53 protein-coding genes (2 of these 53 cut by a window edge) are annotated in these 57,671 nt (G+C 53.3%); 28 read left to right on the forward strand and 25 right to left on the reverse strand.

The window, feature by feature from the left end:
• On the reverse strand, window positions 1-313 hold the 5' portion of the coding sequence (gene purN, locus BEB54_RS11590) for a phosphoribosylglycinamide formyltransferase (protein WP_001028614.1). It extends 326 nt beyond the left edge of the window; the window shows 313 of its 639 coding nt (coding positions 1-313); its start codon is at window positions 311-313; the stop codon falls past the left edge of the window.
• Complete coding sequence (gene purM / locus BEB54_RS11595; protein ID WP_001295474.1) at window positions 313-1,350, reverse strand: phosphoribosylformylglycinamidine cyclo-ligase; 1,038 nt, start codon at window positions 1,348-1,350, stop codon at window positions 313-315. The genes purN and purM overlap by 1 nt, the downstream gene beginning before the upstream one ends.
• A gap of 325 nt (window positions 1,351-1,675) precedes the next feature.
• On the opposite strand from purM, the gene upp reads away from it, so the two are divergent.
• The 3 genes from upp to BEB54_RS11615 all read left to right on the forward strand — a co-directional run bounded on the left by upp (window position 1,676) and on the right by BEB54_RS11615 (window position 4,473).
• Window positions 1,676-2,302, forward strand: a complete 627-nt coding sequence (gene upp / locus BEB54_RS11605) for a uracil phosphoribosyltransferase (RefSeq protein WP_001295473.1) — start codon at window positions 1,676-1,678, stop codon at window positions 2,300-2,302.
• An 85-nt stretch (window positions 2,303-2,387) separates the two neighbouring features.
• Window positions 2,388-3,677: a uracil permease gene (gene uraA, locus BEB54_RS11610; RefSeq protein WP_105277636.1), complete on the forward strand. Its 1,290-nt coding sequence runs from the start codon at window positions 2,388-2,390 to the stop codon at window positions 3,675-3,677.
• A gap of 94 nt (window positions 3,678-3,771) precedes the next feature.
• Entirely contained in the window at window positions 3,772-4,473 is a 702-nt protein-coding gene (locus tag BEB54_RS11615; protein WP_001307333.1) for a DnaA inactivator Hda, read from the forward strand.
• Window positions 4,474-4,578: 105 nt separating this feature from the next.
• On the opposite strand, the gene arsC is transcribed toward BEB54_RS11615, so the two are convergent.
• Together arsC and bepA are read right to left on the reverse strand one after the other, a co-directional pair.
• Window positions 4,579-4,938: an arsenate reductase (glutaredoxin) gene (gene arsC / locus BEB54_RS11620; RefSeq protein WP_073519558.1), complete on the reverse strand. Its 360-nt coding sequence runs from the start codon at window positions 4,936-4,938 to the stop codon at window positions 4,579-4,581.
• Between the two features lie 20 nt (window positions 4,939-4,958).
• The gene (gene bepA, locus BEB54_RS11625) at window positions 4,959-6,422 is read right to left on the reverse strand and encodes a beta-barrel assembly-enhancing protease (RefSeq protein ID WP_000489667.1); all 1,464 of its coding nucleotides are present in this window, start codon (window positions 6,420-6,422) and stop codon (window positions 4,959-4,961) included.
• 212 nt (window positions 6,423-6,634) lie between these two features.
• Here bepA and BEB54_RS11630 point away from each other — a divergent pair, with 212 nt between their 5' ends.
• A complete protein-coding gene (locus tag BEB54_RS11630; protein ID WP_000892051.1) occupies window positions 6,635-7,696 on the forward strand; it encodes an AI-2E family transporter in 1,062 nt (353 codons plus the stop codon).
• A gap of 36 nt (window positions 7,697-7,732) precedes the next feature.
• Here BEB54_RS11630 and focB read toward each other — a convergent pair whose 3' ends face one another.
• The 14 genes from focB to BEB54_RS11700 form a co-directional block, all read right to left on the reverse strand.
• Window positions 7,733-8,581, reverse strand: a complete 849-nt coding sequence (focB, locus tag BEB54_RS11635) for a formate transporter FocB (protein ID WP_105277637.1) — start codon at window positions 8,579-8,581, stop codon at window positions 7,733-7,735.
• Between the two features lie 21 nt (window positions 8,582-8,602).
• A complete protein-coding gene (hyfR, locus tag BEB54_RS11640; RefSeq protein ID WP_001251519.1) occupies window positions 8,603-10,615 on the reverse strand; it encodes a DNA-binding transcriptional regulator HyfR in 2,013 nt (670 codons plus the stop codon).
• 29 nt (window positions 10,616-10,644) lie between these two features.
• A complete protein-coding gene (hyfJ, locus tag BEB54_RS11645; protein ID WP_105277638.1) occupies window positions 10,645-11,058 on the reverse strand; it encodes a hydrogenase 4 assembly chaperone HyfJ in 414 nt (137 codons plus the stop codon).
• Entirely contained in the window at window positions 11,051-11,809 is a 759-nt protein-coding gene (hyfI, locus tag BEB54_RS11650; RefSeq protein ID WP_000075547.1) for a hydrogenase 4 catalytic subunit HyfI, read from the reverse strand. Before hyfI ends, hyfJ begins: the two co-directional genes overlap by 8 nt.
• Window positions 11,806-12,351: a hydrogenase 4 subunit H gene (hyfH, locus tag BEB54_RS11655; RefSeq protein ID WP_000916074.1), complete on the reverse strand. Its 546-nt coding sequence runs from the start codon at window positions 12,349-12,351 to the stop codon at window positions 11,806-11,808. The genes hyfI and hyfH overlap by 4 nt, the downstream gene beginning before the upstream one ends.
• 9 nt (window positions 12,352-12,360) lie before the next feature.
• Complete coding sequence (gene hyfG, locus BEB54_RS11660; RefSeq protein WP_105277639.1) at window positions 12,361-14,076, reverse strand: hydrogenase 4 catalytic subunit HyfG; 1,716 nt, start codon at window positions 14,074-14,076, stop codon at window positions 12,361-12,363.
• A complete protein-coding gene (gene hyfF / locus BEB54_RS11665; protein ID WP_105277640.1) occupies window positions 14,066-15,646 on the reverse strand; it encodes a hydrogenase 4 subunit F in 1,581 nt (526 codons plus the stop codon). The genes hyfG and hyfF overlap by 11 nt, the downstream gene beginning before the upstream one ends.
• Window positions 15,647-15,650: 4 nt before the next feature.
• On the reverse strand, window positions 15,651-16,301 hold the full coding sequence (gene hyfE / locus BEB54_RS11670; RefSeq protein WP_105277641.1) for a hydrogenase 4 membrane subunit: 651 nt from the start codon (window positions 16,299-16,301) through the stop codon (window positions 15,651-15,653).
• An 11-nt stretch (window positions 16,302-16,312) separates the two neighbouring features.
• Window positions 16,313-17,752, reverse strand: coding sequence for a hydrogenase 4 subunit HyfD (gene hyfD / locus BEB54_RS11675; protein ID WP_000429082.1), 1,440 nt, complete (start codon window positions 17,750-17,752; stop codon window positions 16,313-16,315).
• Window positions 17,753-17,768: 16 nt separating this feature from the next.
• Window positions 17,769-18,716 (reverse strand): hydrogenase 4 subunit HyfC, encoded by a 948-nt coding sequence (gene hyfC, locus BEB54_RS11680; RefSeq protein ID WP_001353042.1) that lies wholly within the window; start codon window positions 18,714-18,716, stop codon window positions 17,769-17,771.
• A 10-nt stretch (window positions 18,717-18,726) separates the two neighbouring features.
• Entirely contained in the window at window positions 18,727-20,745 is a 2,019-nt protein-coding gene (hyfB, locus tag BEB54_RS11685; RefSeq protein ID WP_105277642.1) for a hydrogenase 4 subunit B, read from the reverse strand.
• The gene (gene hyfA / locus BEB54_RS11690) at window positions 20,745-21,362 is read right to left on the reverse strand and encodes a hydrogenase 4 subunit HyfA (RefSeq protein WP_001353043.1); all 618 of its coding nucleotides are present in this window, start codon (window positions 21,360-21,362) and stop codon (window positions 20,745-20,747) included. Before hyfA ends, hyfB begins: the two co-directional genes overlap by 1 nt.
• Window positions 21,363-21,614: 252 nt before the next feature.
• Window positions 21,615-22,085, reverse strand: coding sequence for a thioredoxin-dependent thiol peroxidase (gene bcp / locus BEB54_RS11695; RefSeq protein WP_001068682.1), 471 nt, complete (start codon window positions 22,083-22,085; stop codon window positions 21,615-21,617).
• A complete protein-coding gene (locus tag BEB54_RS11700) occupies window positions 22,085-22,657 on the reverse strand; it encodes a glycine cleavage system transcriptional repressor (protein WP_000176186.1) in 573 nt (190 codons plus the stop codon). Before BEB54_RS11700 ends, bcp begins: the two co-directional genes overlap by 1 nt.
• Before the next feature lie 145 nt (window positions 22,658-22,802).
• Between BEB54_RS11700 and dapA the strand changes: the two genes are divergently transcribed.
• The 6 genes from dapA to ypfH all read left to right on the forward strand — a co-directional run bounded on the left by dapA (window position 22,803) and on the right by ypfH (window position 29,494).
• Window positions 22,803-23,681, forward strand: a complete 879-nt coding sequence (gene dapA, locus BEB54_RS11705; protein WP_001592471.1) for a 4-hydroxy-tetrahydrodipicolinate synthase — start codon at window positions 22,803-22,805, stop codon at window positions 23,679-23,681.
• 16 nt (window positions 23,682-23,697) lie between these two features.
• A complete protein-coding gene (gene bamC, locus BEB54_RS11710; protein ID WP_032184860.1) occupies window positions 23,698-24,732 on the forward strand; it encodes an outer membrane protein assembly factor BamC in 1,035 nt (344 codons plus the stop codon).
• 212 nt (window positions 24,733-24,944) lie between these two features.
• Entirely contained in the window at window positions 24,945-25,658 is a 714-nt protein-coding gene (purC, locus tag BEB54_RS11715) for a phosphoribosylaminoimidazolesuccinocarboxamide synthase (RefSeq protein ID WP_001295467.1), read from the forward strand.
• 167 nt (window positions 25,659-25,825) lie between these two features.
• Window positions 25,826-26,689, forward strand: a complete 864-nt coding sequence (gene ypfJ / locus BEB54_RS11720; protein ID WP_105282197.1) for a KPN_02809 family neutral zinc metallopeptidase — start codon at window positions 25,826-25,828, stop codon at window positions 26,687-26,689.
• Window positions 26,690-26,703: 14 nt separating this feature from the next.
• Window positions 26,704-28,719, forward strand: coding sequence for a tRNA cytosine(34) acetyltransferase TmcA (gene tmcA / locus BEB54_RS11725; protein ID WP_105282198.1), 2,016 nt, complete (start codon window positions 26,704-26,706; stop codon window positions 28,717-28,719).
• Window positions 28,720-28,792: 73 nt separating this feature from the next.
• Window positions 28,793-29,494 (forward strand): esterase, encoded by a 702-nt coding sequence (gene ypfH, locus BEB54_RS11730; protein WP_088541220.1) that lies wholly within the window; start codon window positions 28,793-28,795, stop codon window positions 29,492-29,494.
• Window positions 29,495-29,588: 94 nt separating this feature from the next.
• On the opposite strand, the gene BEB54_RS11735 is transcribed toward ypfH, so the two are convergent.
• The 3 genes from BEB54_RS11735 to BEB54_RS11745 are packed head-to-tail and all read right to left on the reverse strand — an operon-like array spanning window position 29,589 to window position 31,304.
• Entirely contained in the window at window positions 29,589-29,789 is a 201-nt protein-coding gene (locus BEB54_RS11735; RefSeq protein WP_000383836.1) for a YpfN family protein, read from the reverse strand.
• A 27-nt stretch (window positions 29,790-29,816) separates the two neighbouring features.
• A complete protein-coding gene (gene dapE, locus BEB54_RS11740; protein WP_001277784.1) occupies window positions 29,817-30,944 on the reverse strand; it encodes a succinyl-diaminopimelate desuccinylase in 1,128 nt (375 codons plus the stop codon).
• 3 nt (window positions 30,945-30,947) lie between these two features.
• Window positions 30,948-31,304, reverse strand: coding sequence for an ArsC family reductase (locus BEB54_RS11745; RefSeq protein ID WP_000258228.1), 357 nt, complete (start codon window positions 31,302-31,304; stop codon window positions 30,948-30,950).
• A gap of 380 nt (window positions 31,305-31,684) precedes the next feature.
• On the opposite strand from BEB54_RS11745, the gene ypfM reads away from it, so the two are divergent.
• Window positions 31,685-31,744 (forward strand): protein YpfM, encoded by a 60-nt coding sequence (gene ypfM, locus BEB54_RS11750; RefSeq protein ID WP_001386977.1) that lies wholly within the window; start codon window positions 31,685-31,687, stop codon window positions 31,742-31,744.
• A 98-nt stretch (window positions 31,745-31,842) separates the two neighbouring features.
• On the opposite strand, the gene acrD is transcribed toward ypfM, so the two are convergent.
• Both acrD and narQ read right to left on the reverse strand, forming a co-directional pair.
• Window positions 31,843-34,956, reverse strand: coding sequence for a multidrug efflux RND transporter permease AcrD (acrD, locus tag BEB54_RS11755; RefSeq protein WP_105277644.1), 3,114 nt, complete (start codon window positions 34,954-34,956; stop codon window positions 31,843-31,845).
• A 163-nt stretch (window positions 34,957-35,119) separates the two neighbouring features.
• Entirely contained in the window at window positions 35,120-36,820 is a 1,701-nt protein-coding gene (narQ, locus tag BEB54_RS11760; protein WP_001353046.1) for a nitrate/nitrite two-component system sensor histidine kinase NarQ, read from the reverse strand.
• A gap of 205 nt (window positions 36,821-37,025) precedes the next feature.
• On the opposite strand from narQ, the gene aegA reads away from it, so the two are divergent.
• From aegA to BEB54_RS11775, 3 genes are all read left to right on the forward strand, one after another.
• Window positions 37,026-39,005, forward strand: coding sequence for a formate-dependent uric acid utilization protein AegA (gene aegA / locus BEB54_RS11765; protein WP_032184856.1), 1,980 nt, complete (start codon window positions 37,026-37,028; stop codon window positions 39,003-39,005).
• Window positions 39,006-39,072: 67 nt separating this feature from the next.
• Window positions 39,073-39,648 (forward strand): GDP-mannose pyrophosphatase NudK, encoded by a 576-nt coding sequence (nudK, locus tag BEB54_RS11770; RefSeq protein ID WP_032184855.1) that lies wholly within the window; start codon window positions 39,073-39,075, stop codon window positions 39,646-39,648.
• A 125-nt stretch (window positions 39,649-39,773) separates the two neighbouring features.
• Window positions 39,774-40,817: a DUF1176 domain-containing protein gene (locus BEB54_RS11775; protein WP_105277645.1), complete on the forward strand. Its 1,044-nt coding sequence runs from the start codon at window positions 39,774-39,776 to the stop codon at window positions 40,815-40,817.
• 128 nt (window positions 40,818-40,945) lie between these two features.
• Here BEB54_RS11775 and tkt read toward each other — a convergent pair whose 3' ends face one another.
• Window positions 40,946-42,949: a transketolase gene (tkt, locus tag BEB54_RS11780; RefSeq protein WP_105277646.1), complete on the reverse strand. Its 2,004-nt coding sequence runs from the start codon at window positions 42,947-42,949 to the stop codon at window positions 40,946-40,948.
• 19 nt (window positions 42,950-42,968) lie between these two features.
• Window positions 42,969-43,919, reverse strand: coding sequence for a transaldolase (tal, locus tag BEB54_RS11785; RefSeq protein ID WP_001003725.1), 951 nt, complete (start codon window positions 43,917-43,919; stop codon window positions 42,969-42,971).
• Window positions 43,920-44,207: 288 nt separating this feature from the next.
• On the opposite strand from tal, the gene maeB reads away from it, so the two are divergent.
• From maeB to eutB, 14 genes are all read left to right on the forward strand, one after another.
• On the forward strand, window positions 44,208-46,487 hold the full coding sequence (maeB, locus tag BEB54_RS11790; RefSeq protein ID WP_000342645.1) for an NADP-dependent oxaloacetate-decarboxylating malate dehydrogenase: 2,280 nt from the start codon (window positions 44,208-44,210) through the stop codon (window positions 46,485-46,487).
• 291 nt (window positions 46,488-46,778) lie between these two features.
• On the forward strand, window positions 46,779-47,114 hold the full coding sequence (eutS, locus tag BEB54_RS11795; protein ID WP_000356956.1) for an ethanolamine utilization microcompartment protein EutS: 336 nt from the start codon (window positions 46,779-46,781) through the stop codon (window positions 47,112-47,114).
• Window positions 47,115-47,126: 12 nt separating this feature from the next.
• Window positions 47,127-47,606 (forward strand): ethanolamine utilization acetate kinase EutP, encoded by a 480-nt coding sequence (gene eutP, locus BEB54_RS11800; protein WP_032184851.1) that lies wholly within the window; start codon window positions 47,127-47,129, stop codon window positions 47,604-47,606.
• Window positions 47,581-48,282, forward strand: coding sequence for an ethanolamine utilization acetate kinase EutQ (eutQ, locus tag BEB54_RS11805; protein ID WP_000733930.1), 702 nt, complete (start codon window positions 47,581-47,583; stop codon window positions 48,280-48,282). Before eutP ends, eutQ begins: the two co-directional genes overlap by 26 nt.
• On the forward strand, window positions 48,279-49,082 hold the full coding sequence (gene eutT, locus BEB54_RS11810; RefSeq protein WP_000651275.1) for an ethanolamine utilization cob(I)yrinic acid a,c-diamide adenosyltransferase EutT: 804 nt from the start codon (window positions 48,279-48,281) through the stop codon (window positions 49,080-49,082). Before eutQ ends, eutT begins: the two co-directional genes overlap by 4 nt.
• Complete coding sequence (pta, locus tag BEB54_RS11815; RefSeq protein ID WP_105277647.1) at window positions 49,079-50,095, forward strand: phosphate acetyltransferase; 1,017 nt, start codon at window positions 49,079-49,081, stop codon at window positions 50,093-50,095. The genes eutT and pta overlap by 4 nt, the downstream gene beginning before the upstream one ends.
• Window positions 50,096-50,133: 38 nt before the next feature.
• A complete protein-coding gene (eutM, locus tag BEB54_RS11820; RefSeq protein WP_000387713.1) occupies window positions 50,134-50,427 on the forward strand; it encodes an ethanolamine utilization microcompartment protein EutM in 294 nt (97 codons plus the stop codon).
• A gap of 105 nt (window positions 50,428-50,532) precedes the next feature.
• Window positions 50,533-50,820 (forward strand): ethanolamine utilization microcompartment protein EutN, encoded by a 288-nt coding sequence (eutN, locus tag BEB54_RS11825; protein ID WP_000762196.1) that lies wholly within the window; start codon window positions 50,533-50,535, stop codon window positions 50,818-50,820.
• A gap of 11 nt (window positions 50,821-50,831) precedes the next feature.
• Window positions 50,832-52,235: an aldehyde dehydrogenase family protein gene (locus tag BEB54_RS11830; RefSeq protein WP_105277648.1), complete on the forward strand. Its 1,404-nt coding sequence runs from the start codon at window positions 50,832-50,834 to the stop codon at window positions 52,233-52,235.
• Between the two features lie 10 nt (window positions 52,236-52,245).
• Window positions 52,246-53,082: an ethanolamine utilization protein EutJ gene (eutJ, locus tag BEB54_RS11835; RefSeq protein WP_105277649.1), complete on the forward strand. Its 837-nt coding sequence runs from the start codon at window positions 52,246-52,248 to the stop codon at window positions 53,080-53,082.
• The gene (gene eutG, locus BEB54_RS11840) at window positions 53,072-54,259 is read left to right on the forward strand and encodes an ethanolamine utilization ethanol dehydrogenase EutG (RefSeq protein WP_105277650.1); all 1,188 of its coding nucleotides are present in this window, start codon (window positions 53,072-53,074) and stop codon (window positions 54,257-54,259) included. Before eutJ ends, eutG begins: the two co-directional genes overlap by 11 nt.
• 216 nt (window positions 54,260-54,475) lie before the next feature.
• Window positions 54,476-55,702 (forward strand): ethanolamine utilization protein EutH, encoded by a 1,227-nt coding sequence (eutH, locus tag BEB54_RS11845; RefSeq protein WP_000512386.1) that lies wholly within the window; start codon window positions 54,476-54,478, stop codon window positions 55,700-55,702.
• On the forward strand, window positions 55,699-57,102 hold the full coding sequence (eutA, locus tag BEB54_RS11850; protein WP_001097435.1) for an ethanolamine ammonia-lyase reactivating factor EutA: 1,404 nt from the start codon (window positions 55,699-55,701) through the stop codon (window positions 57,100-57,102). The genes eutH and eutA overlap by 4 nt, the downstream gene beginning before the upstream one ends.
• An 11-nt stretch (window positions 57,103-57,113) precedes the next feature.
• Window positions 57,114-57,671 carry the start of an ethanolamine ammonia-lyase subunit alpha gene (gene eutB / locus BEB54_RS11855; protein ID WP_000769961.1) on the forward strand. 804 nt of this gene lie beyond the right edge of the window, so 558 of the gene's 1,362 nt are visible here — the first part of the coding sequence; its start codon is at window positions 57,114-57,116; its stop codon lies beyond the right edge, outside the window.

Genomic DNA, 57,671 nt, shown 5'->3' on the forward strand with positions numbered 1-57,671 from the left:
GCAAACGCCCGGCATAGTGGGAGACAAACGCCGGGCTGAGAATGCGCATAAAACCAGCCAGCACGACCACATCGGGTGCGTACATGTCGATTTCATGAATCAACTCCCGGTCATAGGCTTCACGACTGTCAAACGCGCTGGCGATGAGCGTATGCGTTGCAATACCCGCCTGGCGGGCGCGTTCAAGGCCGAACGCGTCGGCCTTATTGCTGAAAACTGCCCGTACGGTGCCTTTAATTTTATTGGTTTTGCAGGCGTCAATTATTGCCTGCAAATTACTTCCGTTGCCGGAAATAAGCACCACAATATTCATTATTCGATAACCACGCGTTGTTCGGAATCAGAAGCTTTGATGATACCGATTTTCCACGCGTTTTCACCGTTGGCATTGAGCAGGGCGAGGGCTTTGTCCACTTCCGGAGCAGGCAGGGCAATAATCATCCCTACGCCGCAGTTGAAGGTGCGATACATTTCATGGCGCTCAACGTTACCTGCCGTTTGCAGCCAGTTGAACACTTCCGGCCACTGCCAGGAAGATTCATCAATCACTGCCTGGGTATTATCTGGCAATACGCGCGGAATGTTTTCCCAGAAGCCGCCGCCGGTCAGGTGCGCAATAGCATGCACATCGACCTTTTCAATCAACTCCAGCACGGACTTCACGTAAATGCGGGTTGGTGCCAGCAGATGATCGGCTAATGGCTTACCATCAAGTTCGGTGGTTTGCGGATCACAACCGCTGACTTCGAGAATTTTGCGCACCAGCGAGTAACCATTTGAATGCGGGCCGCTGGAGCCGAGTGCAATCAGTACATCGCCGTCGCTGACTTTAGAACCGTCAATGATTTCTGATTTTTCTACTACCCCGACACAGAATCCGGCGACATCGTAATCTTCACCATGATACATCCCCGGCATTTCTGCCGTTTCGCCACCCACAAGCGAACAGCCCGATTGCAGACAACCTTCCGCAATGCCGCTGATCACCGCTGAAGCGGTATCAACATCCAGTTTTCCGGTTGCGTAATAGTCGAGGAAAAACAGCGGTTCCGCACCTTGCACCACCAGGTCATTAACGCACATGGCGACCAGATCAATACCAATGGTGTCGTGACGTTTTAAGTCCATCGCCAGACGCAGCTTGGTACCTACGCCGTCAGTGCCGGAAACCAGCACGGGTTCACGATATTTTTGCGGCAATGCACACAGCGCACCGAAGCCGCCCAGACCGCCCATCACTTCCGGACGACGCGTTTTCTTCACTACGCCTTTGATTCTTCCAACCAGAGCATTACCCGCGTCAATATCAACACCGGCATCTTTGTAGCTAAGAGAGGTTTTATCGGTCACTGCTTGGGTCCCCACGCGTTACTTGCGGTAGAAAAATAAAAATTCGGCGCAATTCTAACAGGGAAAGCAAACGTTTGCGAGACTGCTTTACACAACCTTTTTGCACGTCTTTTCCCCAGGCGCGCGGCGAAAGAATACTTGTACCAGGGCAAAGGATCGTTTTCGGATGGAATAATCTTCTTCCATAACCATTTGAATAAAAAATAACTTTATCTCAAACCGTTATCATTTTGACTAAAGTCAACGAAAATAATATTGCCGCCTTGAAGAAAGGAGGTATAATCCGTCGATTTTTTTTGTGGCTGCCCCTCAAAGGAGAAAGAGTATGAAGATCGTGGAAGTCAAACACCCACTCGTCAAACACAAGCTGGGACTGATGCGTGAGCAAGATATCAGCACCAAGCGCTTTCGCGAACTCGCTTCCGAAGTGGGTAGCCTGCTGACTTACGAAGCGACCGCCGACCTCGAAACGGAAAAAGTAACTATCGAAGGCTGGAACGGCCCGGTAGAAATCGACCAGATCAAAGGTAAGAAAATTACCGTTGTGCCAATTCTGCGTGCGGGTCTGGGGATGATGGACGGTGTGCTGGAAAACGTTCCGAGCGCGCGCATCAGCGTCGTCGGTATGTACCGTAATGAAGAAACGCTGGAGCCGGTACCGTACTTCCAGAAACTGGTTTCTAACATCGATGAGCGTATGGCGCTGATCGTTGACCCAATGCTGGCAACCGGTGGTTCCGTTATCGCGACCATCGACCTGCTGAAAAAAGCGGGCTGCAGCAGCATTAAAGTGCTGGTACTGGTAGCTGCGCCAGAAGGTATTGCTGCGCTGGAAAAAGCGCACCCGGACGTCGAACTGTATACTGCATCGATTGACCAGGGACTGAACGAGCACGGATACATTATTCCGGGCCTCGGCGATGCCGGTGACAAAATCTTTGGTACGAAATAAAGAATAAAAATAATTAAAGCCGACTTTAAGAGTCGGCTTTTTTTTGAGTAAAGCGCCTATAACACATAATACAGAGGATAATACTATGACGCGCCGTGCTATCGGGGTGAGTGAAAGACCGCCACTTTTACAGACAATCCCGCTTAGTTTGCAACATTTGTTCGCCATGTTTGGTGCAACCGTCCTGGTGCCCGTCTTATTTCATATTAACCCGGCGACTGTACTGTTATTTAACGGTATAGGAACGCTGCTGTATCTCTTCATCTGTAAAGGGAAAATCCCGGCTTATCTTGGTTCCAGCTTTGCCTTTATTTCACCGGTATTGTTACTGTTGCCGTTAGGGTATGAAGTCGCGCTGGGCGGCTTTATTATGTGCGGCGTGCTGTTCTGCCTGGTTTCTTTTATCGTGAAGAAAGCGGGGACCGGCTGGCTGGACGTGCTGTTTCCACCTGCGGCAATGGGCGCAATCGTTGCCGTCATCGGTCTGGAGTTGGCGGGCGTAGCTGCCGGTATGGCGGGGTTACTCCCGGCTGAAGGGCAAACTCCAGACGCCAAAACCATCATCATCTCTATTACCACCCTGGCGGTCACGGTTTTAGGTTCCGTGCTGTTTCGTGGTTTTCTGGCAATTATCCCGATTTTAATTGGCGTGCTGGTGGGCTACGCGCTCTCTTTCGCAATGGGAATTGTCGATACCACGCCGATTATTAATGCTCACTGGTTTGCGCTGCCAACTCTCTATACGCCGCGCTTCGAGTGGTTTGCCATTCTGACTATTCTGCCAGCGGCGTTAGTGGTTATTGCCGAACACGTAGGGCACCTGGTGGTAACGGCTAATATCGTCAAAAAAGATCTGCTGCGCGATCCAGGTCTGCACCGTTCGATGTTTGCTAACGGCTTGTCGACCGTGATCTCCGGCTTCTTTGGCTCCACGCCAAATACTACCTACGGGGAAAACATTGGCGTGATGGCGATCACCCGTGTTTACAGTACCTGGGTTATCGGCGGGGCGGCGATTTTCGCTATCCTGCTTTCCTGCGTCGGTAAACTGGCTGCTGCTATCCAGATGATCCCATTGCCGGTGATGGGCGGCGTTTCGCTGCTGCTTTATGGTGTTATCGGTGCTTCCGGTATTCGTGTTTTGATCGAATCGAAAGTGGATTACAACAAAGCACAGAACCTGATCCTGACTTCCGTGATTTTGATCATCGGTGTCAGTGGCGCGAAGGTAAACATCGGCGCGGCGGAGCTGAAAGGTATGGCGCTGGCGACCATCGTCGGTATCGGCTTAAGTTTGATCTTCAAACTGATTAGTGTGCTGCGCCCTGAAGAAGTGGTGCTGGACGCAGAAGACGCGGATATAACAGACAAATAATGTACCGACCGGGCAGTGTTGCTGCCCGGTTCAAACATCATGGGATTCTGTGGTAAACTTCTCGCGATTTTGTGAAATCCTGGTTGAGGTATCTCTGAACACACCGGCACAGCTCTCTTTGCCACTTTATCTTCCTGACGACGAAACCTTTGCAAGTTTCTGGCCGGGGGATAACTCCTCTTTACTGGCCGCGCTGCAAAACGTGCTGCGTCAGGAACATAGCGGTTACATCTATCTCTGGGCACGCGAAGGCGCGGGGCGCAGCCATCTGCTGCACGCGGCTTGCGCGGAATTGTCGCAGCGTGGCGATGCGGTGGGCTATGTCCCGCTGGATAAACGCACCTGGTTTGTTCCGGAAGTGCTCGACGGTATGGAGCATTTGTCGCTGGTCTGTATCGACAACATTGAGTGTATTGCAGGCGATGAGTTGTGGGAGATGGCGATTTTCGATCTCTACAATCGAATTCTGGAATCGGGTAAAACACGGTTGTTAATCACCGGCGATCGTCCACCGCGGCAGTTGAATCTGGGATTACCGGATCTCGCGTCGCGACTCGACTGGGGGCAGATCTACAAATTGCAGCCTCTTTCTGATGAAGATAAGTTGCAGGCGCTACAGTTACGCGCGCGTTTGCGTGGTTTTGAACTGCCGGAAGATGTGGGGCGTTTCTTGCTGAAGCGGCTCGACAGAGAGATGCGCACGTTATTTATGACGTTGGATCAGTTGGATCGTGCGTCGATTACCGCGCAACGTAAGCTGACCATTCCGTTTGTAAAAGAGATTCTGAAACTGTAGACAAGACGTTTATTGTCGGATGCGCACCCATAGTATTCGTCGGCCGGATAAGACGCGGCAAGCGTCGCATCCGGCAATGTGCTTCAACTAGCGATGGAGCACTTCTTAACCCACGATTTCCAGCACCTGCTCCGGTGGACGACCAATTCGCGCTTTGCCATTCGCGACCACAATCGGGCGCTCCATTAGCTTCGGATTATCCACCATTGCCTGAATCAGCGCCTCTTCGCTAAGCGAACTGTCAGTCAGGTTCAGCTCTTTATAAAGATCCTCTTTCTGGCGCATCAACTCACGGGCACTATTCATCCCCAGCATTTTAAGCAAATCGCGCAGCGTTGCCGCATCGGCGGGTGTCTCAAGGTAGAGCACCACTTCTGGCTCCACGCCGTTTTCTTTCAGCAGGTTCAGCGTTTCCCGGCTCTTTGAACAGCGTGGATTATGGTAGATTTTTACCTGTTTGGTCATGGTTCTTCCTTTAATGCGAATTACATCTTGGTATAAGGCTTAAAGCGTTCCTGCAGCTGGCGCAACTGGTCGATGCGCGCATCGTAACGTGCTTGTTGCAGGCTGCCTAATTTCACCTGCGAACTGGCGCTGCTCAACAGGGAAATGGCCTGATCGAGTCGCCCGGCGAGCGCATAACCTTCTGCTCGCGCAGCCAGTTCCTGATCGCGGTTATTTAGTGCGGCTTCCGCCTGTGCCAGTAAATCCCAGCCGTTGCTGTCATCTTTATTGTTAAAAGTGTAGCGATTCAGAATATTGGCCGCTTCCTGTGGTTGCCCCCCTTGCAGATAAGCGTTCGCCAGGTTGAGCTGCAACACCGGATTGGTGCGCAAATCGCGGGCATTTTTCAGCCTGTTAATCGCCTCATTGGCTTTGTTTTGCCCAAGGTCGATATCGGTAGCCAGATCGAGATACCATGCGTTGCCAGGTTCTGCCGCCAGTAACGGTTGCAGCGTTTTACGCGCCTCGTCGTATTTATTGGCTTCCATCGCCTGTAAAGCACGACCATATTGCGCCGCTCGTTGCTGACGAACGTTTCCTTTCGCCCATTCATCCAGCAAATCACTGGTGAGCTGGTTACGTCCGGAATTATACATCCCCAGTGTGCGCGCTTTCGCCAGATAGAAATCTTCCGACGACTGCACCACCATCGGACGCATCTGATTAGCACGGTTGCGGGCATCTGCCAGACGACTTTCCGGCAACGGGTGAGTCAATAAAATTTCCGGCGGACGCGAGGAGTAACGCGCCTGATCGAGCAATTTTTCGAGGAAGGTCGGCATCGCCTGCGGATCGAATCCCGAGCGTTGCAGCACCTGAATACCAATGCGGTCCGCTTCCTGTTCATTTTGCTGGGTGAAGCTGATCATTCCCTGGCGCGTTCCCGCCAGTGTACCGGTCAGCGCCGCCATCCCCGCTTGCGGACTGGCCATCGCCAGTAAAATAGAACCTAACGCGCCGACCCAGGTAAGCGGTGCGCTGCGCTGTTGATCTTCCATCGCTCGCGCCAGGTGACGTTGGGTGACGTGGGAGATTTCGTGCGCCATAACTGAAGCCAGTTGACTTTCGTTATCGGAATAACGGAACAGGGCAGAGTGCAACACCACGTTGCCGCCAAAGAAAGCAAAGGCGTTAATTTCGTCGTTATTGATCAAAAAGAAATGGAACGGCGTCTTAACCGAATTGGCATGCGAAACCAGACGCATCCCCAGCGAATTAATGTATTGCGTTAACAACGGGTCATTAATTAACGGCGCGCTGCCGCGTAGCTGGCGGACATAATAGTCGCCCATCTGCATTTCCTGACCAATGGAAAGCGTGCTTCCTGCGGAGGTTCCCATATCCGGCAAGGTGTCTGCACTATCGGCAAACGCCGGGGCTACCTGACCAATGGTCATGGCAGCAATGAGGGTTGCAACCAGGTTTTTTTTCAACTGCCTGAACATAACCTCTATCCTGTATTTCTGGAGATAGTCATTTGACCGATACTGTGAAATATCGTTCCCACCGCGCCGCCTTTGAGTGTAACGGCGAAGATTAGCCCACTCAAATGACTTTTCAGTTTCCTGAATTCGTCATAAAAAGCGAAGTCTTTTTTGTGACATTTCGATACAATTGCGGATCGCAATCCCGCTCTTGAGGTTCAGGGAAGGTCTTTATGCTCGAAATGTTGATGCAATGGTATCGCCGCCGTTTTAGCGACCCGGAAGCGATTGCCTTGCTGGTTATTTTAGTTGCCGGATTTGGCATTATCTTTTTCTTTAGCGGCCTACTCGCACCGTTGCTGGTGGCGATTGTGCTGGCCTATTTACTGGAATGGCCAACCGTGCGCCTACAATCAATAGGCTGCTCCCGACGTTGGGCGACATCGATTGTATTGGTCGTTTTCGTCGGTATTTTGCTATTGATGGCGTTCGTGGTAATGCCTATCGCCTGGCAACAGGGCATCTACTTAATCCGTGATATGCCGGGGATGCTCAATAAGCTCTCTGATTTTGCCGCCACGTTGCCGCGCCGCTATCCGGCGTTAATGGATGCGGGGATTATTGATGCAATGGCCGAAAATATGCGCAGCCGAATGCTCACCATGGGCGATTCGGTGGTGAAAATTTCCCTCGCCTCGCTGGTCGGTTTGCTGACCATTGCCGTCTATCTGGTGCTGGTGCCATTGATGGTCTTCTTCCTGCTGAAAGACAAAGAGCAAATGTTGAACGCCGTTCGCCGGGTGCTGCCGCGTAACCGTGGTCTGGCAGGCCAGGTGTGGAAGGAGATGAATCAACAAATCACCAACTATATCCGTGGGAAAGTGCTGGAGATGATCGTGGTGGGGATTGCCACCTGGCTGGGATTCTTACTCTTCGGGCTGAACTATTCGCTGCTGCTGGCGGTGCTGGTCGGCTTCTCGGTACTTATTCCGTACATTGGTGCATTTGTGGTGACCATTCCGGTGGTTGGCGTGGCGCTATTCCAGTTTGGTGCTGGCACGGAATTCTGGAGCTGCTTCGCGGTGTATCTGATCATTCAGGCGCTGGACGGCAACCTGTTAGTACCTGTGTTGTTCTCCGAAGCGGTTAACCTGCATCCGCTGGTCATTATTTTATCAGTAGTGATCTTCGGTGGTTTGTGGGGATTCTGGGGCGTATTCTTCGCCATTCCATTGGCGACGCTGATCAAAGCCGTGATTCACGCCTGGCCCGATGGGCAAATCGCGCAAGAATAATCTTCAGCCCGACGAACTGTTTCGCCGGGCTGATTTTTAGGGTTCCTGACGTAAATAAATAGCCCGATAACAAATAATCACCAGCACTGCACCGCCGATAATATTACCCAGCATCACCGGGAGCAGATTGGCGGTAATAAAATGGCTGACCGTCAGTGCCGGAAAATTGTCTGCGCTACTGTGCGCCAGTTGCCAGAAGGAGGTAGGGGCGAAATGGCGAATGGCAATGGCGAACGGAATCACAAACAAATTGGCGATACAGTGCTCAAAGCCACTGGCGACAAACAGGGTGATGGGCAAAATCATGGCGACGATTTTGTCGCATAATGAACGTCCGCAATAACTCATCCACAGCGCCAGACAAACCATCAGATTGCACATAATGCCGAGGCTGACTGATTCAGTAAATGTATGATGCATTTTGCCCTCGGCGCAGTGTAAAACCGCGACTCCCCACATCGCGTTTTCACTCATCACCAGCCCGGAAAACCAGATTAACAAACTGAAACAGGCAATACCTGCCAGATTACCGCAGGCCACCAGAAGTGCATTAATCAGCCATGTTCGCCAGCTAATAACGCCCCGACTTTTTGCCATCACCGTCATTACCGACGAGGTGAACAGGCTGGTGCCGCAAACCGCCAGCAAAATAAAGCCGAGTGTAAAGCAAAGGCCACCCACCAGATGGGTTAATGCCTGTGAAGACGGGGCATCGGCGATAACGGTAAGGTAAAAAGTAAATCCGATCGCCATAAACACGCCTGCGGACATCGCCATTAAAAAGACCGACACTTTGCTGCGGGCAATTTTATGGGCGGCAATCCGTTCAGCGATTGCCGCTTTTCTGGCGCTCAACTGCAAGTCGAAAGAGAGTTTGTTTCTCATGCATACTCCTGCAAAAACAGATTACAACACCTCGCGAACCGAGATCCCCAGCCGCTGCATTCGTGATAGCAGCGTGGTGCGCTTCATCCCTAATCGCGTCGCCGCGCCACGAGGCCCGGCAACAATGCCATTGGTTTCTCGCAATACCTGAACAATGCGCTGACGTTCTTCTTCGTCATTCTCTGGCGTCGTCGGGTGCAGTAACTGCGCCATTGAACTGCGAAGCGCTGAATCTTCATTTAGCGTCGGCAGTAAACGGCTTTGTCGGACATTAAGATGTAAATTCAGACTGTTACCGCGAGTCAGTAGTACCGCTCGCTCAATCACGTTTTCCAGCTCGCGCACGTTGCCCGGCCAGTCCCACGACATCAACTGGCGTAGCGCCTCGGTCGGGATGGCGTCAATTGCGCGATTCATATGGCGCGCCATTTTTTGCGTGAAATGCTTTGCTAAAAGAGGGATATCTTCCGGACGGTCGCGCAGTGGCGGCAGTTCCAGTGGGAAGACATTCAGGCGATAAAAGAGATCGCTGCGAAACTGGCGATCTTCAACCATTTGCCACAAATCACGGTTGGTGGCGGCAATGACTCTGACATTTACCGGGATCGTTCTACTCCCGCCGAGACGCTCAATCTCCCGTTCCTGCAATACGCGCAGCAGTTTAGGCTGAAGTTCTAACGGCAGATCGCCAATTTCATCGAGAAACAACGTGCCGCCATCGGCAATTTCAAAACGACCACGATGGGTATTAATCGCACCAGTAAACGCCCCTTTGTCATGACCGAATAACTCACTTTCCAGAAGACTGGCGGGGATGGCAGCGCAGTTGATTTTGACCAGCGGCTTGTCGCGTCGCGGGCTAAGTTGATGGATCGCTCTGGCGATCACCTCTTTGCCGGTTCCGGTTTCACCACAAATCAACACCGTACTGTCGCTCTTCGCCACAATATCTACCTGCTGGAGCAGGTCTTCCATTGCCTGGCTTTGATAGATAATGTCACCGACGCCCAGATTCGAAAGGAGCTGCTCGCTAAGCTGGTGGTTTTCTTGCTGCAAGCTTTCCTGCAAATCGGTCATGCTGCGCCAGGCATCGGCATTGCCAACGGCAATAGCGATGCGATCGGCAATATGTTGTAGTAGCTGGCAGTTTTCCTCACTAAAGAGAGTGGAAGAGGTATGCGCCAGCAACAATGCGCCCGGTGTATGGTTGCCAAAGGTGAGCGGTATAAGGAGCGCAGATTCGCAGCCGTTAGATGCAAGTAAGTGTAATAACGGGTCGCGTTGCCAGAGAAACAGATCGTCTGCACGGTGCGTCAAGGTCGGTTGTCGGGTTTGTAGCGTTTGTGTCAGCAATACACTTTCGCCAGGCATACAGCGTGGCAGACACGCACAATGTGAGGCAGAAAGATCGCTACACCACAGGCTGAATTTCTCGTTCTTTCGATGATCGCCCAGTACCATACTGACTGAAGCCAGACCGAAAAAATGATGGATCTCACGCGCGACGTCAGCGATCAGATCGTCGAGATCAAGATGTGACAACACTGCATTAGTGATATCCACCAGTACCCGATGATGATCGCGATCTTTCTCCAGCAAACGCAGCGCCACCTGCTGTTCTTCATCATTGAGCCATGATTGCAGAACAGGAGTGATTATGTGTGCCAGCCAGTTAAACAGTGTGCAATCCTGGGGAGTAAAACGACTGCCGTGGGTGCGAATAAAGCGTAGCTCCGCCATTCCACTACTGCCGAGAAGGACGGCGTGGCGCGAATAATCGACCATCTCGCCCTGATACTCTGTTGTTGCCGTCACATCGCTGCCATCATCATGGTAGCGGTAATAGAAGTTGCTTTTGAGAACATGCAGTTCAATAAGTTGTACCGGGCTGAACGGCGGCGGCAGCGGGATGAAGGCGCGTAATAAAGACGCCTTGCCGTGTTTCTGCGCTAACCGCTCCGCGAGCATTCCGTTTACCGCTTCAATTGTTATTCCTTGTGGCGGGGCAAACATCGCCTCGTCTGACATAGCCATCAACAGTCCTTATTAATGAGAAATCCTTCTCACGCAATTTTTCTGGCCATCAGATAGATGGCCGGTTCCTGCACAATTTCATCCAACAGATGAATGAATTGAATGCTACGCGCCTGCCACACAGACGTCGCGTCATCTGCCAGTGGCGCGAATGCCCGGGTCAACAGGGCGGTGTGGCTGGCGTCAATAACAATCTCACCAAAGGTCATCACCCCCAGCATCTTACGTCGGGCTTGCTCCTCTTCGACCAGTGCAAGCCAATCTTCGTATTCCGTCTGTGGGCAGCGGAAGGCGACATTCAGACAATCAATCACGCCAACGTGATGACCGATAGCCAACGAGTAATACATTACCTGGGAGCTGTGTTCCGGCATCTCGTCGCTACTGGCGATAAATTTTTTTCGCAGCGTCCAGAAAACAATTTCCCCGCACTCCTCAGCCATGTAACCCCCGGAGAACGCGAAAGAGTTGCTGAACGATACTATTGAGACGCGGATCGTCGGCTTCGCGCAACCAGGTGTTAACCCGATTTCCTGTAGGATCGTCGCTTAAATGGCGCAGGAGCCGATCGCAAATTTCTCGCCCCTGACGATAGCCCGCCAGCCGCCTCGCTTCTCGCTCAATGGCGATACGCTGTGATGGCGGGATCTGCGGCCACAGCGGTTGCATGGTCACCCCGGTGGGATCGCGATAATCCACCGCGTGAATCTTCTGTTGTAGCAAACCGAGCGCCACGGCGAAACCGTGAATGGTGGCGGCCGGTGTTGGCGGACAGCCGGGGATCCAAACATCAATGGGGACAATGGTGTCGCTGCCGCCCCAGACGCTGTAGAGATCGTGGAAAATACCGCCGCCGACACCGCACGCGCCGTAGGAAACACAGATTTTATGATCGGGGGCAGACTCATATGCCCGAAGTGCAGGCATACGCATCGCCCGGGTGACTGCGCCAGTAAATAACAAAATATCGGCGTGACGAGGTGATGAAACAACCTTAATGCCAAAGCGTTCTGCGTCGAATACTGGTGTGATGGCGGCAAAAATTTCGATTTCGCAGGCGTTGCAGCCGCCGCAATCGACGCGATAAACGTAGGCCGAGCGACGGATATCCTGTAACAAATGCTGCTTCATCTTTTGCGTTTGTTCGTCCAGCGTGATGGGCTGGCTGACATGTTGCGTAAGCACTGGACTCATAGCTGCTCCTTAGCCACCAGCGGTTCATCTGTGTCGTCGTTGATCAGCGTCGCGCGTTGTTTGCATTCCGGGCAGACGCTCGCTTGCGCCCACAACATTTCGCGGTTTTGTGGTGCATTTTGTTGCTGTGCCAACAGTTCTGCAGCCAGTGCGACGGTTTTTTGCGGGGCAAACGGGCGTTCGCAACGGCTGCAACGTTGTAGATGGAACGTCGCGCGGGTATAGAGATCGGCTTTATTGGTGACGGTCAGTTCAAAGTTATTGGTAAGCTGAATGGCTCTGGTCGGGCACACTTCTTCACAACGTCCGCAGTAAATACAACGCCCCAGATAGAGCTGCCAGGTGCGCGTATTTTGCTGGTCGTCGGTCTGGATAGTCAGCGCATTTGCCGGACAAGCACAGGCGCAGGCACCGCAGGCAATACATTGGCTGGGCATCAGGTCCGGTTTCCCGCGAAAGCCTGGGCTGACCTCCAGTGGCGCGAAGGGATATTTCACCGTCGCGGTTCCGGCGCGCATAATAGTTTTCAGTAACTTCAGCATTTTCTGTCCTTACTTCAGCGGCGAACGTTTACGATCAATGCCGTAGCGTTCGATCTCTTTATACGGCACGGTTTTTGACTGGCGCTTGCGCACATCAACCAGCGTCACACGGTCGGTACAGGAGTAGCAGGGATCAAGGCTACCGATAATCAGCGGTGCGTCAGAAACGGTATTGCCGCGCAGCATGTAACGCAGCACTGGCCAGTTGGCGTAGGTGGCGGCACGACAGCGCCAGCGGAACAATTTTTGGTTATCACCGAGCATGCTCCAGTGCACGTCTTCACCGCGTGGCGCTTCAACAAAGCCCAGCGCGAATGCGTGAGGTTTATAGCTAAAGCCTTCGGTCAGCAGTGGGGTATCCGGCATGTTGTCGAGGGCAAATTCCAGCATTGCCAGCGAATCAAACGTCTCTTTGACACGGACCATCACGCGGGAGAAGACATCGCCGCCGGTAAAGGTAAACAGCGTTTTTGGAATATTGCCGTAGTCGGCGTAGGGGTGATCAAAGCGCAAATCACGGGCAAAACCACTGCCACGGATCAGCGGCCCGACAGGGCTATAATCACGGGCGATTTGTCGGTCGAGAATGCCAATGCCCTGAGTGCGTTGTTCCATATTCGGCGTGGCAAGCAGCATCTCTACCAGCTCCGACACGTCGGCGCGCATCTCGCGCACCAGTTTCATCGTTTGCAGACGTTGCTCTTTGAGAATATCGCGGCGAACACCACCAATCAGATTCAGACCGTAGGTTTTACGCGACCCGGTCAGCAATTCCGCCATCGTCATCGACTTTTCCCGCACGCGGAAAAATTGCATAAAACCGGTATCAAAACCAACAAAATGGCAGGAGAGGCCAAGGTTGAGCAAATGACTATGCAGCCGTTCGACTTCCAGCAGAATCGAGCGAATAGTATGCGCTCGTTGCGGCACCTCAATCCCCAGTGCATTTTCAACCGAGTTGGTATAGGCCACACTGTGGGCAAAACCGCAAATCCCACACACGCGGTCCGACAAGAAGGTCACTTCGTTGTAGCCCATCCGCGTTTCTGCCAGTTTCTCCATGCCGCGATGGACATAAAACAGGCGGTAATCAGCATCGACAATTTGCTCGCCATCCACAAACAAGCGGAAGTGACCTGGTTCATCGGAGGTGATATGCAGCGGGCCAACAGGGATCACCCGCGCATCGCTGTTGCCCTCGTTGATAAACGGATACGTTTCGGTATCAGTCGTCGGTTCAGGGCGCAGTCGATAATCCATCGCGTCTTTGCGCAGCGGATGCATATCTTCCGGCCAGTCATCGGGCAACACCAGGCGACGCTGATCCGGCAGGCCAACCGGAATCAGCCCGTACATATCGCGAATTTCTCGCTCGCCCCAGACCGCGGCAGGGACGCGCGGTGTGACTGACGGAAACTCCCGACTGTCGGCATCGACCAGTGCCTTCACCACGATCCAGCATTTTTCGGCCCCTTCCATTGAAAGGGCATAATAAACCGCGTAATGACCGTTAAGTGTCCGCTCGTCGTTGCCAAACAGGACCGGAAGCCAGCCATCATGTTGATAATAAAGATAATGTACAACGTCAGGCAGCAGATTTATTTTCACCGTAATGGTGACCTGTTCAGGCGTTTGTCGCTCTTCATCCAGCACCGCGCCGGGGAACTGCGTTTTCAGGGCGGCGAGAATCGCTTCGCCACGATTTGACGATGAATTAACGTTCACTGTGTTTCTCCGAAACAGATGCGGTGCCTGAAGGCAAAAAATCATGCCAGGTGCTACGTTGTGCAGGCAGGTCGTGCGTCCCTGAGAGGACTATAGTGGAAGCGCCCGCCAGGATCCTGATGACAGGTTGTGGAATATGCGTTCCCATCGCCAGCATCATGACCAGCAGAATCACCATTGGCGAGGTGGTCAACCAGCCAAGTTCACCCCGGTTAACGGCCTGCGGCGGTTTCGCCATTAACACCCGCGCAGCCATCCGTACCAGGCCCGCCAGCACCAGCGTTAACAGCAATAACAGCAGGACGATAATCAACAGGTGATTACGAGCCAGTCCGGCGGTAACGGTCATAAATTCGCTAAGAAAAATGTTGAAGGGCGGCATCCCGGCCAGCGCCAGCGCACCGCCGCCAAACAGCACGGCGGTAAATGGCATGATTTTGAGCATTCCGCAGACGACGTTGAGATCGCGCGTGCCGTACTTGAGCAGTACATTGCCGGAACCGCAGAACAGCAGCGTTTTTGCCAGACTGTGGTTTAAGGTGTGCAGCAGCGCAGCAAAAATTCCCAGCGGCCCGCCAATGCCTAGCGCCACCGCGACCAGTCCCATGTTCTCCACGCTGGAGTACGCCAGCAGACGCTTAATGTCCCGCTGTACCAGAATGAAAAATGCCGCCACGGCAACCGACAACATGCCGAAGATGAGCAACAACCGGTTGGGGAAATCGCTGCCGATGGCCTGGCAAATAATGATGTAATAGCGAATCAGCACCAACAGCGCGCAGTTCAGCAATACGGCGGAGAGCAGGGCGCTGACCGGACTCGGCGCTTCACTGTGAGCATCCGGCAGCCAGGCGTGCATGGGAAATAGCCCGGTTTTGGTGCCAAAGCCAATTAGCACAAACACAAAGGCCAACAGCATTAATGTTGGGTCAAGCAAGGACGATTGCTTAAGAACCTCGCTCCAGAATATCGCCATTTCTGCCTGCGGCATAACGCTGGCGGCGTTGGCGTATACCAGCACGGTACCGAACAGACCAAAAGCGACACCAACAGTACAAATAATGATGTACTTCCATGCAGCTTCCAGAGATGAACGCTGACCGTAAATGCCTACCAGAAACGCCGAGCTTAAGGTGGTGGCTTCGATTGCCGCCCACATCACAATCAGGTTATTGCTGGTAACAACCAGCAGCATGGTGAACAAAAACAGATGGAAGAAACCGTAGTAATCGCATAGCGCAACGGGTGAAATCTCGCCGTGTGCCACTTCATGACGCATGTAGCCAATCGAGTACACACCAGTGAGAAAGCCGATTACACCAAGAATGGCGAGGAACAATCCCCCCAGGCCATCAATATGAAGCCACAGTCCGGCGGCGAATATTTCTTCCGCATCCGCGGCGGTTTTGACCACCCAGAGTGCCAGAATCAGCAGCAGCGTGATCCCTAAGCTATGTAATACTGTCACCGTGCGAGTCGCAGAGTGTCCCCGTTTCCGGCAGGCAAAACAGAGCAGCGAAAAAAGCAGCGGCGTGAGCAGGAGTAAAGCGAACATCACAGAATAACTCATTTCATTATCCCTTCAGCGCGGTCAAGTTGTTCACGTCCAGCGTGCCGTGGGTACGCCATATTTTTCTTGCCAGCAACACCATCACAACGACGGCGAAAATGGCGTCGGTAGCGATACCAATTTCCACCAGTTCCGGTGCACGCCAGGCAAGAAGCGCCAGCACCAGATGGGAGCCGTTTTCCATCAGGCAGTAACCAAAAATTTGCCGCAGGATATTGCGCTGGCTGACAATGCACAGCAGGCCAAGCAGAAAATGACCTAACGCCACCGCCAGCGCCGGTTTCAGCCCGGTAGCCATCGGTAGCTTCACGGGCTGAACGACAAATGCGCAAAGCAGGACAATTAACGCCGCGAGCAGTGTCATCATTGCCGGACCGAATAACGCTTTTTCCGGGATGTTCTGGGGAATATTTCGTGCAGCGTAAATCATGATTAACGGTACCATCAGTACTTTGGTGATAAAGGCGCTGGCGGACCAGATCAGCAGTTGCTCTGCGGCGAACAGGCACGAGAGGGTGGCGAAAATAGACACCAGCACCAGCGACTGGCAGGCGTAAAATCCGCATGACAGGCGATAGCTTTTGACACTAATCACAAACAGCGATGTCAGCATCATCAGTCCCGCCAGATTATTTACGATCATAGAACCGGTCATTCATCATCTCCTTACTGCAACCAGGTCGCGGCGAATACGCTGGAAATCAGCGACATCACAATCAGTACAATCAACACCAGGCGCATTGATCCTGGCAGCGGTGCGGCATCGGCGACGGCTTCGCTCGGTTTGCCAGGCACGACGCGACCAAACCAGCGAATAAACCAGGCGAAACTGGCGACCGATTCAATCATCAGCAGAATCATGGCGGGCAGCAGGATCCAGTACTCCACTGACAACGAAAAACCGGCAGCAAACAGTGGGAATTTACTGAAGAAGCCGTTGAACGGCGGCACGCCAGTAATCGCCAGCGCGGCCACGCAGAAACCCACGCCTGGCAACGGCAGGGTGTGCAATACGCCACGCAGACGCGGCAACAAGCGCGTGCCGCAGCTGTAACTCAGCGCACCTGCTACAAGGAAAAACAGGCTTTTAGCGAACGCGTGGTTGACGATGTAGGCGATGCTGCCCTCCAGTGCCAGCCGCGAGCCGAAGATGGAGAGCGACAAGCCGAAGAACATCCAGCCAAGTTGAGTGATGGTCGACCAGGCCAGCAACCGCTTCATATCCTGCTGCGGCAAATACATCAGAAAGCCGTAAAGAATGGTGACCAGTGCCATGACCATGCCAACGCCGCCAATCACATGCGGGATATTGCCGCCGTCGATAATGGCGCGGGCAAAAATGTAAACGCCCACTTTCACCATCGATGCGGCGTGGAGATAGGCGCTGATCGGTGTTGGCGCTTCCATTGCATCCGGTAGCCACGCTTGCATCGGTAGCTGGGCCGATTTTCCCCACGCGGCAAACAGGATGCCGCCATAAACCAGATAACGTGCGTCGCCGTGTAACTCGCTCATCGCGCTAAGCGCAAACGTTCCGGTCTGCAAAAACAGCGTGGCGGCGGCAAGATACAACCCCAGCGAACCGATATGAGTGATAAGTAACGCTTTTAGTGCTGAACGTTGCGCTTTATCGCTCTGGTAATAACTGATCAACGCCCAGGAGCAGCCGCCCGTAATTTCAAAAAACAACAACTGACCGAGCAGCGTCGAGGAGAGTACCAGTCCCGCCATCGCGCCGATAAAAACCAGCAAAAATGCGTAATAACGATTCGTGCCGTTATGCGGGTGTTCGCGATTTTTATCCGTCAGATAACCCGTGGAGTAGATCGTGACCAGCAAACCGAGGAACACCACCACAAACAGAATCAGCGTACTCACGCGATCAATGACCAGGCCAAACAACGCCACATCCCCCACGTTGACCAACGTCAACGTGACGGCAACTTTATCGGCCTGATAAAACGCGGAGATCAGCGACAACATGCACAGCGTGGTCAGCGCGGCGAACAAAATCCCCCATTCGGCGGCCCGACGTTGTGGCGAAAACGAAACGACCAGTGCGCCGATAAAAGGCAGCAATAACGTCGTCAGAGCAAGATTTTCCATATTCCGTCAGTGCTCCTTACAGACCGGTTAACCAGAAGACCCAGGCAAGCGCAGCAAGGCTGAAGCCAAGCCAGGTCACATGGTGAATGAGTAAAAAACGCCCGCGTGCCAGCGTGTTTTCTGCGATAGAGGCCAGAACAAAAATCAGCAAAACCTTGAGCAGCGTAACGACAAGTGAAGTCAGCAGGCAGGTGAGAGAAAGCTCTTGCGCGCGCCCAAAGGGCAGAAACAGGGCCACAAACAGTGATGCCATCACGACCTGTTTCAGCCCCAGCCCCAACTTCGCCAGCGCCAGCCCGGCACCGGAATATTCGGTCAGCGGGCCTTCCTGTAATTCCTGTTCTGCTTCAGCAACATCAAAGGGAATTTTTCCCATCTCAATGAAGCAGGCAAAACCACAGGCCAGTAACGCCAGTACGGTGGTTAGTGGCGAGTTCCAGCCCGTCGCCAGCGTCTTGCTGATCATCTCGATATGCGTGGAATCCGCTATCAGCGCCAATACCAGCAGTGAGAGAATGAGCATTGGTTCGACCAGAATGCCGAGCGTCAACTCGCGACTGGCACCGACTCCCGCAAACGGGCTTCCGGTATCCAGTCCGGAAAGAGCAAAGAAAAAACGAAACAGGGCAAGAAGATAGATAAGGGTGATCAGATCGCCGCCGCCCGCAAAAGGGGAAACAGTAATAAATAGTGGTAGGGCCATCGCCAGCACCAGCATGCTGCTGATTAATACCCACGGCATCAGGCGGAACATCAGACCTGAAGATGTCGGCGCAACTTCCTGGCGTTTAAACAGTTTGTGGATATCGCGATAATCCTGCCAGATCCCCGGTCCGCGACGGGAGTGCATACGCGCGCGTATCTGCCGGGAAATCCCCGTAAAAAGCGGGGTTAGCGCCAGCAGAATCACGGCCTGTGCTAACGCAAAAATGATCAGATATCCGTCGCAAAGAGTTTGTCTCATGGTGATTTCCTTAGACGGCAATAGCGATTAGCAGCACAACCAGTGCGGCGACCACATACAGGCAATAGAGACGAAAGTCGCCGCTTTGCAGATGCTGTATTTCTTTGGCCAGCCGTTGGGTGGCGCTCACGATGGGGCGGATCACCCGCTCATCCCAAAAGGGTTCTGTGCTCTGAGCCCTGGCGGTGACGTGCGCAAGACCTTTATTTAGCCTCAGCGTAGGGTCGAGCTGTTGTCGTAGACGAAATAACGCAGAAAAGACCACACGCAGCGGCTGCATCACGCCATTGCCTGACGGGGCCATCGCATTTTCCCAGCCGTAGCCGCATGCCCAGGCATCTCCTGTGCGACGAAACGCTGCGCGGCGCGAACGACACCACAGCCAGTAAAGGCCAGGCAGCAAAGGCATCGCCAGTAGTAACAGCAACAGTAATGAGGGAGTGACCCGTGTATGAAACGTGCCGGGTACAAGTGCTATTCCGCTGGCGACAGTGACGGGAGGGGTATTGGTAAACGCATGGGCAATGTGCATTATTTTCGGTGCCAGCCAACTGGCACTAAGCGCAATTAATACGCAGAAAGCCGCGAGCAGTAGCATGGCGACGATCATCGTATTTGGCACTTCCTGTGCCTCTTCAGCGTGTGTACTGCGCGGCGCACCACAGAAAGTAATGCCGTACATTTTGACGAAGCACATTACTGCCAGCCCACCAGTGACTGCCAGCATCACCATAGCAATAGGACCCGCAAGTTGTAGCGCTACTGCTTCCACACGACTTAGTGAGAACAGCGACTGCCAGGTGTACCATTCGCTGATAAAACCATTCAGCGGAGGAATGGCTGATATCGCGAGGCAACCAATCAGGCATGCTGCGGCTGTCCACGGCATCCGTTTTGCCAGTGCCCCCATTTTTTCCATGTCGTGGGTATGCAAACGCGAAATAATCGCACCCGCGCCGAGAAATAGCAGCCCTTTGAACAGCGCATGGTTGAGCAGATGAAACAGTGCGCCGAGCAGTCCAACCACGGTGAGCAGCGGGTCGTGCAGTGACAGACCGACCATGGACACACCGACCGCCAGCAAAATAATGCCGACGTTTTCGACGGTACTCCAGGCCAGCAGCCGTTTGATATCCTGTTCCGCCAACGCATACAGCACGCCCAGGAGCGCGGAGATTGCGCCGATCGCCATCACCAGAATGCCCCACCACAGCGGCAAACCCGTTTGCGCCAGCAGATCCATCGCCACTTTCAGGATGCCGAAAATACCGATTTTGACCATTACGCCAGACATCAACGCCGAAGCGTGCGATGGTGCGGCAGGGTGAGCGCGCGGCAACCAGCTGTGCAACGGCATCATCCCGGCTTTCGCGCCAAAACCGAAGAAGGCCAGCAGGAACACCGCCGACGCCAGCCCCGGAGAAAGTGAAAGCGTGCGGAAACTGGCAAAATCGAGGTTGCCGCTTTCGCGCCACATCAGCAAGAAGGCAATCATAATCAGCACCGATCCGGCGTGGGCGATAAAAAAGTAGAGCATGCCAGCGTTGATTGACGTTTTATCCTGCCTGGCAATGACCAGAAACCAGGAAGACAGCGACATCATTTCAAACAACACGATGAACCAAAAAGCGTTGTCCATCACCAGCAGGGCAACCATCGATGCGATGAAAAGATTCATAAAGAAGCCCATCGCCGCCGCGCCTTTGCCCTCGTATTCGCGCATATAAGTCAATGAATAGAGCGAACAAACCACCACCAGCAAGGAGATAACCAGCACCATAAATGCCGAGAGGCTATCCATTCGCAGGGTTAAATCGGCAAAGTCAAAAGGCGTGGCAAAACGGGCGACTAAAGTTACGCCTGCATGTAATTGCGTAATTCCGCTGATGATGCCAATCGCGCCGCCCACCAGCGATGTGATGCCGGAAAGCTTAATAGCCAGTCTGTCCAGACCGAGTAAAAACAGCGAAGCCAGACTGGCAAACAGATAGAGGATCAGCGACCAGGTTAATAATTGCAGGGCATCCATTAGCGTTGCTCCTGAGTGAGGGAAAGGGGATCCTCCCCGCCATTGGCAAACCAGCTTGCGGCAAGGCGCTGTTTTTCTTTCATCTGACGTTGCAGGCTATCGTCGGTGATCAGCCGTAACGCATGATTCGGGCAAGCGCGAACGCAGGCCGGACCTTCTGGCAAGAAATCACACAGGTCGCATTTCACCGCGACGGTCTGGACACCCGGTTCCCAGCGCAGCAAAGCATGTTGGGTCGGCGCGTTTTCTTCCCCGTCTTTGAGTGAGCCGTCAGCCTGAAAAACATATTGCGCAGGGGCATTCACCGGACGGCTTCCTGAAGCGCTGATTGCGCCAAATGGGCAGACCACGGCGCAAAGCTTGCAGCCAATACAGAGGCTTTCGTTGAGTTGGATCGCATCATCTCTCTGGGAGATGGCATTGACCGGGCAGACCTGCAGGCAAGGGGCTTCCTCACAGTGATGACACACGACAGGGGCAGTGAGTGTTGACGTCTTCGCCAGGGCCAGGCGCGGGTGTTGCTGTAAACCTTGCGTTTTATGCACGTCCGAACAGGCAGCGAGACAGGTATTACATCCTGTACACCACAGTGGTTCGGCCACCACAAAGCGGTTCATGTCGGCTCCTTGAAAATGATATGAAACATTGCATTTCATATTGCATAAAGGATGCCAGTCTGATTAATTTAATATATTCAATAAGTTATATGTTAACTGGATTCTGAACGGTACAAAAATGATGGTCATTAACGTTCAGCAATAAATGGATTCGACACCCGTGTCGCAGGGGAAAGCGAGAATGTGATCTTGATCACGAGAAGTGAGGTGTGCTGGCCGCAAGCGCAGCCAGCACTGAATGGAGCGAAGTAATCAGGCGTGTTCTTTCAGCCAGTTCAGCACAACGTCGTGGTGATTGCTGGTTTTGAAATCGTCAAAGACATGTTCGATTTTGCCATCAGCGTCAATCAGGAAGCTGATGCGATGAATACCATCGTAGGTTTTGCCCATGAAGGACTTTTCACCCCAGACGCCGAATTGTTCGCACACCTGGTGGTCCTCATCAGACAGGAGCGTAAAGTTAAGCAGCTCTTTTTCCGCAAAACGGGAGAGTTTTTCGGGTTTATCGGTGCTGATACCCAGCACATCAACGCCCGCTTTTTTCAACTCATCCATGTTATCGCGTAAGCCGCAGGCCTGTACGGTACAGCCGGGGGTCATGGCTTTTGGGTAAAAATAAACCAGAACACGCTGTCCCTGGAAGTCGGTCAAATTAACTTGTTCTCCGTCTTGATCCGGCAAGCTAAATTTCGGTGCGATATCACCGGCTTTCAGTGGATTCATTACTTAACTCCATCCTGTTCATCATGTGGGGAATAATTGACGACGTTTATACTGCCTTGTGCATTGAGTTCTGTACATAGGGCTTTGAACGCTTGCTCAATATTTGCTGCATCCGCAGAGGCGGGACTGTGGGCAGTAATCTGAATATGCAACTGCGCAGCCCGTTCATTTTCAGCAGGTTGCGTGCGCGATACCAGCTCCGCAATGTTCATATGGTGCGCGTCGAAAAGTGCCGTGAAGCGTTCAATTAAATGCGGGGAGTCTGCCACATCGACCTGAACCCAGACAGATGCTGGCATTGGCGGACGCGGACGCGCCGTCGTGCGCTTCATCACGATTAAAAGATCCAGTTCGGCACCTTTCAACGGTAACGTTGATTCAATCAGAGTGATGGCATTCCATGAACCGGAAAGCAGCATGATAAACGTGAACTCTTCTCCCAGCATTGCCAGGCGACTGTCTTCGATATTACAGCCGCAACTACTGACATGACGGGTGATGGTGTTCACAATTCCAGGGCGATCGGCACCCAACGCAGTGATCACCAGATAATGTTGCGATGACAGTGTCAAACTGGTTATTCCTTTAAGGGGTGAGTTGTTCTTAAGGAAAGCATAAAAAAAACATGCATACAACAATCAGAACGGTTCTGTCTGCTTGCTTTTAATGCCTTACCAAACGTACCATTGAGACACTTGTTTGCACAGAGGATGGCCCATGTTCACGGGAAGTATTGTCGCGATTGTTACTCCGATGGATGAAAAAGGTAATGTCTGTCGGGCTAGCTTGAAAAAACTGATTGATTATCATGTCGCCAGCGGTACTTCGGCGATCGTTTCTGTTGGCACCACTGGCGAGTCCGCTACCTTAAATCATGACGAACATGCTGATGTGGTGATGATGACGCTGGAGCTGGCTGACGGGCGCATTCCGGTAATTGCAGGGACCGGCGCTAATGCCACTACGGAAGCCATTAGCCTGACGCAGCGTTTCAATGACAGTGGTATCGTCGGCTGTCTGACGGTAACCCCTTACTACAATCGTCCGTCGCAAGAAGGTTTGTATCAGCATTTCAAAGCCATCGCTGAGCATACTGACCTGCCGCAAATTCTGTATAATGTGCCGTCCCGTACTGGCTGCGATCTGCTCCCGGAAACGGTGGGCCGTCTGGCGAAAGTAAAAAATATTATCGGAATCAAAGAGGCAACAGGGAACTTAACGCGTGTAAACCAGATCAAAGAGCTGGTTTCAGATGATTTTGTTCTGCTGAGCGGCGATGATGCGAGCGCGCTGGACTTCATGCAATTAGGCGGTCATGGGGTTATTTCCGTTACGGCTAACGTCGCAGCGCGTGATATGGCCCAGATGTGCAAACTGGCGGCAGAAGGGCATTTTGCCGAGGCACGCGTTATTAATCAGCGTCTGATGCCATTACACAACAAACTATTTGTCGAACCCAATCCAATCCCGGTGAAATGGGCATGTAAGGAATTGGGTCTTGTGGCGACCGATACGCTGCGCCTGCCAATGACTCCAATCACCGACAGTGGTCGTGAGACGGTCAGAGCGGCGCTTAAGCATGCCGGTTTGCTGTAAAGTTTAGGGAGATTTGATGGCTTACTCTGTTCAAAAGTCGCGCCTGGCAAAGGTTGCGGGTGTTTCGCTTGTTTTATTACTCGCAGCCTGTAGTTCTGACTCACGCTATAAGCGCCAGGTCAGTGGTGATGAATCCTACCTGGAAGCAGCACCGCTTGCGGAGCTTCATGCCCCGGCTGGAATGATTTTGCCGGTGACCTCCGGTGATTACGCAATCCCGGTGACCAACGGTAGTGGTGCTGTCGGTAAGGCGCTGGACATTCGTCCACCAGCCCAGCCGCTGGCACTGGTTTCTGGCGCGCGTACCCAGTTCACGGGCGATACCGCTTCATTGCTGGTGGAAAATGGTCGTGGCAATACTCTGTGGCCGCAGGTGGTTAGCGTGCTGCAGGCGAAAAACTACACCATCACCCAACGTGATGATGCTGGTCAGACACTGACCACCGATTGGGTACAATGGAACCGTCTGGACGAAGACGAGCAGTATCGTGGTCGTTATCAAATCTCTGTTAAGCCGCAGGGTTATCAGCAGGCGGTTACGGTTAAACTGCTGAACCTGGAACAGGCGGGCAAACCGGTTGCAGACGCGGCTTCCATGCAGCGTTACAGCACGGAGATGATGAACGTTATTTCCGCCGGTCTGGATAAATCTGCCACTGACGCCGCGAACGCTGCGCAAAATCGTGCCTCCACCACTATGGACGTACAAAGTGCAGCTGATGACACCGGTTTACCGATGCTGGTCGTACGCGGGCCGTTCAATGTGGTTTGGCAACGTCTGCCAGCGGCGCTGGAAAAAGTGGGCATGAAAGTGACCGACAGCACCCGTTCGCAGGGCAACATGGCCGTAACTTACAAGCCGCTGTCTGACAGCGACTGGCAGGAACTGGGCGCGAGCGATCCAGGCCTGGCATCCGGTGACTATAAACTGCAGGTTGGCGATTTAGATAACCGCAGCAGCCTACAGTTCATCGATCCGAAAGGTCATACTCTGACTCAGAGTCAGAACGACGCGCTGGTAGCTGTCTTCCAGGCTGCGTTTAGCAAGTAAAAATACAGGGCTGGAGTCATCCGGCCCTTTTTTCTGATATGATACGCAAACGTGTGCGTCGGCAGAAAAATGCGATTTTAGCGGTAATTCGCACGAAATTTGTTTGTCGGACGTAGGTCGGATAAGGCGTTCTTGCCGCATCCGACAAAACATCCGGCACACCAGACAGCAAAAGATTTTAAAACGTTAATTCACACCCAGGAGTGATAAAGATGCAAAAGCAAGCTGAGTTGTATCGTGGTAAAGCGAAAACCGTATACAGCACGGAAAACCCGGACCTGTTGGTGCTCGAATTCCGCAATGATACGTCAGCAGGGGATGGCGCGCGCATTGAGCAGTTTGATCGCAAAGGTATGGTGAACAACAAGTTCAACTACTTCATTATGAGCAAACTGGCTGAAGCGGGTATCCCGACTCAAATGGAGCGTCTGCTCTCCGATACCGAATGTCTGGTGAAAAAGCTGGATATGGTGCCGGTTGAGTGTGTCGTGCGTAACCGTGCTGCTGGCTCTCTGGTGAAACGTCTTGGAATCGAAGAAGGTATTGAGCTGAACCCGCCGCTGTTCGATCTGTTCCTGAAAAACGACGCCATGCACGATCCGATGGTCAACGAATCTTACTGCGAAACCTTTGGCTGGGTGAGCAAAGAGAATCTGGCGCGTATGAAAGAGCTAACCTACAAAGCGAACGACGTGCTGAAAAAACTGTTCGATGATGCTGGTCTCATTCTGGTCGACTTCAAGCTGGAGTTTGGTCTGTACAAAGGCGAAGTGGTTCTGGGCGATGAGTTCTCCCCGGACGGCAGCCGCCTGTGGGACAAAGAAACACTGGAGAAAATGGACAAAGACCGTTTCCGCCAGAGCCTCGGTGGCCTGATCGAAGCCTATGAAGCCGTTGCCCGCCGCCTGGGTGTACAGCTGGACTGATTTTTCTATTCATCATCTTGCCGTGCTGCTGGCACGGCAAGACAACCGCTCTCATAAGATGTGCATTGAACGCTCATTCCTCCGCCATTTCATCCCGCTTTCCTGTGGTAATCTTCCTCTGAACCACCTACGATCATTTCTATAATGAATATATTGTTGAGGTATCTATGCGTTGGCAAGGGCGACGTGAAAGTGACAATGTTGAAGACAGGCGCAATAGCTCCGGTGGTCCGTCAATGGGCGGTCCCGGTTTCCGTCTGCCAAGCGGTAAAGGCGGGCTGATTTTACTGATAGTCGTGCTGGTTGCAGGCTACTATGGCGTTGATTTAACCGGATTGATGACCGGACAGCCGGTTTCCCAACAACAATCAACGCGGTCAATTAGCCCTAATGAAGACGAAGCCGCAAAATTCACCTCGGTGATTCTGGCAACCACGGAAGACACCTGGGGACAGCAATTCGAGAAGATGGGTAAAACCTATCAGCAACCGAAGCTGGTCATGTACCGTGGAATGACGCGCACCGGCTGCGGGGCGGGCCAGTCCATTATGGGACCGTTCTATTGCCCGGCGGATGGCACGGTTTATATCGATCTCTCCTTCTATGATGACATGAAAGACAAACTTGGCGCGGATGGCGATTTTGCCCAGGGGTACGTTATCGCCCATGAAGTCGGTCATCATGTGCAGAAACTGTTAGGCATCGAGCCGAAAGTCCGGCAACTGCAACAAAACGCGACGCAGGCGGAAGTAAACCGCTTATCTGTGCGTATGGAACTCCAGGCCGACTGTTTTGCCGGTGTCTGGGGGCATAGCATGCAGCAGCAAGGCGTTCTGGAAACCGGCGATCTGGAAGAAGCGCTGAATGCGGCGCAGGCCATCGGCGATGACCGTTTACTGCAGCAAAGTCAGGGGCGAGTCGTACCAGACAGTTTCACTCATGGCACTTCTCAGCAACGCTACAGCTGGTTTAAACGTGGTTTCGACAGCGGCGATCCGGCACAATGCAATACTTTTGGTAAAAGCATTTAACTTTCGGGGCAGGGATGGCTGAACTGACTGCGCTTCACCCATTAACAGCGCAAATGAAACGTGAAGGGATCCGCCGCTTGCTGGTGTTGAGCGGGGAAGAACGTTGGTGCTTTAACTGTGCGCTTAAGTTGCGTGATGCTTTACCTGGCGACTGGTTGTGGGTTTCACCGCAGCCAGTCGCTGAAAACCACTGTACTCCCTCGGCGCTACAAACTTTACTTGGGCGCGAGTTCCGGCATGCGATATTCGACGCCCGCCAGGGCTTTGATGCCGCTGCCTTTGCGGCACTTAGCGGAACGTTGAAAGCGGGAAGCTGGCTGGTGTTGTTACTCCCTGTATGGGAAGAGTGGGAAAACCAACCGGATGCCGACTCGCTGCGCTGGAGTGATTGCCTTGACCCTATTGCCACGCCGCATTTTGTCCGGCACCTCAAACGCGTACTTACGGCGGATCACGACGCTATCCTCTGGCGGCAAAACCAGCCGTTCACGTTGACGCATTTTATTCCCCGTACTGACTGGCAACCCGCGACCGGCGCACCACAACCAGAACAACAGCAACTCTTACAGCAGCTACTCACCATGCCGCCGGGTGTGTCAGCGGTAACTGCTGCGCGTGGGCGCGGTAAGTCGGCGCTGGCAGGGCAACTCATTTCTCGTATTGCGGGTAGTGCGATTGTCACCGCGCCTGCAAAAGCGGCAACGGATGTACTGGCACAATTTGCGGGCGAAAAGTTTCGCTTTATTGCGCCGGATGCCTTGTTAGCCAGCAATGAGCAAGCCGACTGGCTGGTGGTCGATGAAGCCGCAGCCATACCTGCGCCGTTGTTGCATCAACTGGTGTCGCGTTTTCCTCGAACGTTGTTAACCACTACGGTGCAGGGCTACGAAGGTACCGGACGTGGTTTTTTGCTGAAATTTTGTGCGCGTTTCCCGCATTTACACCGTTTCGAATTGCAACAGCCGATCCGCTGGGCGCAGGGATGCCCGCTGGAAAAAATGGTCAGCGAGGCACTGGTTTTTGACGATGAAAACTTCACTCACGAACCACAAGGTGACATCGTCATTTCCGCTTTTGAACAGACCTTATGGCGAAGCGATCCGGATACACCGTTAAAGGTATATCAGCTATTGTCTGGCGCGCACTACCGGACCTCGCCGCTGGATTTACGCCGCATGATGGATGCACCTGGGCAACATTTTTTCCAGGCGGCTTGTGAAAACGAGATCGCCGGGGCGCTGTGGCTGGTGGAGGAGGGCGGATTATCTCAAGAACTCAGCCAGGCGGTATGGGCAGGTTTTCGTCGCCCGCGGGGTAATCTGGTAGCCCAGTCGCTGGCGGCGCACGGCAGCAATCCACTGGCAGCGACATTGCGCGGACGGCGGGTCAGCAGGATAGCTGTTCATCCAGCTCGTCAGCGTGAAGGCGTTGGGCAACAGCTTATTGCCCGTGCTTTAAACTATACGCATGACCTCGACTATCTTTCGGTGAGTTTTGGCTACACCGAGGAGTTATGGCGTTTCTGGCAACGCTGCGGTTTTGTGCTGGTTCGAATGGGTAATCATCGTGAAGCCAGCAGCGGTTGCTATACGGCGATGGCACTGTTACCGATGAGTGATGCGGGTAAACAGCTGGCTGAACGTGAGCATTACCGTTTACGTCGCGATGTGCATGCTCTCACGCAGTGGAATGGCGAAACGCTCCCCGTCGATCCACGAAATGATGCCGTCCTTTCTGAGGACGACTGGCTTGAACTGGCCGGTTTTGCTTTCGCTCATCGTCCGCTATTAACGTCGTTAGGTTGCTTAACGCGTCTGCTACAAACCAGTGAACTGGCATTACCGGCGCTGCGTGGTCGTTTACAGAAAAACGCCAGTGACGCGCAGTTATGTACCACACTTAAACTTTCAGGCCGCAAGATGTTACTGGCCCGTCAGCGAGAAGAGGCCGCGCAGGCGCTGTTCGCACTTGATAATGTTCGCACTGAGCGTCTGCGCGATCGCATAACGCAATGGCAATTTTTTCACTGACTCCTTCAATTTTCTCCCATGGTCATTGTGAGTCAGCGGCGTAAAATTAATGACATCAGTTAAGGAGTTCGCCATGAAACATGACCATTTTGTTGTTCAAAGCCCGGATAAACCTGCACAACAGTTGTTACTGCTTTTCCACGGTGTCGGGGATAACCCGGTAGCGATGGGTGAGATCGGCAGCTGGTTTGCGCCGCTGTTTCCTGATGCACTGGTGGTGAGCGTCGGTGGCGCGGAGCCGAGCGGTAATCCGGCGGGGCGTCAGTGGTTTTCGGTGCAGGGTATTACGGAAGATAATCGCCAGGCGCGTGTGGATGCCATCATGCCGACGTTTATTGAGACGGTGCGCTACTGGCAGAAACAGAGCGGAGTAGGGGCTAACGCCACGGCGCTAATCGGTTTCTCACAAGGCGCGATTATGGCACTGGAGAGCATTAAAGCCGAACCGGGTCTTGCTTCGCGCGTCATTGCCTTTAACGGACGTTACGCCAGCTTGCCGGAAACCGCGTCTACAGCCACGACAATTCATTTGATTCATGGCAGTGAAGATCCGGTTATCGATCTGGCGTATGCGGTTGCGGCGCAGGAAGCGTTAATCAGTGCCGGTGGCGATGTGACGCTGGATATTGTGGAGGATTTAGGCCATGCGATCGACAATCGCAGTATGCAATTTGCCCTGGATCACTTGCGTTATACCATTCCGAAACATTATTTCGACGAAGCGCTAAGTGGTGGCAAACCTGGCGATGATGATGTAATTGAAATGATGCAATAATAGCCTGGTAGGCCTGATAAGACGCGTGAGCGTCGCATCAGGCATCGTTCACCATTGCCGGATGCGGCATTAACGCCTTATCCGGCCGCTCAGCTTACTTCTTCGGTTGATCCTTTTTCGGCCAGTCGTCGTCATCGTCCCACTTATCGTTGAAATCACGATGCGGGGGAAGCTCCGGCTTGTTGGCGAGAAATTTCTTATGGTCGACGCGCTTGAGATCTTTAATCACGTTCAGCAGGACGCCTACCAAAAAGACAATCACCAGAATCCACCAATATTTAGCCAGCCAGTCCATGCTTATTTCCTCTTGCAGAACCACTCATCAGGCGACGAGCTGTTCCATGATACGTTGATACATACGGGCAAGTAGCTGCAGGTCGGCAGCGTTCACACATTCATTAATTTTATGAATAGTGGCATTGACCGGCCCGAGTTCCACCACCTGCGCCCCCATGCGGGCAATAAAGCGCCCGTCGGACGTTCCGCCTGTGGTCAGTAGCTGCGGTTTAATTTCATTATAGTGCTCAACCGCGTTAACGACCGCATCCACCAGTTTACCGCGCGCGGTCAAAAATGGCTGCCCGGAAAGCCACCAATCCACCGTATAGCGCAGTTGATGTTTTTCAAGCAGGGCAAGTACCTGCGCTTTGATCATCTCATCAGTCAGTTCGGTGCTGAAGCGGAAGTTAAACTGCACAAACAGTTCACCCGGAATAACGTTGTTACTGCCCGTTCCCGCCTGAATATTGGCAATCTGCATACTGGTCGCCGGGAAAAATTCATTACCCTGATCCCACTCGATAGCCACTAGCTCATTTAGGAAAGGTGCTGCGCGATGTACCGGGTTGTCAGCCAGATGCGGGTAGGCTACATGCCCCTGCACGCCATGAATGGTGAGGTTGCAGGTTAACGATCCGCGACGACCATTTTTCACCACGTCACCAACCACTTCGATGCTCGATGGTTCGCCGACCAGGCAGTAATCGAGACGCTCATTACGCGCCATTAACGCTTCGACGACTTTTACCGTACCGTTGTGGGCACTGGCTTCTTCATCAGAAGTGATCAGGAATGCCAGTCGACCTGTATGGTTGGGATGTTGCGCGACAAAACGTTCTGCTGCTACCACCATCGCCGCCAGTGAGCCTTTCATATCTGCCGCACCACGCCCGAACAACATGCCGTCACGAATGGTTGGTTCAAACGGCGGATTAATCCAACGGTCGGCGTCGCCAGGCGGTACCACGTCGGTATGTCCGGCAAAGGCTAACGTTTCGCCCTGCCCACGCCACGCCCAAAAGTTTTGCGTATCGGCAAAGTCCATGCGTTCAACGGTAAAACCGATCGCCTGCAGACGTTCGATCATGATTGCCTGACATCCCGCATCATCAGGGCTTAAGGATGGGCGGCGAATAAGCTGCTGGGTCAGCTCAATAACCGGGCACGACATAGACTACACCTCATGGAAAAATTGCTGATAACTGGAATCACTGAAACCCAGCAGCATAGGCTTCCCGGGCGCACAGAGCAATGGGCGTTTGATAATTGCAGGCATTTCAGTCATTAATGCCGCCGCAGAGGCCGCATCGGTGATTTTATTGCGGGTGGTTTCGTCCAGTTTACGCCAGGTTGTACCACGGGTGTTGAGTAACGCTTGCCAGCCTAATTCGTTGATAAAACCGTTCAATAATCCGCTGTCCAGCCCATCAATGCGGTAATCATGAAAACGATAGGCGATGTTATTGGCTTCCAGCCAACGGCGAGCCTTTTTAATGGTGTCACAATTTTTGATGCCGTAAAGTGTAACCATAATGAATCCTTTTTCGATTTATGAGAATAAATACTCATTTAAGGGTGAAAACATTTTGCCTGCAAATCATTATCAAGAAATATAACATTATCGAAGTATTCAAATTGACAACTATTAAATAATATTAAACATTTTTAACGTAAGCATTAAGAATATTCATCTTGTTATCTGCCTGTATTTTAAACAGAATTAAACCAGTACTAGATTCCGTATGAATATCTCGAAATGTTGCTGTGTATCACATACAAATCATTGCTGCAGGACCATAGTATTTACATAAAGTTTGTCCCCCGGAGGTAGTCATCGCAGCAATCGAGTAAATTAGCTTCACCACGGTATATTGTTTCCGTAGAATACCCATAATTATAAGAGAGGTTGTTATGATTGAACGTGAACTGGGGAACTGGAAAGACTTTATCGAAGTTATGCTTCGTAAGTAATTCCTGAGACAAAGTACAAACAGAAAGTACCTGCTGAACAGGTTCTTTATCGGAAAGTTGAAAAAGGCGACACATTGGTATGTCGCCTTTTTAATTGCTTATTCCGGGCGTGGCTTCAGCGGGAAGCGGCGGCGCACCAGCACAAAGAACAGCGGCACGAAGTAAATAGCCAGAATCGTGGCCGAAATCATCCCGCCCATTACGCCAGTACCCACCGCATGCTGGCCACCGGAACCGGCCCCTGTGCTGGTTGCCATTGGCAATACGCCGAAGATAAAGGCCAGAGAGGTCATCAGAATCGGACGTAAACGCTGACGGCAGGCGTGGAGCGTCGCTTCAAACAGGTCGTGGCCTTTTTGGTTCATCTCGTTAGCAAACTCGACGATAAGGATGGCGTTTTTCGCTGATAAACCAATCACCGTTAACAGGCCTACCTGGAAGTAAACGTCGTTTTCCAGCCCGCGCAGCCATGTTGCCAGCAGCGCGCCGATAACGCCCAGCGGCACGACCAGCATTACCGAGAACGGCACCGACCAGCTTTCATACAGCGCCGCCAGACACAGGAATACCACCAGCAATGAAATGGCATACAGCGCCGGAGCCTGCGCGCCGGAGAGTCGCTCCTGATACGACATCGCCGTCCATTCCAGACCAAAGCCGCTTGGCAACTGCTTCACTAACGATTCCATAATATCCATCGCCGTACCGGTGCTGACCCCCGGTGCGGCTTCCCCGACAATCTCTACCGCTGAATAACCGTTATAGCGTTCCAGACGCGGCGAGCCTGTTTCCCAGCGTGAGGTCGCGAAAGCAGAGAAGGGGACCATGCCACCATCTTTATTTCGTACATACCAGAGATTGATGTCATCTGGCAGCATGCGATATGGCGCAGCGGCCTGCACATAGACTTTCTTCACGCGACCGCGATCCATAAAGTCATTCACATAGCTCGAACCCCACGCGGTTTGCAGCGTGTCGTTAATATCGTCGATAGCAACGCCCAGCGCCTGAGCTTTACGCTGATCGATATCAATCTGCAACTGCGGACTGTCGTCGAGGCCGTTATGGCGTACACGGGTTAACTCCGGATTTTCCGCCGCCAGAGCCAGCAACTGGTTACGTGCTGCCATCAGCGCATCGTGACCCGCACCAGCGTGGTCCTGCAACTCCATATCAAAACCCGCAGAACTGCCAAGGCCACTAATTGCTGGCGGGCTGCTGGCGATAACGCGAGCTTCTTTAATCTTATTAAATTCCTTCGTTGCACGTTCGATAATGGCAAACGAGGTGCCGGTCTTACTGTCGCGTTCGCTCCAGTCTTTCAGGCGGATAAACATTCGTGCCACGTTTTGCCCGTTCCCCCCGGGGCCAGAACCAACGGTGGCAAACACCGACATGATATTGTCTTTTTCATGGGTGAAGTAATACTTCTCGATTTGCTCAACGACTTTCAGGGTCTGTTGTTGGGTTGAACCGCTGGGCAACTGTACCGAGGTAGTAAACATGCCCCGGTCTTCCAGTGGCAAGAACGACGTCGGCAAACGCAGGAACAGGAACACCATGCCGCCAAGCAGCAGGACATAAATCACAATCCAGCGCAGGCTACGGTGGAGAATTTTCGCCACCCCTTTTTCGTAGCGTTCGGCGTTGCGGTTAAACATCTGGTTAAACCAGGCAAAAAAGCCTTTTTGCCCGTGATGCTCACCCTTTTTCAGTGGCTTAAGTAGCGTGGCACACAGAGCCGGAGTGAGGATCATCGCTACCAGTACTGACAGCACCATCGCCGCAACAATGGTAATAGAGAACTGGCGATAGATGGCACCGGTGGTGCCGCCGAAGAAGGCCATTGGTACAAATACCGCCGAAAGCACCATCGCAATCCCGACCAGTGCCCCCTGGATCTGCCCCATCGATTTACGTGTGGCTTCGCGAGGAGTGAGTCCTTCCTCACTCATAATACGTTCGACGTTTTCCACCACCACGATGGCGTCATCCACCAGCAGACCGATCGCCAGCACCATCGCGAACATGGTTAAGGTGTTGACGCTGTAACCGAAGGCGTAAAGTACGGAGAAGGTTCCCATCAACACCACCGGCACGGCGATAGTTGGTATCAGCGTGGCACGGAAGTTTTGCAAGAACAGATACATAACGAGGAAAACCAGGGCGATAGCTTCCAGCAGCGTTTTCACCACGTCTTCAATGGAGGCTTTAACAAATGAGGTGGTTTCATATGCCACCTTGTATTCCAGTCCATGTGGGAAGTACTGCGCCAGTTCGTCGAGACGATTGAGTACCAGCTCCGCTGTTGCCATTTCGTTCGCGCCGGAGGCCAGTTTTACCCCCAGCCCGGAGGCTGGCTTACCGTTGAAGCGGCTGAGATAATCGTATTTCTCTGCCCCCATTTCGACGGTGGCGACATCGCCCAGCCTTACTTCTGAGCCGTCCTGATTCACCCGTAAGGTGATATCGCGGAACTGTTCTGGTGTTTGCAGCAGTGACTGGGCGTTAATGGTGGCGTTGAGCGCCTGCTTATCGATGGAAGGCGTACCACCAAGTTGCCCAACCGCAATCTGCGCGTTCTGTGACTCAATGGCATCAGTGACATCTTTAGCCGTCATCTGAAAACTGTTGAGTTTCGCCGGGTCCAGCCAGATACGCATTGAATATTGCGAACCATAGGCATCGATATCCCCGACGCCATTCACGCGGCTTAATGGGTCCTGAATATTACTGGCAACGTAATCGGCAATATCCTGCTTATCCATCGAACCATCGGTAGAGACGAAGGCAATGGTAAGAATGTTGGTATCGCCGGTTTTACGCACCGTCACGCCCTGATTTTGCACCGCCTGCGGCAACTTTCGCATGGCTGATTGCAGCTGGTTTTGTACTTGCTGCACTGCTTCGTCCGGATCGGTGCCCGCTTTAAAACTTAAGGTGACAGATGCCTGACCGGTGCCACTGCTTTGAGACGACATATACATGAGATTATCGAGGCCGGTCATATTTTGCTCGATAACCTGGGTCACGGTGTTTTCCAGCGTCTGAGCCGATGCGCCGGGGTAGTTAGCGGTTACTCGCACGTTAGGCGGTGCAAGATCCGGGTATTGTTCAACGGGCAATGAGAAAATCGCTAGGGTTCCTGTCAGACACAACAGGATTGCCAGTACCCAAGCAAAAATGGGGCGATCAATAAAGAAATTCGCCATTAAAAGAGGACCTCGTGTTTCTGCGTATTGTTGTTGGCATGCCTTGCTTCACTGTAGCGGCAAGGTACGGACCAATCGTGGAGAAAAAAAGGAGTTAATGTAAATTATCATGCCCTTTTATACTGAACCTTAAGTGCAAGTATTCTTTGGTCAGTAGGTGGCATTACATTAGCTGGCTTTCCTCACCCTCCGCAGAGCGAAAGCTAATACTCACTAACGTGCCGCCACCGGAAGGTTGTGAAAAAGTCAGCGTTCCACCCAGTCGTTCCGCGCGTTCGCGCATAATATTCAGACCATAGTGACCTTCGGGTTCTTTCGGTTCTCCGATGCCAATCCCGTTATCACGGATATAGACTGTGTGATTGCCGTCCGGCGCGGTGACGCAACTAACGGCTATTTCGCTGGCGTTGGCGTGCTTCATCGCATTGAGTACCGCTTCGCGAATAATTTGCAACAAATGCACCTGCATTTGCGCATCCAGCGCCAGTGTTGGCAGACGGCAGTCGAGAGTCAGTTTTGCGCTGGTTTGATTTTGTAACGTATCCAGCATTTCCCGCAACGCGGAGGGAAGATCCGCTTGCTGCAGCGTCAGGCGGAACGTGGTCAACAGCTCGCGTAACTGTCGATAAGCATCATTCAATGCCTGGGAGAAATCGGCCATGATATTTTGTGCGGTGGCGTTATCTTCCGGTATCGAACGTTTAAGTAACGTCAACTGGATACGTAAGTAAGAAAGCACCTGGGCCAGCGAATCATGTAATTCCCGTGCGATGGTGGCACGTTCTTCCATCAACAGTAACTGCTGAAAATGCTTCTGCGCCTGATTAAAGTACAAACCGCGCCCCAGCATCGACGAAACGCTGTTAAGCAGCGGTTCTGATGATGACACGTGGCTATTTTGCCAGTGCAGTTCGCCGTAAACCGTCTCTTGCATCGTTACCGGTAAAATCTGCATCGGCAATTCGGGGTTTGGTTTCCCTTCACTAATCCGCCAGTTTTCACCGACATTCAACTCCAGATATTCAGCCGCTTCATTGTCGCGAACAATCTGCAAAATATGGCGGAAACAATGCACATCTATCTGGCTGGTGTTCAGCGCCTGCGAACACTGATACAACACCTCCAGGCGACGCTTGGCCTCGTGGAGATCACGGGTTTTTTCTTCTACTGACGCTTCCAGCGAACGATACAATTTATGCAGCTCGCTCGACATCTGGTTAAAGGTTTTGGCCAACAGTCCCAGCTCATTGGGCAGACTTGTATCCAGCGGCGGCGAATCGAACTGGCCGTGTTCAATACGCTGACTGGCGGTAACCAGCTGATTCAGCGGGGCAACCACCTGATGGCGTATGCGGCGCAGAGTAAAAAAGACCAGCGTGAAAATACCGATGCCGCCAGCCAGGGAGATCGCCACCACCAGCAGCATTTTGCGTTCGGCGTAGTGCTGTAAAGCCAGCACGAACAGGTCTATCTGATTAACATAATTATTAATATTGGCCTGATACCACGGCAAATCGCCCTTGCTGAGCCGATTATTCATCTCCAGCCAGTTGGCATTCAGATGCGCATAGCGGGTTTTTACTGCCTCTGGCACATACCAGACGTTGAGATTGGTTAACACCGGTGAGTGCAGTGCCTGTTGGAACAGTTGGCGATGCGCATTGAGTTGTGGACTGCCGCTTTGCAAGTCGTAGCCCAGGCGGTAACTCTGCATACGCAACGATCCGGCAATATTGATAGCCTCAGCGTCGCGCAAACTGCTCGCCAGAGTTAGCAGTGCGATACCCGTGGAAAGAATCGACAGCAGCACAATGTAAAAAAAGGCCCGGGCCAGACTGGCCGAGACGGGGCGTTTAACAATCACACGCGTCTTCTCCACATAAAATCATTAATGTTCCAGTTTGCTGAAATGCAATTTAATCAGTGATGGGATTATTTGATCTGCCACAGTTTATAGCGAAATAGTGACTTATTCTGGGCACATGAACATTGCCGATTCCCCTGTAAGTCGGGTAATAACAACACTCATATAAAGAATAAGGTTTTTACAACCAAAAAAGAAGGTCGTTATGAATCGTTTTATTATGGCCAACAGTCAGCAATGTCTGGGTTGTCATGCTTGTGAAATCGCCTGTGTCATGGCTCACAATGATGAGCAACATGTCCTGAGCCAACACCATTTTCATCCCCGAATTACGGTTATCAAACATCAGCAGCAACGTAGTGCGGTGACCTGTCACCATTGCGAAGATGCGCCCTGTGCCCGTAGTTGCCCTAATGGCGCGATCAGCCATGTTGATGACAGCATTCAGGTCAATCAGCAAAAGTGTATTGGCTGTAAATCCTGCGTGGTAGCTTGTCCATTTGGTACGATGAAAATCGTCCTGATACCCGTCGCGGCAGGCAAAGTTAAAGCCACGGCGCATAAATGCGACCTTTGTGCAGGTCGCGAAAGTGGTCCTGCCTGTGTCGAGAATTGTCCGGCGGACGCTCTGCAACTGGTCACTGACGCCGCACTTTCCGGCATAGCGAAATCTCGCCGCCTGCGCACCGCACGTCAGGAGCATCAACCGTGGCATGCCAGTACTGGGGCACCAGAAATGCCAGCGATGAGTAAAGTCGAGCAAATGCAGGCAACCCCCGCGCGAGGCGAGCCGGATAAACTGGCGATTGAAGCGCGCAAAACTGGTTTTGATGAAATTTATCTGCCATTTCGCGCCGACCAGGCACAACGGGAAGCCTCGCGTTGCCTGAAGTGCGGCGAGCACAGCGTTTGTGAATGGACCTGCCCTCTGCATAACCACATTCCACAGTGGATAGAGCTGGTGAAAGCCGGAAATATCGACGCCGCCGTCGAGCTTTCTCACCAGACCAACACCCTGCCAGAAATTACCGGACGCGTTTGCCCGCAAGACCGTCTGTGCGAAGGAGCCTGTACCATTCGCGATGAGCACGGAGCGGTAACTATCGGCAACATCGAACGCTACATTTCGGATCAGGCGTTGGCGAAAGGTTGGCGTCCTGACTTAAGCCATGTCACCAAAGTGGATAAGCGGGTGGCGATTATCGGTGCAGGTCCGGCAGGGCTAGCCTGTGCGGATGTTCTGATCCGCAATGGCGTGGAGGTGACGGTGTACGATCGCCATCCAGAAATCGGTGGCCTGCTCACCTTCGGCATTCCTTCTTTCAAACTGGATAAGTCCCTGCTGGCGCGTCGCCGGGAAATCTTCAGCGCGATGGGGATTCACTTCGAACTCAATTGTGAAGTGGGTAAAGATGTCTCTTTGGATTCGCTTTTGGAACAATACGACGCGGTCTTCGTTGGCGTAGGCACTTACCGTTCCATGAAAGCGGGTTTACCTAATGAAGATGCGCCGGGCGTTTATGACGCGCTGCCATTCCTCATCGCCAACACTAAACAGGTGATGGGACTTGAAGAGTTACCTGAAGAGCCGTTTATCAATACCGCCGGACTCAATGTCGTGGTACTGGGCGGTGGCGACACCGCGATGGACTGTGTGCGTACCGCGCTGCGCCATGGCGCGAGTAACGTCACCTGCGCTTATCGTCGTGATGAAGCTAACATGCCAGGCTCGAAGAAGGAGGTGAAGAACGCCCGTGAAGAGGGGGCCAACTTCGAATTTAACGTCCAGCCGGTGGCGCTTGAGCTGAATGAACAAGGTCACGTCTGCGGGATTCGTTTCCTGCGTACGTGTCTTGGCGAGCCGGATGCCCAGGGGCGTCGGCGTCCGGTGCCGGTGGAAGGCAGTGAGTTTGTGATGCCAGCCGATGCGGTGATCATGGCATTTGGTTTTAATCCTCATGGTATGCCGTGGCTGGAGTCGCACGGTGTAACGGTAGACAAATGGGGCCGCATCATCGCGGATGTGGAAAGCCAGTACCGTTATCAGACCACGAATCCGAAAATCTTCGCCGGTGGTGACGCCGTGCGTGGTGCGGATCTGGTGGTTACCGCAATGGCAGAAGGACGTCATGCGGCACAGGGGATCATTGACTGGCTGGGGGTAAAATCAGTCAAATCTCACTAATAGCCTGCGCAGACAAATCTGGCTTCACAGCGTAAGATAATTGTTCATTTCGCGCTGTGGAGTCGGTATGACGCAACAAATCACCCTCATTAAAGACAAAATTCTCTCCGATAACTATTTCACCCTGCACAACATAACTTACGATCTCACGCGAAAAGATGGCGAAGTTATCCGCCATAAACGTGAAGTTTATGATCGCGGTAATGGTGCGACGATCCTCCTGTACAACGCGAAGAAAAAGACCGTCGTTCTGATTCGTCAGTTCCGCGTCGCTACCTGGGTTAATGGCAATGACAGCGGGCAGCTGATTGAAACCTGCGCCGGGCTGCTGGATAACGACGAACCGGAAGTGTGTATTCGCAAAGAAGCGATTGAAGAGACGGGGTATGAAGTTGGCGAAGTGCGCAAATTATTTGAACTGTATATGTCGCCAGGCGGTGTGACTGAGCTAATCCACTTTTTTATCGCCGAATACAGTGACAGCCAGCGCGCTAATGCGGGCGGTGGTGTCGAAGATGAAGATATTGAAGTGCTCGAGCTGCCGTTCAGCCGGGCGCTGGAGATGATCAAAAGCGGCGAAATACGTGACGGTAAGACGGTGTTATTGCTTAACTATTTGCAAACATCACATTTAATGGACTGAAAAATAACAATAATATTTCGTTGTTTATTATTGGCTCAATCCGATAAATCCGATTGAGCCGCGCTACCTGCGCAACGAAGATACGACTTGTGCTGTTTGTTTGAACTTCTGGGGTCGTACCGTCCATGCGCTATCGCATTTTTCTTCTCTTTTTTTTCGCTTTATTGCCGACGTCTTTGGTGTGGGCGGCACCAGCGCAACGGGCATTTTCCGACTGGCAGGTCACCTGTAATAATCAAAATTTCTGTGTGGCGCGCAATACGGGCAATCATAATGGACTGGTGATGACCCTGAGCCGCAGCGCCGGGGCGCATACCGATGCCGTTTTACGTATTGAGCGCGGCGGGTTGAAGTCGCCGGATGCGTCAGAAGGGGAGATAGCGCCACGGCTGCTGTTAGATGGCGAGCCGTTGGCGTTAAGTGGTGACAAGTGGCGGATTTCACCATGGTTATTAGTAACCGATGATACGACAACCATCACCGCGTTTTTGCAGATGATTCAGGAAGGGAAGGCGATCACCTTACGCGACGGCAATCAGACCATTTCTCTGAGTGGCTTAAAAGCGGCGTTGTTGTTTATAGATGCTCAGCAAAAGCGCCTCGGCAGTGAAACCGCCTGGATAAAGAAAGGGGACGAACCGCCGCTCAGCGTACCGCCAGCGCCTGCGCTAAAAGAGGTCGCGGTAGTGAACCCGACGCCGACCCCACTTTCTCGTGAAGAACGTAACGATTTGCTGGATTACGGTAACTGGCGGATGAATGGTCTGCGCTGTTCGCTTGATCCGTTGCGTCGTGAAGTGAATGTGACTGCGCTGACCGACGATAAAGCGTTGATGATGATTAGCTGTGAAGCAGGCGCGTATAACACCATTGATCTTGCGTGGATTGTGTCGCGTAAAAAGCCACTGGCCTCGCGCCCGGTACGGTTGCGTTTACCGTTCAACAACGGTCAGGAGACCAATGAACTCGAACTGATGAACGCAACATTCGATGAAAAATCGCGTGAACTGGTGACCTTAGCGAAAGGGCGCGGATTAAGCGATTGTGGCATTCAGGCGCGCTGGCGCTTTGACGGTCAGCGTTTTCGCCTGGTGCGTTACGCTGCAGAACCCACCTGCGATAACTGGCATGGACCAGACGCCTGGCCCACGTTGTGGATCACCCGTTAAACATAATAGCGGGGACATGTAAGCCTGATAAGATGCGCCAGGCCGGATAAGACGCGGTAGGCCGGATAAGACGCGTCAGCGTCGCATCCGGCAATCAGCATCCGGCAATCAGCATCCGGCGATCACCATCAGGCACCTTTCACTCCCAGTACCTTATGCGCTTTTGCCACAATATTCTCGGCGGTAAAGCCAAAGAACGGGAACAGCTTATCCGCAGGAGCAGATTCCCCATAACCCGTCATCCCGACAATTGCCCCTTTCAGACCAACATATTTGTACCAGTAATCGGCGATGCCTGCTTCCACCGCCACGCGAGCCGCAACGTTAGAAGGCAACACCGACTCCCGATATTCCTCATCCTGGGCGTCGAAAATATCGGTCGAGGGCAGGGAAACTACGCGTACATTGCGACCTTCTCCCGCTAATTTCTCCGCTGCTTGCAAGGTGATTTCCATCTCTGAACCAGTGGCAATCAAAATAATATCCGGCTTGCCGCCGCTGTCTTTCAACACATAACCACCACGGGCAATCTCTTTTACCTGATCTGGCGTACGTTCCACCTGGGCCAGATTCTGCCTTGAGAGGATCAGTGCTGTCGGTCCGTTGTGACGCTCGACCGCCAGCTTCCAGCCCACCGCAGCTTCCACCTGATCACACGGTCGCCAGGTGCTGAAATTTGGCGTTAAGCGCAGACTGGCCAGTTGCTCAACGGCCTGGTGCGTCGGACCATCCTCCCCCAGACCAATTGAGTCGTGGGTATAAACCATAATTTGCCGCGCTTTCATCAGTGCCGCCATCCGCGCGGCGTTGCGGGCGTATTCAACAAACATCAGGAACGTCGCGGTATACGGGACAAATCCACCGTGGTGCGCGATGCCGTTGGCGATGGCGGTCATGCCAAATTCACGTACCCCGTAGTGAATATAATTCCCCGCTGGATCTTCCTTCAGTGACACAGAACCTTTCCAGATGGTGAGGTTGCTGGGAGCCAGATCCGCCGAACCGCCGAGCAACTCAGGCAGCATTGGCCCGTAAGCGTTAAGCGTATTTTGCGAAGCCTTACGAGTAGCGATTTTCGCCGGATTCGCCTGCAACTCATTGATATATTTCTGCGTCGTTTTTTCCCAGTCTTTTGGTAAACCACCGCTCATCCGGCGAGTAAACTCTTCTGCCAGTTGCGGATGAGCCTTTTTATACGCGGCAAACTTCTCATTCCAGCTCTGCTGTGCTTTTTCGCCTTTTTCGCGAGCGTCCCAGGCGTGATAAATCTCTTTGGGGAGCTCAAATGGCGGATGGTGCCAGCCCAGTTTCTGTCGTGCCAGCGCCACCTCTTCTTCACCCAGCGGTGCACCGTGGGCCTCTTCTTTACCCGCTTTATTGGGTGAACCAAAGCCAATCACCGTACGGCAGATAATCAGCGATGGCTTATCTTTTACGCTTTGCGCTTCAAGAATCGCTTCCTTCACCGCCTGCGGATCGTGACCGTCGATTTCATGGATCACATGCCAGTGATAGGCTTCAAAACGTTTTGCCGTATCGTCGGTAAACCAGCCTTCGGTTTCACCGTCGATGGAAATACCATTGTGATCGTAAAAACCAATCAGCTTGCCCAGCCCCAGCGTGCCCGCCAGCGAACAGACTTCGTGAGAAATACCTTCCATCAGGCAGCCGTCACCCATAAACACATAGGTGAAGTGATCGACAATTTCATGATCCGGCTGGTTAAACTGCGCCGCCAGTGTACGTTCTGCTATCGCCAGTCCGACCGCGTTCGCCAAACCTTGTCCAAGTGGACCGGTGGTGGTTTCAACACCAGGCGTATAGCCAATCTCCGGGTGACCAGGGGTTTTCGAATGCAACTGACGGAAGTTCTTCAGCTCTTCCAGCGGCAGGTCGTAACCGGTCAGATGAAGCAAACTGTAGAGCAGCATCGACGCGTGACCGTTGGAGAGAATAAAGCGGTCGCGATCATACCAGGTTGGATCGGTGGGGTTATGTTTAAGAAAATCGTTCCACAGCACTTCGGCAATATCAGCCATGCCCATCGGCGCGCCGGGATGACCAGAATTGGCTTTTTGTACCGCATCCATACTGAGCGCGCGAATCGCATTGGCAAGGTCTTTTCGGGACATATAACACTCCGTGGCTGGTTTATAGTTTGACGGCAAGAAGATCTTCCAGTTTGCGTTGATCAACGGCGAACAGGCGGATGCCTTCAGAGAGTTTTTCTACCGCCATTGCATCCTGATTGTGCTCCCAACGGAACTCCGCTTCGCTCATCGGGGCTGGGCGTGGGAACGTCTGAGAAGGCGGGATTAATTTGCGCACTACTGGAGAAACTTTTTCCTGCAGCTCCTTCAGCAAATTCGGCGCAATAGTCAGTCGATCGCAGCCGGTTAAGGCGAGGATTTGTTCGGTGCGACGGAAGCTCGCGCCCATTACAATGGTTTCGTAGTGGTGTTGCTTATAGTAGTCGTAGATATTGCGCACTGACTTAACGCCCGGATCTTCTTCCACCACATACGGGTCCATCGGCTTACGCGCCTGATACCAGTCATAAATACGCCCGACAAACGGCGAAATCAGAAAAACGCCTGCTTCTGCACAGGCCCGCGCCTGAGCAAAAGAAAACAGTAGCGTCAGGTTGCAGTTAATACCTTCTTTTTCCAGTTCTTCTGCCGCGCGAATTCCTTCCCAGGTTGAAGCCAGCTTGATCAGAATACGTGATTTCTCAACGCCTTGTTGCTGATACAAGTCCACCAAATGGCGCGCCTTCTCAATACTTTTTTCTTTATCAAAAGAGAGGCGAGCATCAACTTCTGTTGACACGCGACCGGGTACGATTTTGAGAATTTCAGTGCCGAAATTGACCGCCAGTTTGTCACATGCAGCGACCACCTGTTGTTCCTGGGTCTTGCCATTTTTTTTACCCCAGGCGATAGCATCGTCTATTAAATGCTCATATTGTGATAATCCGGCAGCCTTGAGTAACAGCGAAGGATTGGTGGTGGCATCCTGGGGATGATAATGGCGAATGGATTCAATATCGCCGCTGTCTGCCACGACAGTGGTGAACTGTTTGATGCCGTCTAACTCGTTCATAGGAAATACTCCTTGAAAAGTAAAGTGTTAGATGAGTGCGTTAATTCACACTTCTGAGAAATTTCGCTAAACGCATCAAAAAAGCATAGCAGACAGGCATGGTATTGCTGGATTAAGCAGGTAACATCAGTGTTATAGGATTATTACCAAAACATTATGTTAATGGTGAGAGTTTGGACTTGCTCAAAGTCTGTAGACTCCGGCAAGGTAATAATGTGCGCCACGTTGTGGGCAGGGGCTGTTGCCCACACACTTTATTTGTGAACGTTACGTGAAAGGAACAACCAAATGGATGACCAGTTAAAACAAAGTGCACTTGATTTCCATGAATTTCCAGTTCCAGGGAAAATCCAGGTTTCTCCAACCAAGCCTCTGGCAACGCAGCGCGATCTGGCGCTGGCCTACTCACCAGGCGTTGCCGCACCTTGTCTTGAAATCGAAAAAGACCCGTTAAAAGCCTACAAATATACCGCTCGTGGTAACCTGGTGGCGGTGATCTCTAACGGTACGGCGGTGCTGGGGTTAGGCAACATTGGCGCGCTGGCAGGCAAACCGGTGATGGAAGGCAAGGGCGTTCTGTTTAAGAAATTCGCCGGGATTGATGTATTTGACATTGAAGTTGATGAACTTGACCCGGACAAATTTATTGAAGTTGTCGCTGCGCTCGAACCGACCTTCGGCGGCATCAACCTCGAAGACATTAAAGCGCCAGAATGTTTCTATATTGAACAGAAACTGCGCGAGCGGATGAATATTCCAGTATTCCACGACGATCAGCACGGCACGGCAATTATCAGCACTGCAGCCATCCTCAACGGATTGCGCGTGGTGGAGAAAAACATCTCCGACGTGCGGATGGTGGTTTCCGGCGCGGGTGCAGCAGCAATTGCCTGTATGAACCTGCTGGTGGCGCTGGGGCTGCAAAAACATAACATCGTGGTTTGTGATTCAAAAGGCGTTATCTATCAGGGCCGTGAGCCAAATATGGCGGAAACCAAAGCCGCATATGCGGTGGTAGATGACGGCAAACGTACCCTCGATGATGTAATTGAAGGCGCGGATATTTTCCTGGGCTGTTCCGGCCCGAAAGTGCTGACCCAGGAAATGGTTAAGAAAATGGCTCGTGCGCCGATGATCCTGGCGCTTGCGAACCCGGAACCAGAAATTCTGCCGCCGCTGGCGAAAGAAGTGCGTCCGGATGCCATCATCTGTACCGGCCGTTCCGACTACCCGAACCAGGTTAATAACGTGCTTTGCTTCCCATTCATCTTCCGTGGCGCGTTGGACGTTGGTGCAACTGCCATCAACGAGGAAATGAAACTGGCGGCGGTACGCGCGATTGCAGAACTGGCCCATGCGGAACAGAGCGAAGTCGTTGCTTCGGCGTATGGCGATCAAGATCTGAGCTTCGGCCCGGAATACATCATTCCAAAACCGTTTGATCCGCGTTTGATCGTTAAGATCGCTCCTGCGGTCGCTAAAGCGGCGATGGAGTCGGGTGTGGCGACGCGTCCGATTGCTGATTTCGACGTCTACATCGACAAGCTGACTGAGTTCGTTTACAAAACCAACCTGTTTATGAAGCCGATTTTCTCCCAGGCCCGCAAAGCGCCGAAGCGCGTTGTTTTACCGGAAGGGGAAGAGGCACGCGTTCTGCATGCTACTCAGGAACTGGTGACTCTGGGACTGGCGAAACCGATCCTTATCGGTCGTCCGAACGTGATCGAAATGCGCATTCAAAAACTGGGCTTGCAGATCAAAGCGGGCGTTGATTTTGAGATCGTCAATAACGAATCCGATCCGCGTTTTAAAGAATACTGGACCGAATACTTCCAGATCATGAAGCGCCGTGGTGTAACTCAGGAGCAGGCGCAGCGGGCACTGATCAGTAACCCGACAGTGATCGGCGCGATCATGGTTCAGCGTGGCGAAGCCGATGCAATGATTTGCGGTACGGTGGGCGATTATCATGAACACTTCAGCGTGGTGAAAAATGTCTTTGGTTATCGCGATGGCGTTCACACCGCAGGCGCAATGAACGCGCTGCTATTGCCGAGTGGTAACACTTTTATTGCCGATACCTACGTCAATGACGAGCCAGACGCAGAAGAGTTGGCGGAGATCACCTTGATGGCGGCAGAAACTGTTCGTCGTTTTGGTATTGAGCCGCGTGTGGCTCTGTTGTCACACTCCAACTTTGGTTCTTCTGACTGCCCGTCGTCGAGCAAAATGCGTCAAGCGCTGGAACTGGTCAGAGAGCGTGCGCCAGAACTGATGATTGATGGTGAAATGCACGGCGATGCAGCGCTGGTGGAAGCGATTCGCAGCGATCGTATGCCGGACAGCCCTTTGAAAGGTTCCGCCAATATTCTGGTGATGCCGAACATGGAAGCTGCCCGTATTAGTTACAACTTACTGCGCGTTTCCAGCTCGGAAGGTGTGACTGTCGGTCCGGTGCTGATGGGTGTGGCGAAACCGGTTCACGTGTTAACACCAATCGCATCCGTACGTCGTATCGTCAACATGGTGGCGCTGGCCGTGGTTGAAGCGCAAACCCAACCGCTGTAATTCATTCTTAACTCTCACGCTTACCCTGAATATTCAGGGTAAGCGGTTTTACTGCAATATATTAGTAAAGCTTATTACTAAGTTTTCGAGTAATAAAAAAGCAGCATATAAACTATCTCGATATTATTTTATTTATATTCATGCGTTGCATATGAAAGTTTATGCATCACAGTAAATATCTCTCCATTCTTAGTGATCTACCTCACCTTTTAAACGCGCTTGCCGAATTTTGTTATTTACTCTGACGAAAAATTGTCACGATACACGCAAGTTTTTCACAGGCGGCGACTCATGGATAAAGAACGCATCATTCAGGAATTTGTGCCCGGCAAACAGGTCACACTGGCGCATCTCATCGCGCATCCCGGCGAGGAACTGGCGAAGAAAATCGGCGTTCCGGATGCGGGCGCAATCGGCATTATGACGCTAACACCCGGCGAAACGGCGATGATCGCCGGTGATTTAGCGCTGAAAGCCGCCGATGTGCATATCGGTTTTCTCGACCGTTTTAGCGGCGCGCTGGTGATTTATGGCTCGGTGGGTGCAGTAGAAGAAGCGTTATCACAAACCGTCAGTGGTTTAGGTCGCTTATTAAATTATACGCTTTGTGAAATGACCAAAAGTTAATACTAGGCATTCATGAAACGAATTGCGTTTGTGGGTACCGTCGGGGCAGGAAAAACAACGTTATTTAATGCGTTGCAGGGGAATTATACCCTCGCCAGAAAAACACAGGCCGTGGAATTTAATGATAAGGGCGATATTGATACGCCGGGTGAATATTTTAGCCATCCCCGCTGGTATCACGCCTTAATTACCACGCTACAGGATGTGGACATGCTGATTTATGTCCACGGCGCGAATGACCCGGAAAGCCGATTGCCTGCCGGGTTGCTGGATATTGGTGCCAGCAAACGGCAAATCGCCGTCATCAGTAAAACGGACATGCCGGATGCTGACGTCGCAGCAACGCGAAAGTTATTGCTTGAAACTGGTTTTGAAGAGCCGATTTTCGAGCTAAACAGCCACGACCCGCAAAGCGTGCAGCAACTGGTGAATTATCTGGCATCTCTCACCGAACAGGAGGAAGCAGGTGAAAAAACTCATCACAGCGAATGATATTCGTGAAGCACATGCGCGCGGCGAACAGGCAATGTCTGTGGTTCTGCGCGCCAGCATTATTACCCCGGAAGCCCGCGAAGTGGCGGACTTGCTGGGGTTTACCATCACCGAATGCACTGAATCGACGCCAGTAGCGGCATCTGTTCCCGTCAGCGTGCCTGCCGATAAAACTGAAAGCCAGCGTATCCGCGAAACCATCATCGCCCAGCTGCCGGAAGGCCAGTTTACCGAAAGCCTGGTCGCGCAGCTGATGGAAAAAGTGATGAAGGAAAAACAGTCGCTGGAGCAGGGGGCAATGCAGCCGAGTTTTAAATCGGTGACCGGCAAAGGCGGCATCAAAGTTATTGATGGCAGCAGCGTGAAGTTTGGTCGTTTCGATGGCGCGGAACCGCACTGCGTAGGCTTGACTGATCTCGTGACCGGAGACGACGGCAGCAGCATGGCCGCCGGTTTTATGCAGTGGGAGAACGCCTTCTTCCCGTGGACCCTGAACTACGACGAAATCGACATGGTACTGGAAGGGGAGCTTCATGTTCGCCATGAAGGCGAAACCATGATCGCTAAAGCAGGCGACGTGATGTTTATCCCGAAAGGTTCCAGCATCGAATTTGGTACGACATCCAGTGTGAAATTCCTGTATGTCGCCTGGCCGGCTAACTGGCAATCCCTATGAAAGATTTCATCACCGAAGCATGGCTAAGAGCGAACCATACGCTCAGCGAAGGCGCAGAGATCCATCTCCCTGCGGACAGTCGCCTGACGCCCTCTGCCCGGGAGTTACTGGAAAGCCGCCATCTGCGCATCAAGTTTATTGACGAGCAGGGCCGCCTGTTTGTTGACGATGAACAGCAGCAGCTACAGCCCGTTCACGTGCTGACCAGTAGTGATGAACATCCGCAGGCGTGCTGCGAACTGTGTCACCAGCCAGTGGCGAAAAAGCCGGACACGCTGACTCACCTGTCGGCGGAAAAAATGGTCGCCAAAAGCGATCCGCGCCTGGGTTTTCGCGCTGTTCTCGACAGCACCATTGCGCTGGTAGTGTGGCTGCAAATTGAACTGACAGAACCGTGGCAGCCGTGGCTGGCGGATATCCGTTCGCGTCTTGGCAACATTATGCGTGCCGATGTGTTGGGCGAACCGCTGGGCTGCCAGGCGATTGTCGGGTTTTCTGACGAAGATCTGCATCGACTTTCTCACCAGCCACTGCGTTATCTCGACCACGATCATCTGGTGCCGGAAGCCAGCCACGGACGCGATGCGGCGTTGCTGAATCTGCTACGCACCAAAGTGCGGGAAACCGAAACCGTCGCGGCGCAGGTGTTTATTACCCGTAGTTTTGAAGTATTACGCCCGGACATCTTGCAGGCGCTGAACCGCCTTTCCAGCACGGTTTACGTGATGATGATTTTGAGCGTAACGAAGCAGCCGCTAACGGTGAAGCAGATCCAACAACGACTGGGGGAAACGCAATGATTATTGAACGTTGTCGTGAACTGGCGTTGCGAGCGCCCGCCAGAGTGGTTTTTCCTGATGCGTTAGACCAACGCGTGCTGAAAGCTGCGCAATATTTACATCAACAAGGTCTGGCAACGCCCATTCTGGTCGCCAATCCGTTTGAACTTCGTCAGTTTGCGCTCAGTCACGGCATGGCGATGGACGGGCTACAGGTGATAGATCCGCATGGCAACCTCGCAATGCGGGAAGAATTTGCTCTCCGCTGGCTGGCCCGTGCGGGAGAAAAAACGCCGCCGGATGCGCTGGAAAAACTCACCGATCCGCTGATGTTCGCTGCCGCAATGGTCAGCGCCGGTAAAGCGGATGTCTGTATTGCGGGCAACCTCTCTTCCACGGCGAATGTGCTGCGTGCCGGATTACGCGTTATCGGCTTGCAGCCAGGCTGTAAAACGCTCTCTTCCATTTTCCTGATGCTGCCACAGTACAGCGGTCCAGCGTTGGGCTTTGCCGATTGCAGCGTAGTGCCACAGCCGACGGCGGCACAACTGGCGGATATCGCGCTTGCCAGCGCCGAAACCTGGCGAGCCATCACTGGAGAAGAGCCGCGCGTGGCGATGTTGTCGTTTTCCAGTAACGGCAGCGCCCGTCACCCCTGCGTTGCCAACGTGCAGCAAGCGACAGAAATCGTCCGTGAGCGCGCACCAAAGCTGGTCGTCGATGGCGAGTTGCAGTTTGACGCCGCCTTTGTGCCGGAAGTGGCGGCGCAAAAAGCGCCAGCCAGCCCGCTACAGGGCAAAGCCAATGTGATGGTTTTTCCGTCGCTGGAGGCGGGAAATATTGGCTACAAAATCGCACAACGACTTGGCGGATATCGTGCCGTCGGGCCATTGATACAAGGACTTGCCGCGCCGATGCACGATCTCTCTCGTGGTTGTAGCGTGCAGGAAATTATCGAGCTGGCGCTGGTGGCAGCTGTGCCGCGTCAGACAGAAGTGAACCGCGAAAGCAGTTTACAAACACTGGTTGAATGAACGGTCCCGTTCTGGACCCTGATAAAGAGGAAAGCACAATGGAAGCATTAGGAATGATCGAAACCCGGGGCCTGGTTGCACTGATTGAGGCTTCTGACGCGATGGTGAAAGCTGCGCGCGTCAAGCTGGTTGGTGTTAAGCAGATTGGCGGCGGCCTGTGTACTGCCATGGTTCGCGGTGATGTTGCAGCCTGTAAAGCCGCGACCGATGCCGGTGCCGCAGCGGCACAGCGTATCGGTGAACTGGTATCCGTACATGTTATTCCGCGTCCGCACGGCGATCTGGAAGAGGTCTTCCCGATCGGCCTGAAAGGCGATAGCAGCAACCTGTAATCACCCTGTGTGACGTCGATCCGGGCGTCACGCTCTCTCCGTTTTCTTTTACCTTCCGCGGAGGGTAAGGAGAGCTTTTACCTGAAATACGCCACGGAGGCGGGTATGAAACTGGCAGTCGTCACTGGACAAATTGTTTGTACCGTACGCCATCACGGACTGGCGCATGACAAATTGCTGATGGTGGAAATGATTGATCCACAAGGTAATCCTGATGGGCAATGTGCTGTCGCCATCGACAATATTGGCGCGGGAACCGGGGAGTGGGTGTTGCTGGTGAGTGGCAGTTCCGCCCGCCAGGCGCATAAAAGCGAAACGTCACCGGTCGATCTGTGCGTAATTGGCATTGTCGATGAGGTGGTCTCTGGCGGTCAGGTAATTTTCCACAAATAAGGCAGAACATCATGAATCAACAGGATATTGAACAGGTGGTGAAAGCGGTACTGCTGAAAATGCAAAGCAGTGACACGTCGCCCGCCGCCGTTCATGAGATGGGCGTTTTTGCTTCCCTGGATGACGCCGTTGCGGCGGCCAAAATTGCCCAGCAAGGGTTAAAAAGCGTGGCAATGCGCCAGTTAGCCATTGCTGCTATTCGTGAAGCAGGCGAAAAACACGCCAGAGATTTAGCGGAACTTGCCGTCAGTGAAACGGGTATGGGCCGCGTAGAAGATAAATTTGCCAAAAACGTCGCTCAGGCACGCGGTACGCCAGGCGTTGAGTGCCTCTCTCCACAGGTGCTGACCGGTGACAACGGCCTGACTTTAATTGAAAACGCGCCCTGGGGCGTGGTGGCTTCGGTGACGCCTTCCACTAACCCGGCGGCAACCGTAATTAATAACGCCATCAGCCTGATTGCCGCGGGCAACAGCGTCATTTTTGCCCCGCATCCGGCGGCGAAAAAAGTCTCTCAACGGGCTATTACGTTGCTCAACCAGGCGATTGTTGCCGCAGGCGGGCCGGAAAACTTACTGGTTACTGTGGCAAATCCAGATATCGAAACCGCGCAACGCTTATTCAAGTTTCCGGGCATCGGTCTGTTGGTGGTGACCGGCGGCGAAGCGGTGGTGGAAGCGGCGCGCAAACACACCAATAAACGTCTGATTGCCGCAGGTGCTGGCAACCCGCCGGTGGTGGTGGATGAAACCGCCGACCTCGCCCGTGCCGCTCAGTCTATCGTCAAAGGCGCTTCTTTCGATAACAACATCATTTGTGCCGATGAAAAGGTACTGATTGTTGTTGATAGCGTAGCCGATGAACTAATGCGTCTGATGGAAGGCCAGCAAGCGGTGAAACTGACCGCAGAACAGGCACAGCAGTTACAACCGGTGTTGCTGAAAAATATTGATGAGCGCGGAAAAGGCACCGTCAGCCGTGACTGGGTGGGTCGCGATGCCGCGAAAATCGCGGCGGCAATCGGCCTGAACGTGCCGCAAGAAACGCGCTTGCTGTTTGTAGAAACCCCCGCAGAACATCCGTTTGCCGTGACCGAACTGATGATGCCAGTGCTGCCGGTCGTGCGCGTCGCCAACGTGGCGGATGCCATTGCGCTGGCGGTGAAACTGGAAGGCGGTTGCCACCACACGGCGGCAATGCACTCGCGCAATATCGAGAACATGAACCAAATGGCGAACGCCATTGATACCAGTATTTTCGTTAAGAACGGACCGTGCATTGCCGGGCTGGGGCTGGGCGGGGAAGGCTGGACCACGATGACCATCACCACGCCAACCGGTGAAGGGGTAACCAGCGCGCGTACGTTTGTCCGTCTGCGTCGCTGTGTATTAGTCGATGCGTTTCGCATTGTTTAAGGAGTAACCGATGGCGCACGACGAACAATGGCTTACCCCGCGTCTGCAAACGGCGGCAACGCTGTGTAACCAGACGCCCGCCACCACGGAGTCTCCGTTGTGGTTAGGGGTGGATCTGGGCACCTGCGATGTGGTGTCGATGGTTGTCGACGGCGACGGTCAGCCGGTGGCGGTATGCCTCGACTGGGCCGATGTGGTACGCGACGGCATCGTCTGGGATTTCTTCGGTGCAGTTACGATTGTTCGTCGCCATCTCGATACCCTCGAGCAGCAATTTGGTCGCCGTTTTAGCCGTGCGGCGACTTCATTTCCACCAGGTACGGATCCGCGTATTTCCATCAATGTGCTGGAGTCTGCCGGGCTGGAAGTGAGCCATGTGCTGGATGAGCCAACCGCAGTCGCGGATCTACTGCAACTGGACAACGCCGGTGTAGTGGATATTGGCGGCGGCACTACCGGAATTGCCATCGTGAAAAAGGGCAAGGTGACTTATTCAGCGGATGAAGCGACCGGCGGACATCACATTTCTCTGACTCTCGCCGGAAATCGCCGTATTTCGCTGGAAGAGGCAGAGCAGTACAAGCGCGGTCACGGTGACGAGATTTGGCCTGCGGTGAAGCCGGTGTACGAAAAAATGGCGGACATTGTTGCCCGGCATATTGAAGGGCAGGGCATTACTGATTTATGGCTGGCGGGCGGTTCCTGTATGCAACCGGGCGTGGCGGAGCTGTTTCGCAAACAATTCCCGGCGTTACAGGTGTATTTACCGCAGCACAGTTTGTTTATGACCCCGCTGGCGATCGCCAGTAGCGGGCGAGAGAAAGCGGAGGGGATCTATGCAAAATGAATTGCAGACCGCGCTCTTTCAGGCGTTCGATACCCTGAATCTGCAACGGGTAAAAACATTTAGCGTTCCACCGGTGACGCTTTGCGGTCCGGGCGCGGTGAGCAGTTGCGGACAGCAAGCACAAACGCGTGGGCTGAAACATCTGTTCGTGATGGCAGACAGCTTTTTGCATCAGGCGGGGATGACCGCTGGGCTGACGCGTAGCCTGGCTGTTAAAGGCATCGCCATGACGCTCTGGCCATGTCCGGTGGGCGAACCGTGCATCAACGACGTGTGTGCCGCCGTGGCGCAGTTGCGTGAATCAGGCTGTGACGGGGTGATCGCGTTTGGCGGTGGCTCGGTGCTGGATGCGGCAAAAGCCGTTGCGTTGCTGGTGACGAACCCCGACAGCACGCTGGCAGAAATGTCAGAAACCAGCGTTCTGCAACCGCGCCTGCCGTTGATTGCCATTCCAACTACCGCCGGAACCGGCTCTGAAACCACCAATGTAACGGTGATTATCGACGCGGTGAGCGGGCGCAAGCAGGTGTTAGCACATGCCTCGTTGATGCCGGATGTGGCGATTCTCGACGCCGCGCTGACCGAAGGTGTGCCGTCGCATGTCACGGCAATGACCGGTATCGACGCGTTAACTCATGCCATTGAAGCGTACAGCGCGCTGAACGCTACACCGTTTACAGACAGCCTGGCGATTGGCGCAATTGCGATGATTGGTAAATCACTGCCGAAAGCAGTGGGTTACGGTCATGACCTTGCCGCGCGCGAGAGTATGTTGCTGGCTTCATGCATGGCGGGAATGGCATTTTCCAGTGCCGGACTTGGGTTATGTCACGCGATGGCGCATCAGCCGGGGGCGGCGCTGCATATTCCGCACGGACTGGCGAACGCCATGCTGCTGCCCACGGTGATGGAGTTTAACCGGATGGTCTGTCGTGAACGCTTTAGTCAGATTGGTCGGGCGCTGCGAACTAAAAAATCCGACGATCGTGACGCTATTAACGCGGTAAGTGAGCTGATTGCGGAAGTCGGGATTGGTAAACGACTGGGCGATGTTGGTGCGGCATCTGCGCATTACGGCGCATGGGCGCAGGCCGCGCTGGAAGATATTTGTCTGCGCAGCAACCCGCGTACCGCCAGCCTGGAGCAGATTGTCGGCTTGTACGCAGCGGCGCAATAAATGCCGGATGCGACGCCTGTCGCGTCTTATCCGACCTGGGGGATTGCACATGTAGGGCGGATAAGGCGTTCACGCCGCATCCGCCAATGGCGCGGTGCAAGTGCCGGATGCGACGCTTGCCGCGTCTTATCCGACCTGGGGGATTACACATGTAGGGCGGATAAGGCGTTCACGCCGCATCCGGCAATTAATTACAACTAACAGGGAGTAAAGGCGATGGGAATTAACGAAATCATCATGTACATCATGATGTTCTTTATGCTGATAGCTGCCGTAGACAGGATCTTGTCGCAGTTCGGCGGTTCGGCTCGTTTCCTCGGTAAGTTTGGTAAAAGTATCGAAGGATCGGGCGGCCAGTTCGAAGAAGGCTTTATGGCAATGGGCGCACTGGGCCTGGCGATGGTCGGTATGACCGCACTGGCACCAGTACTGGCCCACGTACTTGGGCCGGTGATTATCCCGGTTTACGAAATGCTCGGCGCAAACCCGTCAATGTTCGCTGGAACACTGCTGGCGTGCGACATGGGCGGCTTCTTCCTCGCGAAAGAGCTGGCGGGCGGCGATGTGGCAGCGTGGCTATACTCTGGGTTAATTCTCGGATCGATGATGGGGCCAACGATTGTGTTTTCCATTCCGGTGGCGCTCGGCATTATCGAACCTTCTGACCGTCGTTATCTGGCGCTCGGCGTGCTGGCGGGCATTGTGACCATTCCGATTGGCTGTATTGCTGGTGGTCTGGTGGCTATGTACTCCGGTGTGCAGATCAACGGTCAGCCGGTGGAATTCACCTTTGCCCTGATCCTGATGAACATGATCCCGGTACTTATCGTTGCGGTGCTGGTGGCGCTGGGGCTGAAATTCATCCCGGAAAAAATGATCAACGGCTTCCAGATCTTCGCCAAATTCCTCGTTGCATTGATCACCCTCGGTCTTGCTGCCGCGGTAGTGAAATTCCTCCTTGGCTGGGAACTGATCCCCGGTCTGGATCCTATCTTTATGGCCCCTGGCGATAAACCCGGTGAAGTGATGCGCGCCATTGAAGTTATCGGTTCTATCTCCTGCGTGCTGTTAGGGGCGTATCCGATGGTGCTGCTGCTGACCCGCTGGTTTGAAAAACCGCTGATGAGCGTCGGTAAAGTGCTGAATATGAACAACATCGCGGCAGCCGGCATGGTGGCAACGCTTGCCAACAACATCCCGATGTTCGGCATGATGAAGCAGATGGATACCCGCGGCAAAGTGATCAACTGTGCCTTCGCCGTTTCCGCTGCTTTCGCCCTGGGTGACCATTTAGGCTTCGCCGCTGCCAACATGAACGCCATGATCTTCCCGATGATTGTCGGCAAGTTGATCGGCGGCGTTACGGCGATTGGCGTGGCGATGATGCTGGTGCCAAAAGAAGACGCGACCGCGGCTAAAACCGAAGCGGAGGCACAATCGTGAACACTCGCCAGCTACTGAGCGTCGGTATCGATATCGGCACTACCACCACCCAGGTGATCTTCTCCCACCTGGAGCTGGTTAACCGTGCGGCGGTGTCGCAGGTGCCGCGCTACGAATTCATCAAACGCGAAATTAGCTGGCAAAGCCCGGTGTTCTTTACCCCTGTCGATAAACTGGGCGGTTTAAAAGAAGCGGAACTGAAAACCTTAATCCTCGAGCAATATCAGGCTGCGGGCATTGCGCCGGAAAGCGTTGATTCTGGTGCCATCATCATCACCGGTGAAAGCGCGAAAACCCGCAATGCTCGCCCGGCGGTGATGACGCTCTCCCAGTCGCTTGGCGATTTTGTCGTCGCCAGCGCCGGGCCGCATCTCGAATCCGTGATCGCCGGTCACGGTGCCGGGGCGCAAACCCTTTCTGAACAACGGCTGTGTCGGGTACTGAATATCGATATTGGCGGTGGCACCGCGAACTACGCTTTGTTCGATGCCGGAAAAATCAGCGGCACCGCTTGCCTCAACGTCGGCGGTCGCCTGCTGGAAACCGACAGCCAGGGGCGCGTGGTTTACGCTCATAAACCGGGGCAGATGATAGTGGATGAGTGCTTCGGTGCAGGCACTGACGCCCGTTCGCTGACCGGCGCGCAGCTGGTGCAGGTTACCCGGCGGATGGCGGAACTGATTGTCGAAGTGATTGACGGAACGCTCTCGCCGCTCGCGCAGGCATTGATGCAAACCGGTTTGCTGCCCGCAGGTGTTACGCCCGAAATCATTACGCTTTCTGGCGGCGTGGGCGAATGTTATCGCCACCAGCCCGCCGACCCGTTCTGTTTTGCCGATATCGGCCCGCTTCTGGCAACGGCGCTGCATGAGCATCCTCGTCTGCGTGAGATGAACGTGCAGTTTCCGGCGCAAACCGTACGCGCCACGGTGATTGGCGCGGGTGCACATACCCTTTCGCTCTCTGGCAGCACAATCTGGCTGGAGGGCGTACAACTGCCGCTGCGCAATTTGCCGGTGGCGATCCCAATTGATGAAACGGATCTGGTGAGTGCCTGGCAACAGGCGCTGATTCAGCTGGATCTTTGCCCCAAAACTGACGCGTACGTGCTGGCGCTTCCCGCCTCGCTGCCTGTGCGTTACGCCGCGGTACTGACGGTCATCAACGCGCTGGTCGATTTCGTCGCGCGTTTTCCGAATCCGCATCCCCTGCTGGTGGTGGCCGGGCAGGATTTTGGTAAAGCTCTGGGCATGTTGTTGCGCCCACAGCTACAACAACTCCCGTTGGCAGTCATTGACGAAGTGATTGTCCGCGCGGGGGACTATATCGACATTGGTACGCCTCTTTTTGGCGGATCGGTTGTGCCGGTGACGGTGAAATCACTCGCATTTCCTTCCTGAGGGAACGACTTATGAAACTAAAGACCACATTGTTCGGCAATGTATATCAGTTTAAGGATGTAAAAGAGGTGCTGGCTAAAGCCAACGAACTGCGTTCGGGGGATGTGCTGGCGGGCGTTGCAGCGGCAAGCTCACAGGAGCGCGTGGCGGCAAAGCAGGTGTTGTCGGAAATGACCGTAGCGGACATCCGCAATAATCCGGTGATTGCCTATGAAGATGACTGCGTGACGCGACTGATTCAGGACGACGTTAACGAAACGGCCTACAACCAGATTAAAAACTGGAGCATCAGCGAACTGCGTGAGTATGTGCTGAGTGATGAAACCAGCGTTGACGACATTGCTTTTACCCGCAAAGGGCTGACCTCGGAAGTGGTCGCGGCGGTAGCGAAGATTTGCTCTAACGCGGACCTGATCTACGGCGCGAAGAAAATGCCGGTGATCAAAAAGGCCAATACCACCATCGGTATTCCGGGCACCTTCAGCGCCCGTTTGCAGCCAAATGACACCCGTGACGACGTGCAAAGTATCGCCGCGCAAATCTACGAAGGGCTTTCTTTCGGGGTGGGC

This window comes from Escherichia sp. MOD1-EC6021 (assembly GCF_002965245.1).
Taxonomy (GTDB): Bacteria; Pseudomonadota; Gammaproteobacteria; order Enterobacterales; family Enterobacteriaceae; genus Escherichia; species Escherichia coli_F.

Bases quoted from the DNA above. Each gene is read 5' to 3' on its own strand.
- upp (WP_001295473.1), top strand. From the start codon at position 1,676: ATGAAGATCGTGGAAGTCAAACACCCACTCGTCAAACACAAGCTGGGA.
- uraA (WP_105277636.1), top strand. From the start codon at position 2,388: ATGACGCGCCGTGCTATCGGGGTGAGTGAAAGACCGCCACTTTTACAG.
- arsC (WP_073519558.1), bottom strand. From the start codon at position 4,938: ATGACCAAACAGGTAAAAATCTACCATAATCCACGCTGTTCAAAGAGC.
- bepA (WP_000489667.1), bottom strand. From the start codon at position 6,422: ATGTTCAGGCAGTTGAAAAAAAACCTGGTTGCAACCCTCATTGCTGCC.
- BEB54_RS11630 (WP_000892051.1), top strand. From the start codon at position 6,635: ATGCTCGAAATGTTGATGCAATGGTATCGCCGCCGTTTTAGCGACCCG.
- focB (WP_105277637.1), bottom strand. From the start codon at position 8,581: ATGAGAAACAAACTCTCTTTCGACTTGCAGTTGAGCGCCAGAAAAGCG.
- hyfR (WP_001251519.1), bottom strand. From the start codon at position 10,615: ATGGCTATGTCAGACGAGGCGATGTTTGCCCCGCCACAAGGAATAACA.
- hyfJ (WP_105277638.1), bottom strand. From the start codon at position 11,058: ATGGCTGAGGAGTGCGGGGAAATTGTTTTCTGGACGCTGCGAAAAAAA.
- hyfI (WP_000075547.1), bottom strand. From the start codon at position 11,809: ATGAGTCCAGTGCTTACGCAACATGTCAGCCAGCCCATCACGCTGGAC.
- hyfH (WP_000916074.1), bottom strand. From the start codon at position 12,351: ATGCTGAAGTTACTGAAAACTATTATGCGCGCCGGAACCGCGACGGTG.
- hyfF (WP_105277640.1), bottom strand. From the start codon at position 15,646: ATGAGTTATTCTGTGATGTTCGCTTTACTCCTGCTCACGCCGCTGCTT.
- hyfE (WP_105277641.1), bottom strand. From the start codon at position 16,301: ATGACCGGTTCTATGATCGTAAATAATCTGGCGGGACTGATGATGCTG.
- hyfD (WP_000429082.1), bottom strand. From the start codon at position 17,752: ATGGAAAATCTTGCTCTGACGACGTTATTGCTGCCTTTTATCGGCGCA.
- hyfC (WP_001353042.1), bottom strand. From the start codon at position 18,716: ATGAGACAAACTCTTTGCGACGGATATCTGATCATTTTTGCGTTAGCA.
- hyfB (WP_105277642.1), bottom strand. From the start codon at position 20,745: ATGGATGCCCTGCAATTATTAACCTGGTCGCTGATCCTCTATCTGTTT.
- hyfA (WP_001353043.1), bottom strand. From the start codon at position 21,362: ATGAACCGCTTTGTGGTGGCCGAACCACTGTGGTGTACAGGATGTAAT.
- bcp (WP_001068682.1), bottom strand. From the start codon at position 22,085: ATGAATCCACTGAAAGCCGGTGATATCGCACCGAAATTTAGCTTGCCG.
- dapA (WP_001592471.1), top strand. From the start codon at position 22,803: ATGTTCACGGGAAGTATTGTCGCGATTGTTACTCCGATGGATGAAAAA.
- bamC (WP_032184860.1), top strand. From the start codon at position 23,698: ATGGCTTACTCTGTTCAAAAGTCGCGCCTGGCAAAGGTTGCGGGTGTT.
- purC (WP_001295467.1), top strand. From the start codon at position 24,945: ATGCAAAAGCAAGCTGAGTTGTATCGTGGTAAAGCGAAAACCGTATAC.
- ypfJ (WP_105282197.1), top strand. From the start codon at position 25,826: ATGCGTTGGCAAGGGCGACGTGAAAGTGACAATGTTGAAGACAGGCGC.
- tmcA (WP_105282198.1), top strand. From the start codon at position 26,704: ATGGCTGAACTGACTGCGCTTCACCCATTAACAGCGCAAATGAAACGT.
- ypfH (WP_088541220.1), top strand. From the start codon at position 28,793: ATGAAACATGACCATTTTGTTGTTCAAAGCCCGGATAAACCTGCACAA.
- BEB54_RS11735 (WP_000383836.1), bottom strand. From the start codon at position 29,789: ATGGACTGGCTGGCTAAATATTGGTGGATTCTGGTGATTGTCTTTTTG.
- dapE (WP_001277784.1), bottom strand. From the start codon at position 30,944: ATGTCGTGCCCGGTTATTGAGCTGACCCAGCAGCTTATTCGCCGCCCA.
- BEB54_RS11745 (WP_000258228.1), bottom strand. From the start codon at position 31,304: ATGGTTACACTTTACGGCATCAAAAATTGTGACACCATTAAAAAGGCT.
- acrD (WP_105277644.1), bottom strand. From the start codon at position 34,956: ATGGCGAATTTCTTTATTGATCGCCCCATTTTTGCTTGGGTACTGGCA.
- aegA (WP_032184856.1), top strand. From the start codon at position 37,026: ATGAATCGTTTTATTATGGCCAACAGTCAGCAATGTCTGGGTTGTCAT.
- nudK (WP_032184855.1), top strand. From the start codon at position 39,073: ATGACGCAACAAATCACCCTCATTAAAGACAAAATTCTCTCCGATAAC.
- BEB54_RS11775 (WP_105277645.1), top strand. From the start codon at position 39,774: ATGCGCTATCGCATTTTTCTTCTCTTTTTTTTCGCTTTATTGCCGACG.
- tkt (WP_105277646.1), bottom strand. From the start codon at position 42,949: ATGTCCCGAAAAGACCTTGCCAATGCGATTCGCGCGCTCAGTATGGAT.
- tal (WP_001003725.1), bottom strand. From the start codon at position 43,919: ATGAACGAGTTAGACGGCATCAAACAGTTCACCACTGTCGTGGCAGAC.
- maeB (WP_000342645.1), top strand. From the start codon at position 44,208: ATGGATGACCAGTTAAAACAAAGTGCACTTGATTTCCATGAATTTCCA.
- eutS (WP_000356956.1), top strand. From the start codon at position 46,779: ATGGATAAAGAACGCATCATTCAGGAATTTGTGCCCGGCAAACAGGTC.
- eutP (WP_032184851.1), top strand. From the start codon at position 47,127: ATGAAACGAATTGCGTTTGTGGGTACCGTCGGGGCAGGAAAAACAACG.
- eutT (WP_000651275.1), top strand. From the start codon at position 48,279: ATGAAAGATTTCATCACCGAAGCATGGCTAAGAGCGAACCATACGCTC.
- pta (WP_105277647.1), top strand. From the start codon at position 49,079: ATGATTATTGAACGTTGTCGTGAACTGGCGTTGCGAGCGCCCGCCAGA.
- eutM (WP_000387713.1), top strand. From the start codon at position 50,134: ATGGAAGCATTAGGAATGATCGAAACCCGGGGCCTGGTTGCACTGATT.
- eutN (WP_000762196.1), top strand. From the start codon at position 50,533: ATGAAACTGGCAGTCGTCACTGGACAAATTGTTTGTACCGTACGCCAT.
- BEB54_RS11830 (WP_105277648.1), top strand. From the start codon at position 50,832: ATGAATCAACAGGATATTGAACAGGTGGTGAAAGCGGTACTGCTGAAA.
- eutJ (WP_105277649.1), top strand. From the start codon at position 52,246: ATGGCGCACGACGAACAATGGCTTACCCCGCGTCTGCAAACGGCGGCA.
- eutG (WP_105277650.1), top strand. From the start codon at position 53,072: ATGCAAAATGAATTGCAGACCGCGCTCTTTCAGGCGTTCGATACCCTG.
- eutH (WP_000512386.1), top strand. From the start codon at position 54,476: ATGGGAATTAACGAAATCATCATGTACATCATGATGTTCTTTATGCTG.